At 71.9% G+C, this 55,649-nt stretch carries 56 protein-coding genes, 1 rRNA gene and 1 riboswitch (1 of these 58 running past the window's edge); of the genes, 22 read left to right on the top strand and 35 right to left on the bottom strand.

The window, feature by feature from the left end:
• A protein-coding gene (locus AB0G17_RS26930) for an SRPBCC family protein (RefSeq protein WP_361388009.1) crosses the window boundary here: on the top strand, nt 1–440 show its 3' portion. It extends 1 nt beyond the left edge of the window; the window shows 440 of its 441 coding nt (coding positions 2–441); only part of the start codon is in view: it crosses the left edge, with 2 bases visible at nt 1–2; its stop codon occupies nt 438–440.
• A gap of 1 nt (nt 441) precedes the next feature.
• Here the strand turns inward: AB0G17_RS26930 and AB0G17_RS26925 are convergent, their stop codons facing one another.
• The 3 genes from AB0G17_RS26925 to AB0G17_RS26915 all read right to left on the bottom strand — a co-directional run bounded on the left by AB0G17_RS26925 (nt 442) and on the right by AB0G17_RS26915 (nt 2,195).
• Nucleotides 442–1,095 carry a DedA family protein gene (locus AB0G17_RS26925; protein WP_361388005.1) on the bottom strand — a complete coding sequence of 218 codons (654 nt, stop codon included), beginning with the start codon at nt 1,093–1,095 and terminating at the stop codon, nt 442–444.
• Between the two features lie 77 nt (nt 1,096–1,172).
• Nucleotides 1,173–1,487 (bottom strand): hypothetical protein, encoded by a 315-nt coding sequence (locus tag AB0G17_RS26920; protein ID WP_361388002.1) that lies wholly within the window; start codon nt 1,485–1,487, stop codon nt 1,173–1,175.
• 270 nt (nt 1,488–1,757) lie between these two features.
• Nucleotides 1,758–2,195 (bottom strand): DUF4442 domain-containing protein, encoded by a 438-nt coding sequence (locus AB0G17_RS26915; RefSeq protein ID WP_361388173.1) that lies wholly within the window; start codon nt 2,193–2,195, stop codon nt 1,758–1,760.
• A 110-nt stretch (nt 2,196–2,305) separates the two neighbouring features.
• On the opposite strand from AB0G17_RS26915, the gene AB0G17_RS26910 reads away from it, so the two are divergent.
• On the top strand, nt 2,306–3,370 hold the full coding sequence (locus AB0G17_RS26910; RefSeq protein ID WP_361387999.1) for a hypothetical protein: 1,065 nt from the start codon (nt 2,306–2,308) through the stop codon (nt 3,368–3,370).
• 89 nt (nt 3,371–3,459) lie between these two features.
• The gene (locus tag AB0G17_RS26905; RefSeq protein ID WP_361387996.1) at nt 3,460–4,779 is read left to right on the top strand and encodes an MFS transporter; all 1,320 of its coding nucleotides are present in this window, start codon (nt 3,460–3,462) and stop codon (nt 4,777–4,779) included.
• On the opposite strand, the gene AB0G17_RS26900 is transcribed toward AB0G17_RS26905, so the two are convergent.
• The 3 genes from AB0G17_RS26900 to tuf all read right to left on the bottom strand — a co-directional run bounded on the left by AB0G17_RS26900 (nt 4,741) and on the right by tuf (nt 7,909).
• On the bottom strand, nt 4,741–5,586 hold the full coding sequence (locus AB0G17_RS26900) for a fused MFS/spermidine synthase (protein ID WP_361387993.1): 846 nt from the start codon (nt 5,584–5,586) through the stop codon (nt 4,741–4,743). The two genes, AB0G17_RS26905 and AB0G17_RS26900, sit on opposite strands and share 39 nt — an antisense overlap.
• Before the next feature lie 131 nt (nt 5,587–5,717).
• A complete protein-coding gene (locus AB0G17_RS26895; protein ID WP_361387990.1) occupies nt 5,718–6,557 on the bottom strand; it encodes a patatin-like phospholipase family protein in 840 nt (279 codons plus the stop codon).
• 182 nt (nt 6,558–6,739) lie between these two features.
• Nucleotides 6,740–7,909 (bottom strand): elongation factor Tu, encoded by a 1,170-nt coding sequence (tuf, locus tag AB0G17_RS26890; protein WP_361387987.1) that lies wholly within the window; start codon nt 7,907–7,909, stop codon nt 6,740–6,742.
• 487 nt (nt 7,910–8,396) lie between these two features.
• Between tuf and AB0G17_RS26885 the strand changes: the two genes are divergently transcribed.
• Both AB0G17_RS26885 and AB0G17_RS26880 read left to right on the top strand, forming a co-directional pair.
• Nucleotides 8,397–9,242, top strand: coding sequence for a TVP38/TMEM64 family protein (locus AB0G17_RS26885; protein ID WP_361387984.1), 846 nt, complete (start codon nt 8,397–8,399; stop codon nt 9,240–9,242).
• A gap of 119 nt (nt 9,243–9,361) precedes the next feature.
• Nucleotides 9,362–10,240, top strand: a complete 879-nt coding sequence (locus AB0G17_RS26880; protein ID WP_361387981.1) for an undecaprenyl-diphosphate phosphatase — start codon at nt 9,362–9,364, stop codon at nt 10,238–10,240.
• Here the strand turns inward: AB0G17_RS26880 and AB0G17_RS26875 are convergent.
• Entirely contained in the window at nt 10,227–11,036 is an 810-nt protein-coding gene (locus AB0G17_RS26875; RefSeq protein ID WP_361387978.1) for a crotonase/enoyl-CoA hydratase family protein, read from the bottom strand. The genes AB0G17_RS26880 and AB0G17_RS26875 overlap by 14 nt on opposite strands.
• A gap of 108 nt (nt 11,037–11,144) precedes the next feature.
• On the opposite strand from AB0G17_RS26875, the gene AB0G17_RS26870 reads away from it, so the two are divergent.
• Together AB0G17_RS26870 and lnt are read left to right on the top strand one after the other, a co-directional pair.
• The gene (locus tag AB0G17_RS26870; RefSeq protein ID WP_361387975.1) at nt 11,145–11,630 is read left to right on the top strand and encodes a nuclear transport factor 2 family protein; all 486 of its coding nucleotides are present in this window, start codon (nt 11,145–11,147) and stop codon (nt 11,628–11,630) included.
• A gap of 149 nt (nt 11,631–11,779) precedes the next feature.
• Nucleotides 11,780–13,384 (top strand): apolipoprotein N-acyltransferase, encoded by a 1,605-nt coding sequence (gene lnt, locus AB0G17_RS26865; RefSeq protein ID WP_361387972.1) that lies wholly within the window; start codon nt 11,780–11,782, stop codon nt 13,382–13,384.
• On the opposite strand, the gene AB0G17_RS26860 is transcribed toward lnt, so the two are convergent.
• Nucleotides 13,308–14,213 (bottom strand): Gfo/Idh/MocA family oxidoreductase, encoded by a 906-nt coding sequence (locus tag AB0G17_RS26860; RefSeq protein WP_361387969.1) that lies wholly within the window; start codon nt 14,211–14,213, stop codon nt 13,308–13,310. The two genes, lnt and AB0G17_RS26860, sit on opposite strands and share 77 nt — an antisense overlap.
• 130 nt (nt 14,214–14,343) lie before the next feature.
• Between AB0G17_RS26860 and AB0G17_RS26855 the strand changes: the two genes are divergently transcribed.
• From AB0G17_RS26855 to AB0G17_RS26845, 3 genes are all read left to right on the top strand, one after another.
• On the top strand, nt 14,344–14,865 hold the full coding sequence (locus tag AB0G17_RS26855; RefSeq protein WP_361387966.1) for a DinB family protein: 522 nt from the start codon (nt 14,344–14,346) through the stop codon (nt 14,863–14,865).
• 105 nt (nt 14,866–14,970) lie between these two features.
• On the top strand, nt 14,971–15,417 hold the full coding sequence (locus AB0G17_RS26850) for a hypothetical protein (RefSeq protein ID WP_361387963.1): 447 nt from the start codon (nt 14,971–14,973) through the stop codon (nt 15,415–15,417).
• 101 nt (nt 15,418–15,518) lie between these two features.
• A complete protein-coding gene (locus AB0G17_RS26845) occupies nt 15,519–15,992 on the top strand; it encodes a hypothetical protein (RefSeq protein WP_361387960.1) in 474 nt (157 codons plus the stop codon).
• A gap of 55 nt (nt 15,993–16,047) precedes the next feature.
• Here the strand turns inward: AB0G17_RS26845 and AB0G17_RS26840 are convergent, their stop codons facing one another.
• The 6 genes from AB0G17_RS26840 to AB0G17_RS26815 all read right to left on the bottom strand — a co-directional run bounded on the left by AB0G17_RS26840 (nt 16,048) and on the right by AB0G17_RS26815 (nt 21,559).
• The gene (locus AB0G17_RS26840; RefSeq protein ID WP_361387957.1) at nt 16,048–16,731 is read right to left on the bottom strand and encodes a uracil-DNA glycosylase; all 684 of its coding nucleotides are present in this window, start codon (nt 16,729–16,731) and stop codon (nt 16,048–16,050) included.
• A gap of 108 nt (nt 16,732–16,839) precedes the next feature.
• Nucleotides 16,840–18,384 carry an ABC transporter substrate-binding protein gene (locus AB0G17_RS26835; RefSeq protein WP_361388170.1) on the bottom strand — a complete coding sequence of 515 codons (1,545 nt, stop codon included), beginning with the start codon at nt 18,382–18,384 and terminating at the stop codon, nt 16,840–16,842.
• Nucleotides 18,385–18,611: 227 nt separating this feature from the next.
• A complete protein-coding gene (locus tag AB0G17_RS26830; RefSeq protein WP_361387954.1) occupies nt 18,612–19,379 on the bottom strand; it encodes an SDR family oxidoreductase in 768 nt (255 codons plus the stop codon).
• A 17-nt stretch (nt 19,380–19,396) separates the two neighbouring features.
• A complete protein-coding gene (gene fabG, locus AB0G17_RS26825; protein WP_361387951.1) occupies nt 19,397–20,158 on the bottom strand; it encodes a 3-oxoacyl-ACP reductase FabG in 762 nt (253 codons plus the stop codon).
• Nucleotides 20,159–20,309: 151 nt separating this feature from the next.
• The gene (locus AB0G17_RS26820; protein WP_361387948.1) at nt 20,310–20,693 is read right to left on the bottom strand and encodes a DUF3037 domain-containing protein; all 384 of its coding nucleotides are present in this window, start codon (nt 20,691–20,693) and stop codon (nt 20,310–20,312) included.
• On the bottom strand, nt 20,690–21,559 hold the full coding sequence (locus AB0G17_RS26815; protein WP_361387945.1) for a HipA family kinase: 870 nt from the start codon (nt 21,557–21,559) through the stop codon (nt 20,690–20,692). Before AB0G17_RS26815 ends, AB0G17_RS26820 begins: the two co-directional genes overlap by 4 nt.
• 115 nt (nt 21,560–21,674) lie before the next feature.
• On the opposite strand from AB0G17_RS26815, the gene AB0G17_RS26810 reads away from it, so the two are divergent.
• Both AB0G17_RS26810 and AB0G17_RS26805 read left to right on the top strand, forming a co-directional pair.
• Complete coding sequence (locus tag AB0G17_RS26810; RefSeq protein WP_361387942.1) at nt 21,675–23,768, top strand: prolyl oligopeptidase family serine peptidase; 2,094 nt, start codon at nt 21,675–21,677, stop codon at nt 23,766–23,768.
• 164 nt (nt 23,769–23,932) lie between these two features.
• Entirely contained in the window at nt 23,933–24,418 is a 486-nt protein-coding gene (locus AB0G17_RS26805) for a Rieske (2Fe-2S) protein (protein WP_361387939.1), read from the top strand.
• A gap of 10 nt (nt 24,419–24,428) precedes the next feature.
• On the opposite strand, the gene AB0G17_RS26800 is transcribed toward AB0G17_RS26805, so the two are convergent.
• On the bottom strand, nt 24,429–25,079 hold the full coding sequence (locus tag AB0G17_RS26800; protein ID WP_361387936.1) for a cysteine hydrolase: 651 nt from the start codon (nt 25,077–25,079) through the stop codon (nt 24,429–24,431).
• A 118-nt stretch (nt 25,080–25,197) separates the two neighbouring features.
• Between AB0G17_RS26800 and AB0G17_RS26795 the strand changes: the two genes are divergently transcribed.
• Nucleotides 25,198–25,695, top strand: a complete 498-nt coding sequence (locus AB0G17_RS26795) for a pyridoxamine 5'-phosphate oxidase family protein (RefSeq protein WP_361387933.1) — start codon at nt 25,198–25,200, stop codon at nt 25,693–25,695.
• Nucleotides 25,696–25,881: 186 nt separating this feature from the next.
• Here the strand turns inward: AB0G17_RS26795 and AB0G17_RS26790 are convergent, their stop codons facing one another.
• Entirely contained in the window at nt 25,882–26,787 is a 906-nt protein-coding gene (locus AB0G17_RS26790; protein ID WP_361387930.1) for a LysR family transcriptional regulator, read from the bottom strand.
• A 74-nt stretch (nt 26,788–26,861) separates the two neighbouring features.
• Between AB0G17_RS26790 and AB0G17_RS26785 the strand changes: the two genes are divergently transcribed.
• The gene (locus AB0G17_RS26785) at nt 26,862–27,830 is read left to right on the top strand and encodes a DMT family transporter (RefSeq protein ID WP_361387927.1); all 969 of its coding nucleotides are present in this window, start codon (nt 26,862–26,864) and stop codon (nt 27,828–27,830) included.
• A gap of 22 nt (nt 27,831–27,852) precedes the next feature.
• On the opposite strand, the gene AB0G17_RS26780 is transcribed toward AB0G17_RS26785, so the two are convergent.
• Nucleotides 27,853–29,184: an aminotransferase class I/II-fold pyridoxal phosphate-dependent enzyme gene (locus AB0G17_RS26780; RefSeq protein ID WP_361387924.1), complete on the bottom strand. Its 1,332-nt coding sequence runs from the start codon at nt 29,182–29,184 to the stop codon at nt 27,853–27,855.
• 36 nt (nt 29,185–29,220) lie between these two features.
• On the opposite strand from AB0G17_RS26780, the gene AB0G17_RS26775 reads away from it, so the two are divergent.
• Nucleotides 29,221–29,883, top strand: coding sequence for a pyridoxamine 5'-phosphate oxidase family protein (locus AB0G17_RS26775; RefSeq protein ID WP_361387921.1), 663 nt, complete (start codon nt 29,221–29,223; stop codon nt 29,881–29,883).
• 45 nt (nt 29,884–29,928) lie between these two features.
• Here the strand turns inward: AB0G17_RS26775 and AB0G17_RS26770 are convergent, their stop codons facing one another.
• From AB0G17_RS26770 to AB0G17_RS26760, 3 genes are all read right to left on the bottom strand, one after another.
• Nucleotides 29,929–30,888, bottom strand: a complete 960-nt coding sequence (locus AB0G17_RS26770; RefSeq protein WP_361387918.1) for a DMT family transporter — start codon at nt 30,886–30,888, stop codon at nt 29,929–29,931.
• Nucleotides 30,889–31,050: 162 nt separating this feature from the next.
• A complete protein-coding gene (locus AB0G17_RS26765) occupies nt 31,051–32,118 on the bottom strand; it encodes an EamA family transporter (RefSeq protein WP_361387915.1) in 1,068 nt (355 codons plus the stop codon).
• 31 nt (nt 32,119–32,149) lie between these two features.
• Nucleotides 32,150–32,692 (bottom strand): Clp protease N-terminal domain-containing protein, encoded by a 543-nt coding sequence (locus AB0G17_RS26760; protein WP_361387912.1) that lies wholly within the window; start codon nt 32,690–32,692, stop codon nt 32,150–32,152.
• A gap of 232 nt (nt 32,693–32,924) precedes the next feature.
• Between AB0G17_RS26760 and AB0G17_RS26755 the strand changes: the two genes are divergently transcribed.
• Nucleotides 32,925–33,122: a hypothetical protein gene (locus tag AB0G17_RS26755; RefSeq protein WP_361387909.1), complete on the top strand. Its 198-nt coding sequence runs from the start codon at nt 32,925–32,927 to the stop codon at nt 33,120–33,122.
• 138 nt (nt 33,123–33,260) lie between these two features.
• On the top strand, nt 33,261–33,689 hold the full coding sequence (locus AB0G17_RS26750) for an SRPBCC family protein (RefSeq protein WP_361387906.1): 429 nt from the start codon (nt 33,261–33,263) through the stop codon (nt 33,687–33,689).
• Nucleotides 33,690–33,774: 85 nt separating this feature from the next.
• Here the strand turns inward: AB0G17_RS26750 and AB0G17_RS26745 are convergent, their stop codons facing one another.
• A complete protein-coding gene (locus tag AB0G17_RS26745) occupies nt 33,775–34,371 on the bottom strand; it encodes a PadR family transcriptional regulator (RefSeq protein WP_361387903.1) in 597 nt (198 codons plus the stop codon).
• 168 nt (nt 34,372–34,539) lie between these two features.
• Here AB0G17_RS26745 and AB0G17_RS26740 point away from each other — a divergent pair, with 168 nt between their 5' ends.
• Nucleotides 34,540–35,355, top strand: a complete 816-nt coding sequence (locus AB0G17_RS26740; protein ID WP_361387900.1) for a PhzF family phenazine biosynthesis protein — start codon at nt 34,540–34,542, stop codon at nt 35,353–35,355.
• Nucleotides 35,356–35,514: 159 nt separating this feature from the next.
• Here the strand turns inward: AB0G17_RS26740 and AB0G17_RS26735 are convergent, their stop codons facing one another.
• Nucleotides 35,515–36,318 (bottom strand): type II CAAX endopeptidase family protein, encoded by an 804-nt coding sequence (locus AB0G17_RS26735; RefSeq protein WP_361387897.1) that lies wholly within the window; start codon nt 36,316–36,318, stop codon nt 35,515–35,517.
• 163 nt (nt 36,319–36,481) lie between these two features.
• Here AB0G17_RS26735 and AB0G17_RS26730 point away from each other — a divergent pair, with 163 nt between their 5' ends.
• Nucleotides 36,482–38,266: a substrate-binding domain-containing protein gene (locus tag AB0G17_RS26730; protein ID WP_361387894.1), complete on the top strand. Its 1,785-nt coding sequence runs from the start codon at nt 36,482–36,484 to the stop codon at nt 38,264–38,266.
• Nucleotides 38,267–38,291: 25 nt separating this feature from the next.
• On the opposite strand, the gene AB0G17_RS26725 is transcribed toward AB0G17_RS26730, so the two are convergent.
• The gene (locus AB0G17_RS26725; RefSeq protein ID WP_361387891.1) at nt 38,292–39,800 is read right to left on the bottom strand and encodes a glutamate--cysteine ligase; all 1,509 of its coding nucleotides are present in this window, start codon (nt 39,798–39,800) and stop codon (nt 38,292–38,294) included.
• Nucleotides 39,801–40,291: 491 nt separating this feature from the next.
• Between AB0G17_RS26725 and AB0G17_RS26720 the strand changes: the two genes are divergently transcribed.
• Nucleotides 40,292–40,879, top strand: a complete 588-nt coding sequence (locus AB0G17_RS26720; RefSeq protein ID WP_361387888.1) for a hypothetical protein — start codon at nt 40,292–40,294, stop codon at nt 40,877–40,879.
• A gap of 351 nt (nt 40,880–41,230) precedes the next feature.
• A complete protein-coding gene (locus AB0G17_RS26715; protein ID WP_067155431.1) occupies nt 41,231–41,437 on the top strand; it encodes a DUF5999 family protein in 207 nt (68 codons plus the stop codon).
• 125 nt (nt 41,438–41,562) lie between these two features.
• Here the strand turns inward: AB0G17_RS26715 and gcvP are convergent, their stop codons facing one another.
• On the bottom strand, nt 41,563–44,448 hold the full coding sequence (gene gcvP, locus AB0G17_RS26710; RefSeq protein WP_361387885.1) for an aminomethyl-transferring glycine dehydrogenase: 2,886 nt from the start codon (nt 44,446–44,448) through the stop codon (nt 41,563–41,565).
• A gap of 195 nt (nt 44,449–44,643) precedes the next feature.
• A riboswitch (glycine riboswitch) is annotated at nt 44,644–44,741 on the bottom strand.
• Between the two features lie 112 nt (nt 44,742–44,853).
• Here gcvP and AB0G17_RS26705 point away from each other — a divergent pair.
• Nucleotides 44,854–45,237: a PRC-barrel domain-containing protein gene (locus AB0G17_RS26705; protein WP_361387882.1), complete on the top strand. Its 384-nt coding sequence runs from the start codon at nt 44,854–44,856 to the stop codon at nt 45,235–45,237.
• On the opposite strand, the gene AB0G17_RS26700 is transcribed toward AB0G17_RS26705, so the two are convergent.
• The 11 genes from AB0G17_RS26700 to rrf all read right to left on the bottom strand — a co-directional run.
• On the bottom strand, nt 45,147–46,652 hold the full coding sequence (locus AB0G17_RS26700) for a DNA polymerase IV (protein WP_361387879.1): 1,506 nt from the start codon (nt 46,650–46,652) through the stop codon (nt 45,147–45,149). The genes AB0G17_RS26705 and AB0G17_RS26700 overlap by 91 nt on opposite strands.
• A 55-nt stretch (nt 46,653–46,707) precedes the next feature.
• Nucleotides 46,708–47,337 carry a MerR family transcriptional regulator gene (locus AB0G17_RS26695; RefSeq protein WP_361387876.1) on the bottom strand — a complete coding sequence of 210 codons (630 nt, stop codon included), beginning with the start codon at nt 47,335–47,337 and terminating at the stop codon, nt 46,708–46,710.
• A 184-nt stretch (nt 47,338–47,521) separates the two neighbouring features.
• Nucleotides 47,522–47,995 carry a bifunctional nuclease family protein gene (locus AB0G17_RS26690; RefSeq protein WP_006123076.1) on the bottom strand — a complete coding sequence of 158 codons (474 nt, stop codon included), beginning with the start codon at nt 47,993–47,995 and terminating at the stop codon, nt 47,522–47,524.
• Nucleotides 47,996–48,048: 53 nt separating this feature from the next.
• Complete coding sequence (locus tag AB0G17_RS26685) at nt 48,049–48,792, bottom strand: MerR family transcriptional regulator (protein WP_361387873.1); 744 nt, start codon at nt 48,790–48,792, stop codon at nt 48,049–48,051.
• Between the two features lie 56 nt (nt 48,793–48,848).
• Entirely contained in the window at nt 48,849–49,787 is a 939-nt protein-coding gene (locus AB0G17_RS26680) for an FHA domain-containing protein (protein WP_361388167.1), read from the bottom strand.
• Between the two features lie 82 nt (nt 49,788–49,869).
• The gene (locus AB0G17_RS26675; protein WP_361387870.1) at nt 49,870–50,808 is read right to left on the bottom strand and encodes a DUF881 domain-containing protein; all 939 of its coding nucleotides are present in this window, start codon (nt 50,806–50,808) and stop codon (nt 49,870–49,872) included.
• Between the two features lie 5 nt (nt 50,809–50,813).
• On the bottom strand, nt 50,814–51,146 hold the full coding sequence (locus AB0G17_RS26670) for a small basic family protein (protein WP_003970459.1): 333 nt from the start codon (nt 51,144–51,146) through the stop codon (nt 50,814–50,816).
• On the bottom strand, nt 51,143–52,075 hold the full coding sequence (locus AB0G17_RS26665) for a DUF881 domain-containing protein (protein ID WP_361387867.1): 933 nt from the start codon (nt 52,073–52,075) through the stop codon (nt 51,143–51,145). Before AB0G17_RS26665 ends, AB0G17_RS26670 begins: the two co-directional genes overlap by 4 nt.
• 87 nt (nt 52,076–52,162) lie before the next feature.
• Nucleotides 52,163–54,658: a mannose-1-phosphate guanyltransferase gene (locus AB0G17_RS26660; RefSeq protein ID WP_361387865.1), complete on the bottom strand. Its 2,496-nt coding sequence runs from the start codon at nt 54,656–54,658 to the stop codon at nt 52,163–52,165.
• Nucleotides 54,659–54,768: 110 nt separating this feature from the next.
• Nucleotides 54,769–55,377 carry a CDP-alcohol phosphatidyltransferase family protein gene (locus AB0G17_RS26655; protein ID WP_361387862.1) on the bottom strand — a complete coding sequence of 203 codons (609 nt, stop codon included), beginning with the start codon at nt 55,375–55,377 and terminating at the stop codon, nt 54,769–54,771.
• Nucleotides 55,378–55,570: 193 nt separating this feature from the next.
• Nucleotides 55,571–55,649 (bottom strand): 5S ribosomal RNA (rrf, locus tag AB0G17_RS26650); the annotation flags it as partial.

The following is a 55,649-nucleotide window of genomic DNA, read 5'->3' as shown; positions in this document are numbered from 1 at the left end:
TGGCACTCTTCCGGCTCGACCGGCGTACGGAGGCGGGCCCCGCCGAGGTCTGGCTGCGGCTCACCGACTGGGCCCGCCACTCGGGGAGCGTCCCGCTGACCCGGATCACCGTCCGCACTCCCCCGCCCACCGGCGTCGGCACGGTCTTCGTGGCCCGCACGGGCATCGGGCCCCTGGCGTTCGAGGACCCGATGGAGGTCGTGGTGTGGGAGCCGCCCGGGCCCCGCGGGGCCGGGCGCTGCCGTCTGGAGAAGCGCGGGCGCGTCGTCACCGGCTGGGCCGAGATCGAGGTGCGCCCCGGCGCCGAAGGGGCCGGGGCGCTGCTGGTGTGGCGGGAGGACCTGCGGGTGTGGCGGCTGCCGCGTGTCCTCGATCCGCTGACCTCGCGCGCGGGCCGGTATGTGTTCGGCCGCGCGCTCACGGTCCTGCTCGGCAGGTGAGTCAGTCGGCGGCGGGCACGTTCTCGGCCGGGGCGGCCGCCTCGATCTCGGCCGACGCCTTCTTGGCGCGGTTCTTGACGACCAGCATCGAGACCACGCCCAGCACGGCCGCGAGGCCCAGACCCACGTACGAGAAGTTCTTCAGCCAGGACTCGGCGACCACGCCGATGTAGTAGATGGCGGCCGTCGTGCCGCCCGCCCAGCAGATGCCGCCGAGCACGTTGGCGATGAGGAACTTCCAGTACGGCATGTGCAGCACGCCCGCCAGGGGGCCCGCGAAGATGCGCAGCAGCGCGATGAAGCGGCCGACGAAGACCGCCCACATGCCCCACTTCTTGAACGAATTCTCCGCCATGGCGACATGGCCGTCGCTGAAGTGCTTGGGGAACTTGGCGCCGAGCCAGGCGAGCAGCGGTCTGCCGCCCTTGCGGCCGATCGCGTAGCCGATGGAGTCACCGACGACCGCGCCGACCACGGCGGCGGCGCCGAGGATCACCGGGTTGATGTGACCCTCCTGGGACGCCAGCAGTGCGGAGCTGACGAGGACGATCTCGCCCGGCAGCGGGATGCCGAGGCTCTCCAAGCCGATGACCAGCCCCACCAGGAGGTAGACACTGACGGCGGGGATGTTCTCCAGCCACTCCTGGATGTGCAACGCCCGTTTCCTCCCGATCGCGGCGGGCAGACGCCCGGCGTGCGCCCCCCTTGGCGCACGCCGGGAAGCCTACCCGCTCACGCCGCGTCGACGGCGTCCCAGAAGCCGCACCGGTGCGCGCGGGCGACCGTGGTGACCACCGCGTCACCGCCCGCCGACGCCGTGCGCAGCCGCAGCACCCGGCCCGGGGAGCCGTCGCCGGACGACCCCGGCATCGCGGGCTGCCCGGCCGCCCGGGGCGGGTTCCCGTGCAGGAAGGAGCCCCAGTACGCGGTCATCTGCCGGGCCGGCGCCCGCTGTTCGCGGTCGAAGGGCGCGTCGAGGCCGAAGTGGCGGAAGACCGTTTCCCGCAGGTCCGCCCTGTGGCTGCTCGGCGGCGCCGTGTCGGACATGACCGTCACTCCTTTGCGTGCGGGCAGGGCGAGGTGACACGTGCAAACGCGAGGACGTGCTTCGGCTTCTGAACACACCATGAGCCAGAAGGCCGTTGACGCACCGTCAGGCACCACGTGTTGCCCGAGAAAGCCAGGACCGGCCCGGAACGGAGTGAATAAGTTGAACAAGAAACGGATCCGGCCCCGAGTGTCCACGCACTCGGGGCCGGATCCGTTCGGGAACGGCGTGGATCAGCCGATGGATCAGCCGGTGGATCAGCTGATGGATCAGCTGTTGGGGCGCAGGGTCCACACGACGGTCATCTCGCCGGTGACGGCGCCGTCCTCGCGGGTGATCGCGATGGCGACCGGGAACTCGGGGCGCTCCCCCGCGTCCAGCTCCGCGACGACGTCCGCGATCGGGCGGCCCAGCGTGGCGGTGGCGGTGACCACGCCCATGGCGAGCTTCTTGTAGCCGATCTCCGCCTTGACGGCGAGCGGCACGGCCCGGCCCATCTGGTCGCCGAAGGCGGCGATCACGATGGCGCCGCTGGCGGACTCGGCGAGCGTGAACATCGCGCCGGCGTGCGGTCCGCCGACGTGGTTGTGGTAGTCGGCCTGGTCGGGCAACCGGACCACGGCCCGCTCGGGGGTGGTCTCCAGGAACTCCAGATTGAGGGTCCTGGCCATGGGAACGGTCGCGGCGAGCATCTCGCCGACGGACATCTGATCAGCGCTCATGGCATCGGATGTTACCCGCGAGTAGTAGACCTTGACCATCCCCTCACAGGGGCGGACGTTGGAGGCGCGAGCCGCCCCCTCTATGGTTACTCGCCATGTGGCAAGGACAGCAGCCGCCCGGGGGCGAGCAGAATCCGCAGGACCCGAACCAGAACCCGTACCAGCAGCCGGGCTATCAACAGCCCAACCCGTACCAGCAGCCGACGCAGCCGGGGCACCAGCCGCCCGGCGGCTACCAGCAGCCGGGATACGGGTATCCGCAGCAGCCCAACCCGTACCAGCAGCCGACCGTGCCGCAGTACGCGGTGGGAGCCCCGCCCGGACCGCCGGTACCGCCGCAGGACGACGACGGCGGCAAGAAGAAGACGACCCTGATCGCCATCATCGCGGCGACCGCGGTCGTGGTCGCCGCGGTCGTCACCGGCGTCGTGGTCATGAAGGACGACGGCAAGGACACCAAGGCCGACGACAACAAGCCGTCGAAGAGCGTCTCGGCCCCGCCGCAGGCCTCGTCGCCCGCCGCCCAGCCCAACCCGCGCGGCGGCTCCACCGAGGAGGCGAAGCCGACCATCGCGGGCTGGAAGGTCATCACCAACCCCAAGTGGGGCACGGCCTTCGACGTCCCGTCGGACTGGGAGTTCAAGGGCCCGAGCTGGGCCGGTGGCTTCGAGGACCACGCCAACCCGACCGGGAAGCCGATCATCATGCAGTCGGCGCCCGCGTACTACAAGCCCAAGTGGTGCAGCGAGGACTCCAACCACGACGGCAACACCGAGGACACCGAGCTCGCGGGCACCGGCACCAAGGGCGCCAACGGCGCCAAGAACACCGACGAGGTCGCCGAGAACCAGGTGCCGTGGTGGGTGTACGGCGCGTACACCCAGCCGGACAAGAACATCATCAAGACCACCAAGCCCGTCCCGTACACCACCAAGTCGGGCATCGTGGGCAGTGTCGCCCGCGCCTCGGCGACCGGGGTCAAGAAGACCAGCAAGTGCGACACCGACGGCCAGGCGATCACCTTCGGGTTCAAGAACGCCAAGGGCGACTTCGTGGCCTGGAGCCTCTACGCGGTCACCGGCGTGAATGGCGCGGTCTCCGAGGACACCATCCAGAAGATCCTCAGCACCGTCCGCCTCGCCGGTCAGCCCACCGGCTGACCCCCGCCCGTACGCGGTGACACCCCCGGCACCGCGTACGGCGCAGAATCGGTTTGGCACATCGGGGCGGCGGCGGCGATAGTCCACAGGTGACATCCGCTGCCGCCGTCTCCCGCTTCCGCCGCCCCACCTGGGCGGGCCGCAACTACACCCTGCTGACCGCCGCCGCGATCGTGACCAATCTGGGCAGTCAGGGCGCCCTGATCGCCTCGGCGTTCGCGGTGCTGCAGGCGGGCGGCGACGGCGGCGACGTGGGTCTGGTGGCGGCGGCCCGTACCGTGCCGCTCGTCCTCTTCCTGCTCGTCGGCGGCGCGCTGGCGGACCGGATACCCCGGCACCGGGTGATGGTCGCCGCCAACAGCCTCAACTTCCTCTCCCAGGGCGCCTTCGCGCTGCTCGTGCTGACCGGCACGCCCCAGCTGTGGCAGATGCTCGCGCTCAGCGCGCTGGGCGGTGTGGGCCAGGCGTTCTTCGGCCCCGCCTCCGAGGGCATGCTGATGTCCAGCGTGCAGGGCGAGGAGGCCGGTCGGGCCTTCGCGCTGTACCGGATGGCGATGCAGGGCGCGGGCATCGGCGGCGCCGCCCTCGGCGGGGCGCTGATCGCCGCCGTCGGACCCGGCTGGGTACTCGCCGTGGACGCGACCGCCTTCGCCGTCGCGGGCGGGCTGCGCGCCTTCATCGACGTCACCCACATCCCGGCGCGCGAGCCCGGCGGCGGCATCGTGGCCGATCTGCGCGACGGCTGGCGGGAGTTCATCGGCCGCCCCTGGCTCTGGGCGATCGTGGCGCAGTTCTCGATCGTCAACGCCGTGGTGGTGGCCGCCGACGCGGTGTACGGACCGTTGGTCGCCCGCGACCACCTGGGCGGGCCGGGGCCGTGGGGCCTGGCGCTGGCCGCGTTCGGGGCGGGCACGGTCGGCGGCGCCCTGGTGATGATGCGCTGGAAGCCGCGCCGGCTGCTGTTCGTCGGCTCGCTCTGCGTCTTCCCGCTCGCCCTGCCCTCCGCCGCGCTCGCGGTGCCGGTGCCGATCGGGGCGCTGGTCGCGGTGATGTTCCTGACCGGGGTGTCGATCGAGGTGTTCGGCGTCTCCTGGATGACCGCCATGCACCAGGAGATACCCGAGGAGAAGCTGTCGCGGGTCTCCGCGTACGACTGGCTGGGCTCGCTCGCCGTGGTGCCGCTGGCCACCGCGCTCGCGGGTCCGGCCGAGAGCGCCTTCGGCCGTACCTCCGCACTGTGGGGCTGCGCGGTGGTGATCGTGGTCCTGACGGCGGCGGTGCTCACGGTCCCGGACGTACGGAACCTGACGCGCCGCACCACGCAGGTCGCCGGGGCTCCGGCCGATGCGGACGCAGCGGTTCCGCCTGTCTCAGCCGATGCCGAACGCCCCCTCGGGGGGCTCGGGTGACGGCTGCGCCTCGCTGTCCGGTACGGGCTTCGCGCCTGCGATGAACCGCCGCAGCACGTCCCCGTGCTCGACCCGGGCGGGGAAGGCGTCCCCAGCCGTCAGCCGGGCGAGGGGGGCGATCGGCAGCGGCCCGTGCGAGGCGAGCAGCACCACGTTGCCGAACCGCCGCCCGCGCAGCACCGAGGGCTCGGCGATCAGCGCGACCTGCTCGAACACCGCCCGGAAGGTGGCCAGTTGGGGGCGGAGGAAGGCGAAGGGCGCGCCGTCGGCGAGGTTGGCCGCGTACAGCCCGCCGGGCCGCAGCACCCGCTCGGCGCACCGCGCGTACTCGACCGAGGTGAGGTGCGCGGGCACCCGCGAGCCGCCGAACACGTCCGCGACGAGCAGATCGGCCGAGTCCTGCGGTGCGGACTCCGTCCAGGCGCGGGCGTCGGCCGCGTGCACCCGGATCCCGCTGCCGCCGGGCAGCGGCAGATGCTCGGTGACCAGGGCGAGCAGCCCGCGGTCGGCCTCCACCACGTCCTGCCGCGAGCCCGGGCGGGTCGCCGCCAGATAGCGCGGCAGGGTGAGCGCGCCGCCGCCGAGGTGGAGCACGTCGAGCGGTGCGCCCGGCTCCCCCGCGCAGTCGACGACGTGGGCGAGCCTGCGGGCGTACTCGAACTCGATGTACGTCGGGTCGTCGAGGTCGACGTAGGACTGCGGCGCGCCGTTCACGGTGAGCAGCCAGGCCCGCTCCCGGTCCACGTCGGGCATCAGCTTGGCGGTGCCCCAGTCCACTGTCCGGCTGACCGGTATCGGCTCGTTCACCGTCCCATTGTGCGGCAGGCGCTCCGCTGGAAATGAGGGCCTGCGGCTGCGGGTTGTCTGTGGCTGGTCGTGCCCACGCGGCGGAGCCGCACGACGGCACAGCCCCGCGCCCCTGAAGAGGCGCGGCGCCCCTACGCCCAGAGCTCTGCCACGGCCGCCGCGTGGGCCGCCGCCTGGGTGCGGCCCGCTCGGGCGGCCGGGGCGCGGCGGGACGGCTCCAGGGAGTTGCGGCCGAAGGCGCGGCGGGCGGCGGAGTCCGGGGTGATGAGCTCGACGCGCGCGCCCGCGGCGGCCAGCTCGGCCGCCTGGGTGCGCGGCGAGTCCAGCGGACCGCCGCCGAGCGCCAGCGGCGCGAGGACCAGCACCCGGTCGTATCCGGCGGCGAGCTGGGCGTTGGCCGGGGAGTGCACTCCCCCGTCGATCCAGCGGCGGCCCTCGATGGTGACGGCGGGCCACACCCCGGGCACCGCGCAGCTGGCGGCGACGGCGTCCACCAGCTCCACACCGCTGTCCCCGTCGAAGATCCGCAGTTCGCCGCTGTCCGCCGCGACCGCCGTGATCCGCAGCCGCCGCGTCGGCCACTCATGGGCGACCAGCCGTCCGGCGATCACCTCGCGCCGGGCCGCTTCCTGGCCCGTGCCACCGGCGAGCGCGACCCGGCCCAGCTTTCTGCCGTACTCCTCGGGCGTACGGGAGGTCAGCGCCGCGCGGGCGAAGCGGAACACCGCGGCCGGGCCCAGGTTCGCCGGGATCTCGCCGTCGGGCCGGGCGAGCTGACGTTCATACAGCTGCGGCAGCCCGATCCGTCCCGAGGTGATCTGCGCGGCGACCACCGAGCCCGCCGAGCTGCCGACCACCAGCTCGGCGCCGGTCACGTCGACGCCCGCCTCGGCGAGCCCGTACAGCATGCCGATCTCCCAGCCCACGCCGGTGATTCCGCCCGCACCGAGCACCAGTGCCGTGTCTCCCATGCCCGCAGTGTGACGGAACGCGTCGGGCCCGCCTCCCCCGGGGTCCCGGAGGAGACGGGCCCTTTCGGCCACCGGTCATCGGTCGCGCCAGACATCGGCCACCGGTCGTCGGCCACCGGTCGTCGGTCACCGGTCGTCGGCCACCGGTCGCCGCTCATCGGCCACCAGTCATCGGCCACCGGTCAGAGGAGCCCGGTGATCGTCCCGGCGCCGACCGTGCGTCCGCCCTCACGGATCGCGAAGCCGAGGCCTGGCTCCAGCGGCGTGTCCCGGCCCAGCTCGACGGTCATGGTGACCGTGTCACCGGGGCGCGCCACGGCCGCCTCGCCGAGGTCGACGTCGCCGACCACGTCCGCGGTGCGGATGTAGAACTGCGGCCGGTAGCCGGTGGCGACCGGGGTGGTCCGTCCGCCCTCGCGCGCCGACAGGACGTACACCTGCGCGGTGAAGCGGCGGCTCGGCGTGACGCTGCCGGGCGCCGCGACCACCTGGCCGCGCCGCACCGCGTCGCGGGGCACCCCGCGCAGCAGCAGCGCCACGTTGTCCCCAGCCTCGGCGGACTCCATCGGCTTGCCGAAGGTCTCCAGACCGGTGACGACCGTCTCCACGTCCGCGCCGAGCACGTCGACGCGGTCGCCGACGCGGACCGTGCCGCGCTCGACGGCGCCGGTGACGACCGTGCCGCGGCCGGTGATGGTCAGCACGTTCTCCACCGGCAGCAGGAACGGCGCGTCGGTGTAGCGGACCGGCATCGGCACATAGGTGTCGACCGCGTCGAGCAGCGCCTCGATCGCCGCCGTCCAGCGCGGGTCGCCCTCCAGCGCCTTCAGCCCCGAGACCCGGACGACCGGCACCGAGTCGCCCCCGTACCCGTGTGCCGAGAGCAGGTCGCGGACCTCCAGCTCCACGAGGTCGGTGAGCTCCTCGTCCCCGGCGTCCGCCTTGTTGAGCGCCACCACGATGTGGTCGACCCCCACCTGGCGGGCGAGCAGGACGTGCTCGGCCGTCTGCGGCATGATCCCGTCGAGCGCGGAGACGACGAGGATCGCCCCGTCCAGCTGGGCGGCGCCGGTGACCATGTTCTTGACGTAGTCGGCGTGGCCGGGCATGTCGACATGGGCGTAGTGGCGGGTGTCGGTCTCGTACTCGACGTGCGCGATGTTGATGGTGATGCCCCGCGCGGCCTCCTCCGGCGCCCGGTCGATCCGGTCGAACGGGACGAAGGTGCCGGTGCCGCGCGCGGCGAGGACCTTGGTGATGGCGGCGGTCAACGTGGTCTTGCCGTGGTCGACATGACCCATCGTGCCGATGTTGAGGTGGGGCTTGGTGCGTACGTATGCCGTCTTGGGCATGGCTGTGTCCCTCGGATGCTGAATGGCTCGAAGCCGCGACGGGACCCCTGGATCCGGCCGACCCTCCCCCTGCGGGGTCCGCCGGTCTCTCCGGGAAGGGTCAGCTTCGGGCGCCGCCGAGGGGCGCTGCGATCGCGGCGATCGACGCCGCGGCGAGGGCAGCCTCCGGCGCGTCCGCGACTGCGGACGGCGCTGCGGGGAAGGCGTGCCGGAACATGCGCCGATCATGCCCCGGCGCCGGGCGCGCGTCGAATGGTTTTCGGCGGTGGGGGGTTGGGGGCGGGAGCTCGGCAAGGGCTCAGCGGTTTCAGGTGCGGGGGCTGTTCGCCCCTGCGTACGGCCGTAGGACCGAGCCGTCACGACGGCAGGACGACGCCCGCTCCGACCGTGCGACGACGCCCGCTGCGACCGTGCGACGACAGCCGATACGGCTGTAAGGCGACGCTCGTTACGGCGATCACACGCCCGGGTCGGTTAGTCTCCCCGGATGTTCGACGACCGCGTCGCCCGCCCGTCCGCCGGACTCGCCGTGCGCTGTACCAGGGCCCTCCTTTCGCCCTGGTCGCGGCTGGCCCTCCTGGTGCTGGTGCTCGCGGCGGCCGCCACGACCGTGCTGCTGCTCGAACCGCAGCGGCTGCTCTCCGACGGCTGGCCGCACCGGCTGAGCGGCGGCGCCGCGGTGGTCCTGTTCGGTGTGGCGTACGGCCTGTGCACCGCGGCGTTCGTGCCGCGCCCGCTGCTCAACCTGGCCGCGGGCGCGATCTTCGGGTCGCAGGCGGGCTTGCCCTCCGCGCTTGCCGGGACGGTGCTCGGCGCCGGGATCTCGTTCGGGCTCGGCCGGGTCCTCGGCCAGGACGCGCTGCGGCCACTGCTGCGGGGCCGCTGGCTCAAGGCGGCGGACGGCCAGCTCAGCCGGCACGGCTTCCGGTCGATGATGGCGATCCGGCTCTTCCCCGGTGTGCCGTTCGCGGCGGCCAACTACTGCGCCGCGGTCTCCCGGATGGGCTGGCTGCCGTTCCTGCTCGCGACGGGCCTCGGCTCGGTGCCGAACACGGCGGCGTACGTGGTCGCGGGCAGCCGCGCCGCCTCCCCGACCTCGCCGGTGTTCCTGATCGCGATGGCGTTCATCGCGTTGTCGGGCCTGGGAGCGGCGGCGATGGCCTGGCGCAAGCGGCACCGGCTGAGCGGGCCGCCGGGAGCGGCCGGGCGGCAGGCGGCCGAAGCCGACGCGCAGCCCACGGCCACCGCCTTGGCAGGACCCCCCGCGGCCGCCTCCGCAGGACCCTCCGTATCCGCCCCCGCAGGACCCCCCGCGTCCGACAGGACCGCATAACTCCCGCTTCATCTCCGGCCTGTACGCTGCCCTCCGACCGGCGTCGATCAGATCATCACACCGGCCGTCGCATCGTCGTGCCCGCAACCGTCTTCAGCACCCGGGATGGCCCACGCCCCATGTCTTGGTTCGAATCGTTCATACTCGGACTTGTCCAGGGGCTGACGGAGTTCCTGCCGATCTCCTCCAGCGCGCACCTCCGCCTCACCGCGGCCTTCGCCGACTGGCAGGACCCGGGGCCGGCGTTCACCGCGATCACGCAGATCGGCACCGAGACAGCCGTCCTCATCTACTTCCGCAAGGACATCGTCCGGATCATCTCGGCGTGGTTCCGCTCGCTCACCGACCGGCGGATGCGCGCCGACCAGGACGCCCGGATGGGCTGGCTGGTCATCGTCGGCTCGATCCCGATCGGCGTGCTCGGCATCGTCCTCAAGGACCAGATCGACACCACCTTCCGCGACCTGCGGGTCATCGCCACCACGCTGGTCGTGATGGGCGTCGTCCTCGGCGTCGCCGACCGCCGCGCCGCCCGGGACGAGGCGGGCGGCCGCCACCGCGCGGTCAAGCAGCGCAAGTCGCTCCAGGACCTGAGCGTCAAGGACGGCCTGGTCTACGGGATGTGCCAGGCCATGGCCCTGATCCCGGGCGTCTCGCGCTCGGGCGCCACCATCAGCGGTGGCCTGCTGATGGGCTACACCCGCGAGTCCGCGGCCCGCTACTCCTTCCTGCTCGCCGTCCCGGCGGTGCTGGCGTCCGGCGTCTTCGAGCTGAAGGACGCGGGCGGCGAGGGCCAGGCTCCGATGGCCGAGACGCTCTTCGCCACGGTGATCGCCTTCGGTGTCGGCTATGTCGTGATCGCGTGGTTCATGAAGTTCATCTCCAGCAAAAGCTTCATGCCGTTCGTCGTCTACCGCATCCTGCTCGGCATCGTTCTCTTCTTCCTGGTCGGCGCCGACGTCCTCAGCCCGCACGCGGGCGAGGTCACGGGCGGCTGACGCCGTCCTCGGCCGCGTCCCCGAACGCCCCGTGCCGCCCCGCCCCCGCCGCGAACCGGGCCGCCCCCTCGGCGGCCCGGGCCAGGGACCGTACGCCGTGGCCGAGTTCGTTGCGCAGCGCCTCCGCCTCGCCCATGCCCTCCTGTTCGAGCAGCGAGAGCCGGTCCTCGCGCAGGCACAGCTGGGGGAACGCGGCGATCCGGGACGCCAGCTCCTCGGCCGCCGCACGGGCCGTCCCGGTCGGCACCACCCGGTCGGCCAGGCCGATCGCCAGCGCCTCGGCCGCGTCCACCGGGCGGCCGGTCAGCACCAGGTCCATCGCGCGGCCCGCGCCGATCAGCCGGGGCAGCCGTACCGTACCGCCGTCGATCAGCGGCACGCCCCAGCGGCGGCAGAAGACGCCGAAGACCGCGTCCTGTTCGGCCACCCGCAGATCGCACCAGAGCGCGAGCTCCAGGCCGCCCGCCACGGCGTGCCCCGAGACCGCCGCGATCACCGGCTTGGTCAGCCGCATCCGGGTCGGGCCCATCGGGCCGTCGCCGTCCTCGGTCACCGCGTTGCCGTGCTCGGTGCCGATCGCCTTGAGGTCGGCGCCGGCGCAGAAGGTGCCGCCCTCGCCCCACAGCACCGCGACCGCCGCCTCGTCGTCGGCCTCGAAGGCACGGAAGGCCTCGGCGAGCGCGCGGGCGGTCGGCCCGTCCACGGCGTTGCGCGCGTGCGGGCGGGAGAGCACCACGGTCGTGACGGGTCCGCCGCGCTCGCTGCGGACGGCGGCGGATTCGCTGGGTACGGTCATGGCGCCCACGGGTAGCACGCGCCACCGCCGGCCCACAAGGGCGGACTCGTCCGGGTTGTGGGCCCTCGGACCCTTGGCCCCTCGCGCCCGCTGCCGGAGACTGTGGCGATGACCCAGCGTGTGGAACTCGCGACCGTGATGGACCGGCTCGCCATCGATGAACTCGTCACCGGCTACGCGGCCGCCGTCGACGACGCCGACTGGTCCGCGTACGGGGAGCTGTTCACCCCGGACGGGCGTGCCGACTACCGCGCGGCGGGCGGTGTGGAGGGGCCGGCGGCGGAGGTCGCGGCCTGGCTCGCGGAGACCATGCGGCTCTTCCCGGTCCGCCAGCACCTGATCGTCAACCGGCTGCTCACCCTCCAGGACCTCGGCGGCTATCCGGGCGACCGGGCGGGGGTGCGGGCCGACTACCTCAATCCGATGCGGTTCGGCGCGCAGGACGACGGCGACGGCGGCCCGGTGGAGCCCAACTTCTTCTCCGGCGGCCGGTACGCCTTCTCGCTGCTGCGCACCGACGCGGGCTGGCGGCTGCGCGAGGTGACCGTGCACGAGAAGTGGCGGCATGTGTCGGGAGCGCTCGGCACGGGGTAGGCGGGGGCGTACGGGCGCGCGGCGGGGCGGACTCGCCGGGCGGCCGGGGCATCGGGGCGCGGCCGCCTTGCTGCCGCACACTGAGGGCGCACACTGGGGACACGCTCGGGCGGAATCCACTGCTCATGGGCGGGGCGAGGAGGCGGGGCATGCGGGTTCCGGTCGGGCTGCGGCACCGTCTCACGGGGCTGCGCCAGCTGGTGATGGTGTCGCGGTGGTGGCGGGGCACGGCGGCGGTGCTCGCCGGGGCGCTCCCGGCGCTGGCGTTCCCGGCGCCGGGTCTGTGGTGGTTCGCGTACGTCGCGCTGGTGCCGTGGCTGCTGCTGATCCGCTCGGCCCGCGACGGTCGGCGGGCCGCGCTGGACGGCTGGCTGGGCGGCACCGGGTTCATGCTCGCGGTGCACCACTGGCTGATGCCGAGCCTGACCGTCTTCATCGTCGTCCTGGCCGCGCTCCTGGGGCTCCTGTGGGCGCCGTGGGGCATTCTCGTGCGCTCGACGCTCGGCGGGCCCGGCGCGGGCACGCCTTCGCCGCGGCGCGCGACGGCCGCGCTCGCCGTGCTGCCCTCGGGCTGGCTGATGGTCGAAATGGTCCGCTCCTGGCAGGGGTTGGGCGGTCCGTGGGGGGTGCTGGGCTCCAGCCAGTGGCAGGTGGCACCGGCGCTGCGGCTCGCCTCGGTCGGCGGGGTGTGGCTGGTGAGCCTGTTCGTGGTGGCCGTCAACGTCGCCGTCACGGTGCTGCTCGTCTGCCGCCCGGCGCGTACGCCCGTGGTGGCCGCGGTGCTCGCCGGGGCTGTCGCCGCGGGCGCCGTGTGGGCGTGGGCGCCGCGTCCCGAACGGGCGGGCCGGGTGCGGGTCGCGGTCGTCCAGCCGGGTGTCTACGAGGGCCCCGACGCCCGCTTCGCCCGCAGTGAGGCCCTGACCCGGGCGCTGGCGGGGCGGGACGTGGACCTGGTGGTGTGGGGCGAGAGCAGCGTCGGCTCGGACCTGACGGCCCGGCCGGACCTCGCGCGAAGGATCGCGGCGCTCTCACGGGTGGTGGGCGCGGACATCCTGGTGAACGTGGACGCCCGCCGCGCCGACCGCCCGGGCATCTTCAAGAGCTCGGTCCTTGTGGGGCCGGACGGGCCGACGGGCGAGCGCTACGACAAGATGCGCCTCGTGCCGTTCGGCGAGTACATCCCGGCCCGCTCGCTGCTCGGCTGGGCCACCTCCGTCGGCAAGGCCGCGGGCGAGGACCGGCGCCAGGGCACGACGCCGGTGGTGATGACGCTCCCGGACGGGCTGCGGTTCGGCCCGGTGATCTGCTTCGAGTCGGCGTTCCCGGACATGAGCCGCCATCTGGTGCGCGAGGGCGCCCGGTTGATCGTCGCCCAGTCGTCGACGTCGTCGTTCCAGCACAGCTGGGCGCCCGCGCAGCACGCCTCGCTCGCCGCGCTGCGCGCCGCCGAGACGGGCCGCCCCGCGGTGCACGCCACGCTCACCGGGATCAGCGCGGTCTACGGCCCGGACGGCGAGCGGATCGGCCGCCGGCTCGGCACCTCCAGCAGCACGTCCGCGGTCTACGACGTGCCGCTCGCCGACGGCACCACCCTCTACGTCCGGTTCGGCGACTGGGCGGTGTACGCGGCGCTGCTCGTCCTCGCCGCGTACTGCGCCCTCACCGGGCGGCGCTCACTCAGGAAGCCTGTTCCAGAGCCTCCCGTACCACCCGCTCGCACAGCTCGTGAGTCGCAAGAGCGTCCCGTGCACTGAGGAGCTTTCCGGCGCGTACGGCGTCGAGGAAGGAGTGCACGGCCTGCTCGATGCCGCGCTGCCGGGCCACCGGCACCCAGTCGCCGCGCCGGCGCAGGGTCGGCTGGCCCTTGTGGTCGACGACGTCGGCCAGGTTGAGCACCTGCCGCTTGGTGTCCTGTCCGGAGACCTCCAGGATCTCCTCGGTGGAGCCGTTCATCCGGTTCATCGTGCCGATGGCGGTGAAGCCGTCGCCGGAGAGCTGGAGGACGACGTGCTCCATCAGGCCCTCGCGCACCCGGGCCCGTACGACCGTGTGCTCGACGGGCCCCGGTGCCAGGAAGCGCAGGGTGTCCACGACGTGGATGAAGTCGTCCAGCACGAGCGTGCGCGGGTCCTCGGGGAGCCCGACGCGGTTCTTCTGCATCAGGATGAGCTCACGCGGGTGCTCGGCGCACTGCGCGTAGCCGGGCGCGAGCCGCCGGTTGAAGCCGACGGCCAGGCTCACGCCACGCTCCTCGGCGAGCTCCACGAGCCGCTGGGAGTCGGCGAGTTCGTACGCCAGCGGCTTGTCGACATAGGTCGGTACGCCCGCCTCGATCAGCCGGGTCACGATCGTGGGGTGCACGGCGGTCGGCGCGTGCACGAAGGCCGCGTCCAGGCCCTGCGCGAGGAGCGAGTCGAGCTCGGTGTGGCGCCGGGCGAGCGGAACATGAAGGGCGTCGGCGACCCGCGTGAGGGTGGCGGGGGTGCGGGTCTGCAGATGCAGCTCCGTCCCCGGCAGGGTGGTCAGGACCGGCAGATAGGCCTTCTGCGCGATGTCCCCGAGTCCGATGCAGCCGACCTTCACGAAGTCTCCTGTCGCCGTCCGGCTTCCCGCTGTGTGCTTCCTTGACTGGTCAGCATACGTGGGCCGATTCGGGCCGGACGGGCCCGATATCCCGTGGCGGTGGCGGAGGCGATCCGTGAGGATGGCCGCCATGACGACGATCGAGACGCCCGAACGCCAGGAGCCCGCCCTCGACGCCGACGAGCTGTCGATGCTCGTGGGCTGGCTGGAGTACCACCGCGAGACCCTCGCCCTGAAGTGTGCGGGGCTCACCGACGAGCAGCTCAGGACCGCTTCGATGCCGCCCTCCGGGCTCACCCTCATGGGGCTGGTGCGGCACATGTCCGAGGTCGAACAGCACTGGTTCAGCAATGTCTTCGGCGGCGAGCAGGGCGCGCCGCACTACTACACCGACGAGGACCCGGACGGCGACTTCCACCCCGGCCCCGAGGACACCTTCGAGGAGGCGCTCGCCACCTGGCGCGGCGAGATCGCCAAGGCCCGCGCCCACGCCGAGGGCCACGCCCTGGACGACCTGAGCACCGGCACCTCGCGCGGCGGGCAGCACTTCAACCTGCGCTGGATCTACACCCACATGATCGAGGAGTACGCGCGCCACAACGGCCACGCCGACCTGCTGCGCGAGGGCATCGACGGCACGACCGGCTACTGAGCCCCGGGCGGCAGCCCCTGCCGTCACCCTGCGCCGTCACTCGTGCGGGCCAATCCCGGCCCGCACGCGCGCGCAACGGGGCCCGCACCCAGCAGAGTTGAGCGGGTGCACCGAACACGAACCACAGCGAGGCTCCTCGTCGGGGTGGCCGCCCTGGCCGTTTCCGGATGTGTCACCGTCCAGCGTGGTCCCGCCCCGGGGCCACCCCCGCCGCCTCCCCCGCAGACGAGCGAGCAGAGGAGCGAGCAGGCCGACCGGAGCGTCCGGCCGCAGATCGTCCAGGCCCCCGTCCGTGAGGCACTGGAGGCGGCACTGCCGGCCGCCCCGGTGCCCCGGCCCCGGGCCGTGCACCCGGCCCCGCATCCGCACCCGCGCGCCCATCCGGCCCCGCCACACCCGCACCCGCGCCCCGCCCCGCACCCGGCCGCGCCGCACCTGCCGACGCCCCCGCCCTTCATCGGGGACGACGTCTGCGACCTGGGCAGATCGCTGGGCGGCTGGCGTCCGGACAGCCCCGAGGCGCGCATCTGCGAGGGGACGTACGGGAAGTAGCGACAGGCCCGGGGGCCGCGCCCGAGCCTGAGCCCGATTGTCGGTGTGGGCGGCTAGCGTCGAGACGACCGGATGCGTACGACAGGCTCGCGGAGGCCGCAGTGATGGAGCAGCAGGAGGCGTCGGAGGACGTCGTCATGACCCGGATCGGGCAGGCGCTGATGCTCCTGCACGGCGGCGACCGCGAGGAGGCGCGCAACCGCTTCGGCGTCATCTGGGCGGAGATCGGCGAGCACGGCGACCCGCTGCACCGCTGCACGCTGGCGCACTACATGGCCGACGCGCAGGACGACGCCGGCGACGAACTCGCCTGGGATTTGCGGGCGTTGGCCGCCGCCGACGGCCTCGGCCAGGACCGGCTCGACGCGCACCACGCCTCGCTCGCGGTCCGGGCCCTCTATCCCTCGCTCCATCTGAACCTGGCGGCGGACTATGTGAAGCTGCACCGCCCGAACGCCGCCCGTATCCATCTGGACCGGGCGCACGCCGCCCTGGACGCGCTCGCGGACGACGCGTACGGCAACGGGATCCGGGCGGCGCTCGACCGGCTGGAGCGGGGGCTGGAAGGCGCCTGAGCCACGGGGCGCGCGGGCGCCCTCGGATCCCGTCGCGCGGGCACCCCGGGAGGGCTCAGCCCAGGTCGGGGATGCGCCAGTCGATCGGCGCGTGGCCCTGCGCCGCGACCGCCTCGTTGATCTGGGTGAAGGGCCGCGAGCCGAAGAACCGCTTGGCCGACAGCGGCGAGGGGTGGGCGCCCTTCACCACCACGTGCCGCTCCTCGTCGATCAGGGGGAGCTTCTTCTGCGCGTAGTTCCCCCAGAGCACGAAGACCGCCGGGTCCGGGCGGGTGGCGACCGCGCGGATCACCGCGTCGGTGAACTTCTCCCAGCCCTTGCCCTTGTGGGAGTTGGCCTCGCCCTCGCGGACGGTCAGCACCGCGTTGAGCAGCAGGACGCCCTGCTCGGCCCACGGCATCAGATAGCCGTTGTCCGGCACCGGGTGGCCGAGCTCCTCCTTCATCTCCTTGTAGATGTTCCGCAGCGACGGCGGCGTCTTCACGCCCGGCCGCACCGAGAAGCACAGCCCGTGCCCCTGGCCCGCGCCGTGGTACGGGTCCTGGCCGAGGACCAGGACCTTCACCTTGTCGTACGGAGTCGCGTCGAGCGCGGCGAAGACCTCCTCGCGCGGCGGATAGACGGGACCCTTCGCCCGCTCCTCCTCGATGAAGTCGACGAGCTCCTTGAAGTACGGCTTCTGGAGCTCCTCGCCGAGGACGCCGCGCCAGGACTCGGGCAGCATGGCGATGTCGGTCACGTCAACAACCTCCGTGGGACGTTCGGTTCCCGCACCCTGCGGTGCGAGATACCGAAAAACCTACCGGCCGCCACTGACAACGCGCCCCGCGCCCGCCCCGCCGGCCTCCTACCAGCTGGTCTTGCGGTGCAGCTCCCACATGCACATGACCGTCTGGGGGTCGATGGCACGCTCGCCGCCCGCGATCTCGTCGCTGGCCGCCACGTAGAGCTTGCCCTGCCACAGCGGCAGCAGCCGCACGTCGTCGGAGAGCACGTCCTGGGCCCGCTCGAACTTCTTGCTGACCGCGCCCCGGTCGGAGACCTCGCGGGTCTGCGGGATCAGCTGGTCGGTGATCTCCTTGGGCTCGTACGGGGTGCCGACCGCGTTCTCCTTGCCGACGAAGGGCGCGATGAAGTTGTCCGGGTCCGGGAAGTCGGGGAACCAGCCGCGCCCGAAGACGGGGTACTCACCGGACTGCATCCCCTGTGTATACGCCTTCCAGGGGCGGTTCTGCAGGGTCACCGTGAACAGCCCGGAGGCGTCCAGCTGGCGCTTGATCTCGGCGAACTCCAGCGCGGTGGACGAGCCGTACCGGTCGGTCGTGTACCAGAGGGTGAGCGGCACCGGCTCGGTGATCCCGGCCTTGCGCAGGATGGTTCTGGCCTTGGGGACGCTCGGCGCGCCGAAGGTGTCGAAGAAGCTCACCGTGTGCCCGGTCACACCCTTGGGCACCATCGAGTAGAGCGGCTCGGCCGTGCCCTTGTAGACCTTGGCCACCAGCGCGTCGCGGTCGACGAGCTGGGCGACGGCCCTGCGTACGGCCGGATTGGCGGCGAGCGGGTCCTTGGGGTTGAAGACCAGGAAGCGGATCTCCGTGCCGACCGTCTCGACCAGCTGGAGCGGCTTGCCCGCGGCCTTCTCGTTCTGGACGTCCACGACCTCGTTGGCGGTCAGTCCCCGGTAGGTGACGTCGATCTGCTTCTTCTTGAGGGAGTCCACCATGGCGCTGGAGTCCTTGAAGTAGCGGATCGAGACGGCGTCGTTCTTGAGCTGCGCGAACCCGGCGTAGTGGGAGTTCTTCTTCAGCTCGGCCCGGTCGCCCGCCTGGTACGACTCCAGGGTGTACGGGCCGGAGCCGGTGAGCCCGCCGTCGTCGCGCAGCGCGTTCGCCGGGTAGGACTGGGGGTCCACGATGGACATGGCGGGCGCGCCGAGCACGAAGGGGAAGGTCGCGTCCGGCTTGTTCAGATGGAAGGTGACCGTCCGCTCGTCGTCGGCGGTGACCCGGTCCAGGCTGGTGAGCAGGCCCTTGGGGCCCGCCTTCACATTGATCTTCACGATGCGGTCGATGGAGTACTTCACGGCGGCGGCGTCGATCTTGTCACCGTTGGAGAACTCCAGGCCCTTGCGGAGCGTGCACTGGTACGTACGGCTGCCCGCGTCCTTGAACTGGCAGCTCTCCGCCGCGTCCGGCTGGGGCGTGTTGCTGCCGGTCGGGAAGGACAGCAGCGTCTGGAAGACGTTGCGGAAGAGCTCCCAGGAGCCGTCCCAGGAGGCGGCCGGATCGAGGGTGCTCGGCTCGCTCACCGTGCCGACCTTGATCGTCTGCTCGGTGTCCGAAGCGCTCCCCGAGAGCAGTCCGCAGCCGCTCAGCAGGGCCAACGACGACATGGACGCAAGGGCCGCGGTGGTGCGCAGGCATATGGTCCGGTTGAACACGTGCACGCTCCTCGTTCAGCCATGGGTCGGCAGACCATACCGCAGCGCCCCGCCCGGTCAACTGGAGGACCGGACGGGGCACTTGGGGAGATTGAGGTACAAACCGGGCGACTACTCACCGGTACGAAGATCATCGTACGCGACGCACGCGCGCGTACGCGCGTCAGTGCACCCGCGCGTCAGTGCACGCCCGCGCCGAGGAACAGCCCTCCGTCGACCACCAGCGTCTGCCCGGTCATCCAGGCGGACTGCTCGGAGGTGAGGAATGCGACCGCTCCCCCGATGTCGGAGGGCACCCCGAGGCGCTTGAGGGGGTAGGCCGCGGCGGCCTCCTCCTCGCGGCCCTCGTAGAGCGCCTGGGCGAACTTGGTCTTGATCACCGCGGGGGCGATCGCGTTGACCCGCACGTCCGGCGCGAACTCGTGCGCCAGCTGGAGGGTCAGATTGACCATCGCCGCCTTGCTCATCCCGTACGCGCCGATGAAGGGCGAGGGGGCGAGGCCGGCGACGGAGGCGATGTTCACGATCGCGCCGCCGTTCTCCTTCTGCCAGGCCTTCCAGGTCTGCTGGGCGAAGCCGAGCGCGGAGATCACATTGGTCTCGTACACCTTGCGCGCCACGTTCAGGTCGAGCTCCGCCATCGGGGAGTAGACCGGGTTGGTGCCCGCGTTGTTGACCAGGAAGTCGACCCGGCCGAACGCCTCCATCGCGCGCTCCACCGCGACGCTCTGGTGGGCTTCGTCGTGGGCCTTGCCGGCGACGCCGATGACTCGGTCCGCGCCGAGCCGCTCGACGGCCTCCTTGAGGGCGTCCTCGCCCCGGCCGGTGATGCAGACGCGGTCGCCGCGGGCGACCAGCGCCTCGGCGACGCCGTAGCCGATGCCCCGGCTGGCGCCGGTGACCAGGGCGACCCGGCCGGAGAGCTCGGGGAGCTGAGTGTCCGTCATGATGTGTTCTCCCGGCTTCAGTTGAGGGGTCCGCCGGCCACGTACAGCACCTGGCCGGAGACGAATCCCGCGTCGTCGCCGGTGAAGAAGGCGATGGCGTTGGCGATGTCCTCGGGGAAGCCGACGCGCGCGACGGGGATCTGGGTGGCGGCCGCGGCCTGGAACTCCTCGAAGCCCATGCCGACCCGGGCGGCGGTCTGCGCGGTCATCTCGGTGACGATGAAGCCGGGGGCGACCGCGTTGGCGGTGACGCCGAACTTGCCGAGCTCCTTGGCGAGGGTCTTGGTGAAGCCCTGCAGGCCCGCCTTGACGGCGGAGTAGTTGGCCTGGCCGCGGTTGCCGAGCGCGGAGGACGAGGAGAGCGAGACGATACGGCCCCAGCCGGCGTCCACCATGTGCTTCTGGACGGCCTTGGCCATCAGGAACGCGCCTTTGAGGTGCACGTTCATCACGGTGTCCCAGTCGGACTCGCTCATCTTGAAGAGCAGGTTGTCGCGCAGGACGCCCGCGTTGTTGACGAGGATGGTCGGCGCCCCGAGCTCGGCGGCGACGCGCGCGACGGCGGCCTCCACCTGGGCGCTGTCGGAGACGTCGCAGCCGACGGCGACCGCCCGGCCGCCCGCCGCCGTGATCTTCTCGACGGTGTCCTTGCAGGCCGCCTCGTCGAGGTCGAGTACGGCGACCGCTCGGCCCTCGGCCGCGAGCCGGACGGCGGTCGCGGCGCCAATGCCCCGGGCCGCCCCGGTCACGATGGCGACGCGCTGCTCGGTGGTGGACATGCTGTTCTCCTCGCCCTGGGGATCCGCGGCTCCTCGTCCCTGAGCAACCGCTTAGTAGCTTCAGCAGACGAGACGCTAGAAGCCCTGGCACCCGGTGTCAACGGCCCACGGATCCCCGAGCGAAGGTCACACCCACGCGGTCCAGCCCCGGCTAGCGGACCAGCAGGTCGAGCAGGCGCTCGGTCTCGGCCGCCGGATCCGTGGTGAGCCCGGTGTGCACCGGCCCCGGCTGCACCACCGTCGAGCGCGGCGCGATCAGCCAGCGGAAGCGGCGCCCCGCGTCGTCGCCCGCCGCCTGCCCGGCCGCCTCGCCGCCGCCGCAGACCCCCTCGACGGCCCGCAGCGCCGCCCGTACCCCCACCACGTCCGCGTGCGGGTCGAGCGCCTTCAGCTTGGCCTCGTCCAGATGCGTACGAGCCGCCACGAACGACTTGGCCCGGCAGTAGACCAGCACTCCGGCGTTGAAGCACTCCCCGCGCTCGACGCGCGGCACGACGCGCAGCAGCGCGTACTCGAAGACGTCGCGGTCGCTCACTTGCCGTCCTTCTCGCCGGGCTGGCCGGTCTTGCTGTCCTTGGTGGGGTGCGGCCAGGGCTTGAGGTGGTCGGTGAGCCAGCCGGGGGCCTGCGAGGGCGCGGCCTTGGCGGGCGCGTCCAGCGTGATCCGCTCGTGGACGTCGGCGGCACGGGCGAGCAGCGGCGCCACGTACGCCCGGCGCAGCGCGTCCGTCGTGTCGAAGCCGGGCTCGTCCACCAGCCACTCGTCGGGCACCAGGGCGGTGACCTCGGTCAGCAGCTCCTCGGTCACCAGCGGCGCCAACTCGGCGGCAGCGGCGGCCACATCGGGTCCGAACGGGGCGAGGGCGTGGTCCGAGGCGTTGTAGGGCTTGGCGGCCGAGGCCTGCGCGCCCGGCCAGTTGTGGTGCCAGATCATCGTGGCGCCGTGGTCGATGAGCCAGAGATCACCGTGCCAGACGAGCATGTTAGGGTTCCGCCACGAACGGTCGACGTTGTTGATCAACGCGTCGAACCAGACGACCTTGCCCGCCTCCACCGAGCTCACCTGGTAGGCCAGCGGGTCGAACCCGATCGAACCGGGCAAGTAATCCATTCCGAGATTCAGCCCGCCGCTCGCCTTCAGCAGCTCCTGCACCTCCTGGTCCGGCTCCGAGAGCCCGATGACGGGGTCGAGCTGAATGGTGACCAGTTCGGGGACGCGCAGAGCGAGCCGTCGGGCGAGCTCTCCGCAGATCACCTCCGCCACCAGGGTCTTGCGGCCTTGTCCGGCACCGGTGAACTTCATGACGTACGTACCGAGATCGTCGGCTTCGACGATCCCCGGGAGCGAGCCGCCTTCACGCAGAGGCGTGACATAGCGGGTCGCTGTCACTTCATTGAGCATCTGTCCAGGCTACTGGGACAGATGCGACTGTTCGATCAGTTAAAACCGCGACCGAACCCCGACCGAACCCCGACCGAAACCCGGTCGAAACCCCGACCCGAAGGAACGCTTCGCCATGCCCACCGAAGACAGGACCACCCAGGCCCCGGCCACCGAGGACCTTCCCCTCCAGTTCGCGCGCACCAGGCGCTTCTCGCTCGGCGCGCCCCGCGGCTTCACCGTCTCCCCCGACGGCGACCGGGTGCTGTTCGTCCGCACCACCGACGGGCGTTCGCCCCGCGGCGCGCTGTGGCTGTTCGAGAACGGCGAGGAGCGCGTCCTCGTCGACCCGATCGCGCTGGGCGAGTCGGGCGAGGTGCCGCAGGAGGAGCTGATCCGCCGTGAGCGGGCGCGCGAGTCGAGCGGCGGCATCGTCGGGTACGCCACCGACGCGGCCGTCCGCACGGTCGTCTTCGCCCTCTCCGGCGCGCTCTGGCTGGCCGGGACGGACGGCGGCGCGCCGCGCCCGATCCCGACGGCGGGCCCGGCCGTCGACCCGCGCCTCTCCCCCGACGGCACGCTCATCTCGTACGTGACGGGGCGCGCCCTGCACGTCGTACGCGCCGACGGCACCGGCGACCGGCAGCTGGCCGCACCGGAGGGCCCGGAGGTGTCCTACGGCCTGACGGACCACGTCTCGGCCGAGTCCATCGGCCGTACGCGCAGCTCCTGGTGGGCGCCGGACAGCTCCGCGCTCCTGGTCGTCCGCGTGGACAACTCGCCGGTCCAGCGGTGGTATCTGAGCGACCCGTCGGACCCGGCGAAGGCCCCGCGCGTCCTGCCGTACCCGGCGGCGGGCACGCCCAACGCGGAGGTGTCGCTGGTCGTCGTCAGCGTGGACGGCGAGCAGGTGCCGGTGCGGCTGCCCCGGTCGGCGGAGCCCGAGTCGCACCCGGCCGGCGCCTGGACGGACACGGCCTTCGAGTACCTGGTGGAGGGCGGCTGGGACGCGGGCGGCGCGTACGCCACCGTCCAGACCAGGGACCAGCGCACGGCCTACGACCTGGCCATCGACCCGGCGAGCGGCTCGACAGAGGTGACGGCTCGTCACCATGACGGCCACTGGCTGGAGTTCCTACGGGGTGCGACGGCGCTCGCCCGTTCCGGGGCCGCTCTCGGAGACCGGCTTCCGGCCGGTCTGGAGGTACGGGAGATACTCGGCCGGGCCGGTGACACGGTCTACTTCGCGGCGAGCGACGAGCCGACCGAGACGCACGTCTGGGCGTACGCGCCCGAGTCCGGCTTCGCCCGCGTCACCGAGGAGCCCGGGGTGCACACGGCGGCCGTGGGCGGCGACACCCTCGTCCTCGACAGCCGAACCGTGCACGAGCACACCGTCACGGTCCTGCGCGACGGCAAGCCGGCGGGCCGGATCGGCGTGCTGACCGAGCGGCCGGTGCTGACGCCGAGGCCGGTGTTCCTGTCGCTGGGCGAACGCGAGCTGCGCACCGCGCTCTATCTGCCCTCCTGGCACCGCGAGGGCGCGGCCCGGCTGCCCGTCGTCGTCCACTCGTACGCAGGTCCGGGCCTCCAGACCGTCGTACGGTCCAACGCCTGGCACCACGTGGTGAACCAGTGGTTCGCCGAGCAGGGGTTCGCGGTCCTGTCGATCGACGGGCGCGGCACTCCGGGGCGCGGCGAGGCCTGGCGCGTCTCCATCCACGGCGACCAGCTCACCCCCGTCCTGGAGGACCAGGCCGAGGCGGTCCGGGCGGCCGCCGAGCTCTACCCCGATCTGGACACCGGGCGGGTGGGCATCCGGGGCTGGTCGTTCGGCGGGTACCTGGCGGCGGCAGCGGTGCTGCACCGGCCGGATGTGTTCCACGCGGCCGTGGCGGGCGCGGCGCCGACCGATTTGACGCTCTACGACACCCACTGGAAGGAGCGGTATCTCGGCCACCCCGAGGTACAGCCGGAGAACTACGAGCGCTGTTCGCTGGTCGCGCACGCCCACAAGCTGACCCGACCGCTGATGCTCATCCATGGGATGGCGGACGACAATGTGGTGCCCGCACACATGCTGCGGTTCTCGCAGGCGCTGCTCGCGGCGGGCAAGCCGCACAGCGTGCTTCCGCTGGTGGGCGAGAGCCACCTGGTCACCAAGGAGGGTGTGGCCGACACCCTGCTGTGGCTCAATCTCGAGTTCCTGAAGAAGTCCCTGAACGCCTGAGGAAGTCCCTGAAGACCTGACGAGACCCCTGAAGCGCTGAGGAGTTCCTTGAACATCGAAAGAAGTCCTTGAACGCCTGAACAGCCGGCCGCGCCGGACCGTATCCCTTCACGCAGCCCCGCGCAGCGAGGTGACGTGTGCAGCAAGGTGAAGGGAAAGCCAGTATGAGCACCCAAGCTCTTCCGTCCGAGCCGGGCCCGGCCCGCCGTACCGTCGTCGCGGCGGTCGGCGGCGTCGGGCTCGCGGCCGCGCTCGCCGCCTGCGGCGACTCGGACAAGTCCGGCGACGCCGCCAAGTCCTCCGGTGACGGGGGTACCGGAGGAACGGGCGGCACGGCCGGAGGAGGCGCCGGGTCGGCCGGCGGCGGGGTGCTGGCGAAGACCGCCGACATCCCGCAGGGCGGCGGCAAGGTCTTCCCCGACCAGGGCGTGGTGGTGACCCAGCCGACGGCGGGCACCTTCAAGGCGTTCTCGGCCACCTGCACCCATCAGGGCTGCACGGTGAAGGACGTCGTCGGCGGCACCATCAACTGCCCCTGTCACGGCAGCAAGTACGACGCCGCCACGGGCAAGGTGACCGGCGGCCCGGCACCGCGCCCGCTGCCGGCGAAGGCGATCAAGGTGGAGGGAGAGTCGATCAAGCTGGCGTGACCCCGTGGGCTCAGGCCCGCCCGGCCCGGCGCGGGCCTTTGAGACAGGCCACGATGTCGTCGGTCGTGGCCACGGTGGCGACCAGGGCCAGTGTGTTGCGGATCATCGCGGGGGTGTACTCGGCGGGCACCCCCGCGATGGCGTCGGCGGGCACCACGGCCGTGTAGCCGAGGTTGACGGCGTCGAACACGGCGTTCGGGATCGCCACGTTCGCCGAGACGCCGCTGACGATCAGGGTGCGGCAGCCGAGGTTGCGCAGCAGCGGGTCGACGTCCGTCCCCGCGATCGGCGAGAGGCCGTGCAGCCTGCGGACCACGAGGTCCTCGTCCGCCACGTCGATGCCCTCGACGATCCGCACCGCCGTCGTGCCGGAGTACTGCTGTACGGGCAGGCGTTCTGCGGCCCGGAACAGGCGGGCGTTGCGGGACGCGCCACGCCCGTCCGGCCGGCGCTCGGCCACCGCGTGCACGACCTGGACACCCGTCTCGTGCGCGACGGCGACGAGCCGGGCGACGTTGTGGAGCGCGCCCGACGACCGCGCCACCTTGGCGAGTTCGGGCAGCGCACTGTCGGTCCCGACGACGCCCCGCTGGCACTCCACGGTCATCAGCACCGTGGAGGCGGGGTCCAGCTGCTCGGCCAGTTGTTCGTTCGTCGCCATGGCGCGGGAGGCTAATGGGCATTGCGCGAGGGGGGAAGGGCGCGCCATGATTCCTGACACCCAGTCAGCTCGACTCGGTTCAGCTCAGCTCAACCCCACTCACGGGAGGAGCCGCCCGATGACCGCCACCCAGCGCCGGGGCCGCCGGATCATGATGACGGACGCCGAACGGGACGCGTTCCTCACGGAGCAGCGCACCTGCCGCGTAGCCACGGTCGCCCCCGACGGCCACCCGCACGTCGGCGCGCTCTGGTACGTCTGGGACGGGGGCGCCCTGTGGCTGTACTCCATCACCCGCAGCCTGCGCTGGGCACACCTGCGCAAGGACCCCAGGATCGCGGTGGTGGTGGACGCCGGGGAGGAGTACGGGGAGCTGCGCGGCGTAGAGCTGCGGGGCACGGCGGCGCCGGTCGGCGAGTCCCCCCGCACGGGCGAGCCGTGTGCCGAACTGGAGGGCGTGGAGAGGGAGTTCGCGCGCAAGAACTTCGCCTTGGAGGAAATGATCCACGACGGCCGCCATGCGTGGCTGCGTCTGGTGCCGGAGACGATCGTGTCGTGGGATTTCCGGAAGCTGGGCCTGCCGAGCGGCCAACCAACCAGCCCCTCCGGCGTTTGAGGAGCGGGGTCCGGGGCGGAGCCCCGTGGCGGGGTGCAGGGGCCGCAGGCCCCGCGAGCGGGGTCCGGGGGCGGAGCCCCCGGCAACGGTGCTCGGCCCCCACGCGGCCGCCCGCCCAGGGCTTTCGGGAAGGGGCGGGGTGGGGAACAAGCCCGCCCCAGGCGGCCCGCCCCCGCATCCCCACCCTCACCCCGCCAACCCGGCCCCCGCCGACGCCAACGCCTCCACCGCCGCCCGGATGGAGGGCCGCCGATCCGCATCCGCCCGCCACACCGCGTACACATGCCGCCGCATCGCATCCCGCACCGGCACCACCCGCACCCCCTCCGGCACCGGCCCCCGCCCCAGCCGGGGCGCGACGCTCACACCCAGCCCGGCCTCCACGAGGGCGAGCTGCGTGGCGTGTTCACGCGCCACATGCCCGACCCGCGGCTCGACCCCCTTGCCCCGCAGCGTGAACATCAGCCACTCGTGGCAGAACTCGCCCTCGGGCCAGGTGATCCACTCGTCCGCGGCGAACTCCTCCAGCTCCACCGTCTCGCGCCCCGCGAGCCGGTGCCCGACCGGCATCGCCACATCCGCCAGGTCGTCGAGGAGCGACCGCTTCGCCAGCCCGTCGGGCAGCGGCAGCGGCTTGTTGTACCAGTCGAGGACGACCGCCAGGTCGAGGTCCCCGAGCAGCACGCCCCGTACCGAATCCTCCGCCTCCAACTCGTCCGAGCGGACGGCCAGTTGGGGGTGGGCGGCGCGCAGCGCGGTGAGCGCCGCCGGGAAGAGGCCGCGCGCGGCGGTGGCGAAGCCCGCGATCCGCAGCTCGCCCACGACCCGTCCGCGCTGCGCCTCCAGATCGGCCTGGGCGACCTGGACCTGGGAGAGGATCCGCGCGGCGTGCTCGGCGAGCAGCCGGCCCGCGTCGGTGAGCCGCACGCCCCGCCCGTTCTTGGCGAGCAGCGGCTGTCCGGCCTCCCGTTCCAACTTGGCGAGCTGCTGCGACACGGCCGACGTCGTGACGTGCAGATTGTCGGCGGCACCACCCACCGAGCCGTGGCGGGCCACCGCGTCGAGGGTCCGCAGGCGCTCCAAGTTCAACATGTAAGCGATGCTAACCGATCCACCCAACCTTTTCTCGCTTGTGCTACGAGGTTGAAGCGGCCAGGCTTACCGCCATGAGCACCGTCGCCTCCTCCCGACCCTCCTCGGCCCTCTCCCCCACCTCCGCCCCGCGCCGTCCGGCCCTCGACTGGCGGGTCCGGTTCGCGGCGCTCTCGCTGGTCTGGGGGTTCAGCTTCCTCCTGATCAAGGTGGGCACGGACGGCTACGCCCCCTTCCAGGTCACCTTCGGGCGGCTCTTCTTCGGTACGGCGGTGCTCGCTGTGGCGATGGCCGTCAAGCGGGAGCGGCTGCCGCGCGGCGTCCGCACCTGGCTCCATCTGGCGGTGGCCGCGCTGCTCCTGAACGCGCTGCCGTTCTCGCTCTTCGCCTACTCCGAGCTGACGATCCCCTCCACGCTCGCCGGGATCTGCAACGCGACCTCCCCGCTGTGGGGCATGGCGCTCTCGCTGGTGGCGCTCTCCGAGGACCGGCCGACCCGCCGCCGGGTGGCCGGCCTCGGCCTCGGCTTCCTCGGGGTGCTCACGGTCCTGGGCGCCTGGCAGGGCTTCCACGGCCTGGATCTGACCGGCACCGCGATGGCCCTGCTCGCCTCGCTCTGCTACCCGGTCGGCTGGATCTACGTCCGCCGTACGCTGGCGGGCAGCGGCCACTCCAACCTGTCGCTGATCGGCTCCCAGCTGGGCCTGGCGACCATCCAACTGGCCCTGGTCACCCCGGTGTTCGCGGGATTCCCGACCTCGTTCCCGCTCGTCCCGCTGCTCGCCGTGGCCGCGCTCGGCGCCCTCGGCACCGGCTTCGCGGTGCTCGTCCAGTACGGCCTGGTCAACGAGGTGGGCCCGACGACCGCGCAGATGGTCACGTACTTCATCCCGGTCATCGCCACCGCCGCCGGGGTGCTGGTCCTCGGCGAGAGCCTCAGCTGGAACACCCCGGTCGGCGCGGTGATCGTCCTCGCGGGCGCGGCCCTGACGCAGAGCCGCCCCAGGGCGACCCGACAGGTCGCTCCGGCACCCGCCGACTAGCCGTACCACCCGGTCGTACCGCCTAGTCGTACCGCCGCCCCGGCGCCGACCCCGTGGCCGCCGCCACCGCGTCGGCGGCGGGGCCGATGTCCGCCGGGGCGAGCGTGGAGACGGTGAGGCGGATGCCCGGTGGCGCGGCCATCCGGAAGCGCGCGCCCGGCGCCACCGCCCATCCGGCGTGCAGCAGCCGCGCCACCGCCGCCGTCTCGTCGGGCACCGGCACCCACACGCTGAACCCGCTGCGCCCGTGCGCCGCGACGCCCCGCGAGCGCAGCGCGCGCACCAGGGTGTCGCGGCGCTCCCCGTAGGAGCGGGCCACGGCGGCCGGGTCGAGGACGTCCGAGGTCCACAGGTGGACGACGGTCCGCTGGAGCAGCCGGCTGACCCAGCCGGGACCGAGCCGCTGGCGCCCGCGCACCCGGTCCAGGGTCACCGCGTCCCCGGTGAGCACGGCGAGCCGCAGGTCGGGGCCGTACGCCTTGGCCACCGACCGTACGAACGCCCAGTGTTCGGTGGTCCGCGAAAGCGGGGCGAGCGGGACCTCGACCATGCCGTGGCCGTGGTCGTCCTCGATCAGCAGGACCGAGGGGTGCGCCGACAGCACCTCGCGCAGCGCGCGGGCGCGGGCCGCGCTCACGGCCGCGCCGGTCGGGTTCTGGGCGCGACAGGTGACGACCAGCGCCTTGGCGCCCGAGGCGAGCGCGCGCTCGACCGCCTCGGGCAGCGGCCCCTCGTCGTCGAGCGCCACCGGCACCGGCCGCAGCCCGAGCGCCGGGACGAGGTCGAGCAGCGCGCCCCAGCCCGGGTCCTCGATGGCGACGGCGTCGCCGGGCCGCAGATGCGCGGCGAGCACCCGCTCGATCGCGTCGAGAGACCCGGAGAAGACGCCGACCGGCCCCGGCGGCACCCCATCGGCGTCCAGCGCCGCGCGGGCCAGCCGCGCCAGCTCCGGGTCGACCGGGTCCTGCCCGTAGAGCGTGGGCCGCTCGGCGTGGTCGCGGGCGGCGGCCGCGAGCGCGTCGCCGAGCGGCGGCAGCAGGGCGGGGTCGGGGTTGCCGTCGGAGATGTTGCGTACGCCGACGGGCACGTCGATGCGCTGGGCGTCCCGGGCGGTGCTCGCGGGGCGCGGGCGCACCCGGCTGCCGCGACGGCCGCCCGTCTCGATGACGCCCCGGTCCCGCAGGAGCCGGTAGGCGGCCGCGACCGTATTGGGATTCACCCCGAGCTCGGTGGCCAACTCCCGCAAGGGAGGCAGCAGTTGACCCGGTTCCAGCTCCCCGGCGCCCACCGCGCGCTCCACGTCGGCCGCGATCTCCGATGCGCGGCGCCCCACGATCCGATACTCTCCTAGCACAAACATAACTATGCACTAGTGCAATGGAGAACGCAAATGCCGGACACCGCTTCCTACGAGCCCACCGAGCGCACCGTGCCGACCCGCTCGCGTGAGCGGGCCTCGTACGACCGCGAACTGGTGCACGGGATACTCGACGAGGGATACGTCTGCCACCTCGGCTTCGTCCGCGACGGCGCCCCGGTCGTACTGCCGACGCTGTACGGCCGGATCGGCGAGCGGCTGTACGTGCACGGCTCGACGGGCTCGCGGCCGCTGCGGATGACCGGCAAGGCCGACCCGGGGCTCGCGGTCTGCCTCACCGTCACGCACGTCGACGGCCTGGTGCTGGCCCGCTCGGCCTTCCACCACTCGATCAACTACCGCTCGGTCGTGGTCCACGGCATCGCGTACGAGGTCACCGACCCCGAGGAGCGGCGCACCGCCCTCGACGCGCTGGTCGACCAGGTGGTCCCCGGCCGCTCCTACGACTCGCGGCAGGCCAACGCCAAGGAGCTCGCCGCGACCGCGGTGATCCGCCTCGACCTGAACGAGGTGTCGGCGAAGGTGCGCACCGGCGGGCCCAACGACGAGCCCGAGGACAGCGCGCTTCCGCACTGGACCGGCGTCCTGCCGGTCGTCCGGGGGTACGGAACGCCGGTCCCGGCCGACGACCTGGACCCCTCGGTCCAGCTGCCGGAGTACCTCGCGGCGCTGTGAGGCGGGCGGGGGTTTCCGGAGCGGCTCCGAAAACCCCCGGCCGGATCAGACCGGCGCCGCGACCCGCCGGGCCCGCGCGGCGAGCCGCGCCTCGGCCCCGGCCAGCCCGACCACCGCGACCAGCAACAACACCGTTCCCGCGACCGTGGCCACGCTCAGCCGCTCCCCCAGGACCGCGACCGCGAGCAGCGCCGCGCTCACCGGCTCCAGAAGCATGATCACGGAGACCGTGGCGGACCGGACGACGGCCGCGCCCGCGAAGTAGAGCGCGTACGCCAGCGCCGTGGGCACCGCCGCCACGTACAGCAGCAGCACGGCCACCCGCACCGGCTCGACGGTGTGCGGTACCAGCCCCTCCGCGCCCGCGAGCGGGAGCAGCAGGACCGAGGCCACGGCGAACGCCCAGGCCGTGGTGGCGGAAGGGTCGGCGGCCGCGCCGTCCCGGCCGAGGCGGCGGGTGAGCAGCGTGATCCCCGCGTACCCGGCCGCCGACAGCAGCGCGAGCAGCACTCCGGCGGGGCGGACGGCGCCGCCGCCGTTGCCGAGGACGAGGACGGCGAGCCCGGCGAGCGCCCCGGCCACGGCGGTCAGCCCGGCGCCGCCGATCCGCTCGCCGAGGGTGAGCCGGGCGCCGACGGCGATGAGCACGGGCCCGGCGCCCAGGGTGACCACGGTCGCCACGGCCAGACCGGTCGAGGCGACGGCGGCGAAGTAGGCGCTCTGGAAGACCGCGAGGCCCACGCCGTTGCCCAGGATCCGCAGCAGGCGCGTGCCCAGCGGTTCCGCGGGCCTGCGCACCGGGCGCCGGCGCAGCGTGCGGGCGCCGAGCAGCAGGACGAGCCCGCCGACGCAGCGCCAGAAGGAGAGGGCGAGCGGGCCGAGGTCACTGGCGTCGAAGACCAGCGCGGCCGCGCCGCCCGCGGTGCCCCAGGCGACACCGGCGAAGACGAGATAGAGCAGGCCGCGCCCGACGGGCAGGCCGGAGGAGGGGGAAGCGTTCGACACGTACGTACTCCGAAGAGGAAGACGGGAAAAGGTCGCGTGCCTGGAGTACGCGGGCAGCGACGAGCCGCTCGGGGACTGCCCGAGCCCGGTCTTCGTCTGGGGTGCGGCCGCCCGCGTTACGCGACGGGAGGCGGTAGAACGGTCGAATGCATGATCGCCACCCTAGGTTGCGGTCCGGCCGGCCGACAACTCGCCCTCGGGCACGTTCGTCTTCCGCGTGGGCGGCTCCTGGGCGTGCGCCTCGTGTACGGACGTCTCCTGTATGGGCAGCGGGTGCCCGTCCCCGCCCGCCACCACCGGCCCGGAGGCCTCCTTCGGCGCCGAGGACTGCGCGATGAAAGCGCCGACCAGGACCACCGCGCCGCCCGCGATCTGCGGGGCGGAGAGGTGCTCGCCGAGCAGTACCCAGGCCAGGACGGTCGCGATGACCGCCTCCAGGCAGGCGACCACGCCGGCCACCTGCGGCGACAGCTTGCGTACCGAGATCACCCCGGTGACGTACGCGATCACCGTCGCGACCAGCACGATCCAGCCGAGCAGCAGGGCCGCTGGGACGTCCGAGCCGTTCATGTCGGCGCTGCCGCCGAGCACCGACCAGTCCATCCCCCACGGCCGGGCGACGAGCGTGAGCAGGACGGAGCCGATGAGCAGGCCGTACGCGATGACGCCCAGCGGGTCGGGCGCGTCGTCCGCGTCGCCGCCCTGGTCGGACAGGACGAAGTAGCCGACCTGGCAGCAGGCGGCGCCGAGCGCGAGCACCAGACCGAGGACGTCGAAGCTGACCCCGGACCAGATCTCGACGACGGAGGCGAGGCCGCCGACGGCGAGCACCACGCCGATGGCCGCGGCCCGGGTCACGGGCCTGCGCTGGACGAACCGGACCCAGCCGAGGACGAGCGCGGGCGCCAGGTATTCGACGAGCAGGGCGACGCCGACGGGAATGCGGGATATCGCCGCGAAGTAGCAGGCCTGGACGCCGGCGACGGCGAGCAGGCCGAACCCGGCGAGCAGCGCGGGCCGGCGCACGAGCAGTCTCCGGTGGCGCCAGGCCACGGGCAGCATGACGAGCGCGGCGCCCGTCACCCGCAGCCACACCACGTGCAGCGGGTCCAGGCCCGCCTCGATCAGCGGCTTGGCCGCGACACCCGATCCGCCGAAGGAGAACGCCGAAGCCAGGGCCAGTCCCAGGCCGACGTTTCTTCCCTGGGATCTCCCTTGAGACGCCTGCATCGGCACATCATGACAGGAGAAGTCAGGACCGTCACCCCTGTGACACCTGTCGAGACGGTGGGGCCTCGCCGAGCCGTACCGCGAGCTCTCCGGCCTCGACTCCGGCGTGGTCGAGGACCGCCACGGCCCGGCACTCCGGGTCGGCCGCGAGCGCCGCGAGAAGGTCGGTGCCGCCCACCCGTACGTCGCCGCGGGCTCCGGCCCGGGCGAGCGCGCCCTCCATCGCGGTGACCGCGGCGGGCGACCAGCCGGGCTGGGCGAGCAGCGGCAGCGCCCCCGAATCCTCCACCGACCCCTGCCAGCGCAGTCCGTATCCGATGGAGCGCTGGACGAGATAGCCGAGCACCCGCGCCACCTGGGGCGCGCCCTCGAAGGCGGCCCGCACCTCTGGATCCGTCTCCATCAGCGAGTGCAGCAGATGGGCGGTGTCGATCTGCCGGTCACCGTCGCGCAGCGCCCTCCTGCGGGCGCCCGCGACCACCGAAGCCATCTCGTCGGTGAGCCGGGCTTCGAGGTCAAGGGTGGCGGGGACCGGGGCCGGGACGGCCGGGACCCGCGGGATCGGGTGGTGCACCCTCCTACCCCATCAGGCAGGCGGCCCCGGGACATCCCCGCCGGGAAGCATTCCGCATCCCACCTTGGGTGGGCACGGATGACCGGGTTCTCCTCCTTGTGGATGAGATTTGCGGTTTACGCCTCAGGGGCGCGCACTGCCGGGCCTTACGCCCCGCACGCAACCACACCGCCGCCGTATACGTCCCCTCCCGTACGACACAGCCGCCCCGGCAACCGCGGGAGGGGACCCGATGTGCTGGATGGTCGCCCTGCTCGCCGAGGACGGGCTGCAGTACGTGTACCGGGTGTACGCGCCGGGGGACGCCCTGCGCGGCGACCTGTTCTGGGCCGCGCTCCACTGCCACGACGAGTCGTCGCGCCCGCGCGCGTCCGACCTGTTCGACTCGGCGCAGATATGGGCGTTGCTGATGAGCGGCTCGATGATCTGACGGTTCATCAGTATTGAATGTTCACGACACCCCGGCTACGTTCCGCGACACGTCCCGATTCGCGTTCCCGATTCGCGTTCCCGATTCGCGTTCCCGATTCGCGTTCCCGATTCGCTTCCGATGTGAAGGGGTGGTCGCATGGCCGAGGTCAGCGCGGAGGCGCGCCTGGAGGCTCCGCCGGAGAAGGTCTGGGCCCAGCTGACGGACTTCACCGCGTACGGCGAGTGGAACGCCACGCACACCAGCTTCCCGCACGGCGGCCCCGACAAGCTGGAGCTCGGCGCCACCTATGCCGAGAACATGAAGCTCATGGGCTTCCCCGCCGAAGTCACCTGGACCGTGGACGAGTTCGAGGCGGGCCGGCTCCTCGGCATCAGGGGCAAGGGCCCGATGGGAGTGAGCGTCGGCAACCGCTACACGCTCACGCCCGACGGGGACGCGACTGTGGTCCGGATCGAGGGCGAGTTCACCGGGGCCGCCGTCTCGCTGATGGCGGGCAAGCTCAAGGACTCGGCGACGGCGGCACTGAACGAGTCGCTGCGCAAGCTCGGCGGCCTGGTGGCTTGACCGACCCGGTGACCTGACGGACCCGCCCGCGCACAGGGAGAGCCCCGCGACCGGTGGTCGTGGGGCTCTCCGTCGGCCGGCAGGGTCAGTCCTCGTCGGCCAGGATCAGATACAGCTTCTTACGGGCGTCGTTGATGACCCCGAGCGCCTTCTGGCGCTGCTCGGCGGTGCCGGTCTTCCAGACCTGGCCGAACGCCTCCATCAGACCGAACCCGGCCTGGCGGATCTCGTTCATGCTCTCCCAGTCGACCCCGCGCCCGGCCTCTTCCCACGGGGCCTCGGACCCCGATTCGGCTTCGGTGCGGCCGGCGTCGGTGAGCGTGAACAGCTTCTTGCCGCCCTCGCTCTCACTGGTGATCAGGCCCTCGTCCTCCATCATCTGGAGGGTCGGGTAGACCGAGCCGGGGCTGGGCTTCCACGCCCCGCCGCTGCGCTCGCCGATCTCCTGGATCATCTCGTAACCGTGCATCGGCCGGTCCTTCAGCAGGGCCAGGATCGACGCGCGGACATCCCCGCGCCGCGCCCTGCCCCGCGGACCACCCCGACCACCACGGCCGGGCCCGAAGGGTCCCCCGCCGAAGCCGGGACCGAAGGGGCCGAAGGCGGCACGCCGCCCCTCGAAGTCGCCCCGACCGCGATGGCCGGGTCCGTGCTGTCCGCACCCATGTCCAGGTGAACGCATCGCTACGCTCCTTCCATCGTTGATCCGTCGCGATGGCTCAACGATATATCGGAACCGCTCGCTTGCCAACCCCTTCAGGAGCGAGGCGGGCGAGAGGGCCACCGAAGGGGCCAAGCACCCCGGATTGGCCTTGGCCGGTGGCCTGCTCCGGCCCGTACCGTCCTGCCCATGCAGATGCGAATCGTCGACGCCTTCACCGACCGCCCGTTCGCCGGAAACCCGGCCGGGGTCCTGCTCCTCGACGCGTTTCCGAAGGACGTCTGGCTGCAGGGGGTCGCCCGGGAGATCAACCTCTCCGAGACCGCCTTCGCGCTCCCGCTGCCGCCCGGCGGCGAGGCCGACTGGGCGCTGCGGTGGTTCACCCCGGCCACCGAGGTCGGCATGTGCGGGCATGCCACTCTGGCCACCGCCCATGTGCTGCACACGACGGGCGCCGCGACGGGGACGGTCAGGTTCGCTGCCCAGTGCGGCATCCTCTCCGCGACCGCGCACGAGGACGGTTCGATCACGCTCGACTTCCCCACCTCGCCGCTCACCCCGGTGGAGGTCCCGGACGGCGTCGCCGAGGCGCTGGGGGCGCGGCCCCTTTCCGTCCACGACACCTCCGAGTTCATCGGCGACCTGGTCGTGGAGCTGGCCGACGAGCGGACCGTGCGATCCCTGACGCCGGACTTCAAGGCGCTGGCCGCGCACTCCAAGCGCGGCGTGATCGCCACGGCCGCGGCCGAGGACCCCTCCCTCGGCTACGACTTCGTCTCGCGGGGCTTCTTCCCCCGCGTCGGCATCGACGAGGACCCCGTGACGGGCAGCGCGCACACCGCGCTCGCGCCGTTCTGGTCGGCGCGCCTGGGCCGCACCGAGCTGACGGGTCTCCAGGCCTCCGCCCGGACCGGCCTGGTGCGGACATCCCTGCGGGGCGAGCGCACCCTGCTGACGGGTACGGCGGTCACCGTCATCGAGGGCGAGCTGCTCACCGCGCCGTAGCGATGGCCGAGGGGCAGCCCGGCCGCAGACATGGGTAAGGGGCGTACGCCATAGCCGTACGCCCCTTACCCGTCATCCACGCGCGCGTGCGCGGCCCACCCGTACCGAGGCCGGATCGAGGCAGAACAGCCCGTCATCCACGCGCGCGTGCCCGGCCCCTCACAGCGTCGGCAGCCAGCTCACCTTCCCCGCCAGCAGCGCGTACCCCACGAACGCCCCGATGTCGAGCAGGGAATGGGCCACGACCAGCGGCCCGACCCGCTGCCAGCGCCGGTAGAGCAGGACGAACACCACGCCCATCGCCATGTTGCCGAGGAAGCCGCCGATGCCCTGGTAGAGGTGGTAGGAGCCGCGCAGGACCGAGCTCGCCGTCAGGGCCGCCAGCGGGGTCCACCCCAACTGGCCGAGCCGGCGCAGCAGATACCCGACGACAACCACCTCTTCCAGTACGGCGTTCTGCACCGCCGACAGGACGAGCACCGGGTACTTCCACCACACGTCCGGCAGCGACTCCGGCACGACCGTCAGATTGCCCCCGGCCGCCCGCGCCGCCAGATAGAAACCGAGCCCCACGCTGCCGATCCCTGCCGCGATGAGCGCGCCCCTGCCGAGGTCCGGCCAGGGCCGCCCGCGGTCGAGACCGAGCACGCGCAGACCGCCCGCCCCCTCCCGCAGCAGCAGGTGCGCGACGAGCGCCACCGGCACCAGCGCGCTCGCGATGCCGAAGAGCTGCCAGGCGAGATCCAGCCAGGGCCGCCCGGGGGCGTACGAGGTGTTGAGTTTCGCCGCCTGGTCCTTGAGGCCACCCGGCTTGGTCAGCGATCCGACAAAGCTGATCAGCGCCGACACACCGCTCGCGCCGAGCGAGAGGGCCAGCACGAGCACCGTCTCGGACCGCAAGATCCGCGGCGACACCCCCCGTTCGGGAAGAGAATCAGCCACACGCCCCGCCTCCACCTGCACACCTGCCTCCAGTTGACCGAACCCGTCCCAGGCCCCCCACCGCACCGCTAGGGTCTCGAATGAAAGTACGAAGATCGCGCGCGACAGGCCGGGGGGCGAGCGCCATTTCCATGGTGCGGTCCCCCTTTTTCCTTGTTCAGGATTCAAGGAGGGCACCACCGCCATGGGACGTCACAGCTTGCCCGACGAGCACGCGACCGAGGGAACCCGGGCCCGTCCGGCCGCCGCCCGCCGTCGTACGGTCGCCGTCGCCACCCTGCTCGTCCTCGTCGTGGCGGGCGGCGCGGCCGTGGCCGCCGGCAGCGGACTGCTCTCCTTCGGCGACTCCTGCCGGGACTCCGCGGTACGGCTGGATCTCGTCGCCTCCCCCGATGTCGCTCCGGCCGTCCGCTCCGTCGCCGAGCGGGCCCGCGCCGAGAAGGTCACCTCCGACGGCTCCTGCATCGACGTCCGGGTCACCGCCCGCGAGTCGTACAAAGTGGCCGACGCGCTCGGCGCGGGCCGCGACCCCGACTTCGCGGTGTGGATACCGGACTCCGCGCTGTGGGTGGACCGCGCCAAGGAGGGCGGCGAGAGCGTCCCGGTCGCCACGGCGGGCCACATCGCCGCCTCGCCGGTCGCGCTCGCGCTGGTGGCGCCCGCCGCGAAGTCCCTGGGCTGGCCGTCCAGGACGTACACCTGGGCCGAACTCGCCGCGGCCGCCACCCGCTCGGACGCGCTGCGCCTGGGCGCGGCCGACCCGGCCCGCTCGGCCGTCGGCCTCCTCGCGCTGAGCGGCATCGGGCGCTCCACGGCCCGCCAGGGCGCGGACGGCGACACCAGGGCGGCGGCCCTGGCCAAGGTGCTCTCCCAGCGCACCTCCGACACCGACGCCCAGGTCGTGGACACCCTCGCCCGGGACGGCTCGGGCGGCGAGAGCGGCAACCCGCGCCGCAACCAGGCCGTCGTCCTCTCCGAGCAGGCGGCGTACGCGTACAACACCGGCCGGGGCGGGGGGCAGGGGCTCGACCTCTTCTACCCGAAGGACGGGGCGCCGCTGCTCGACTACCCGTACACGATCGTCCGCGAGAACCGGCTGAGCACCGACCGCAGCCGCGCCGCGATGCGGTTCCTGACGCTCCTCGGCGAGCCGGAGTCCCGGCGGACCCTCACCAGGAGCGGCTTCCGCACGCCCGGCGAGGCGGTGGACGAGACGGTCGTGAAGAAGGCGGGCGCCACCGCTCCGCAGCCCTACGCCACGTCCACCGCCGAGGCCCCCTCCGCCAAAGAGCTCCAGGAGGCCCTCGGGATGTGGACGATCGTCGTGCAGAGCGCCCGGCTCACCACCGTCGTGGACGCCTCGGGGTCGATGGCCGCGCCCGTGCCCGGCGCGGGCGGCCGGTCGCGGATGGACGTCACCAAGGCCTCACTGCTCCAGGCCCTCGCGCAGTTCACGCCCGAGGACGAGATCGGTCTGTGGGACTTCGCCACCCGCCTCGACGGCTCGCGCGACTACCGCGAGCTGGTGCCGGCCGCCCGCCTCGGCGACCCGGTCAAGGGCGGCCGCACCCAGCGCGACCGGCTGGCCGCGGCCTTCGGCGCGCTCCAGCCGGTGCCGGACGGGGCGACGGGTCTGTACGACACGACGCTCGCCGCGTACAAGCAGGCCACCGCGGGCTACCGGCAGGGCAAGTTCAACGCGCTGGTCATCCTCACCGACGGCGCCAACGAGGACCCCGGCAGCATCTCGCGCGCCGAGCTCATCACCCAGCTCCAGAAGCTTGCCAACCCGGCGAAGCCGGTGCCGATGATCGCCATCGCGGTCGGCCCGGACGCGGACGGCGCGTCGGTCAAGGAGATCGCCCGGGCCACCGGCGGCGCGGGTTACCAGGTCACCGACCCGGCCGAGATCCAGGCGGTGATCCTGAAGGCCATCATGACGGTGGGCCGGGGCGGCGGGACGGGCTGACGCGCCCGCCCGCCCCTCGCACTCCTCACCCCCGTGCCGGGAAGCCCAGCGGCCAGGTGTGGACCGGCTCGCCCCCGTGCGTCAGATCTCGGTAGCGGCGCGTGGTGGCCGCCAGCGCCGCCTCGCGGGTCAGACCGGCGTCGAGGGCGCGGTGGTACGTGTCGACCTGCCAGGAGGCCCCGTTCACGCGGCGCCGGCAGCGTTCCTCGATGACGCCGAGGTAGTGGTCCCGGTCGGCCGGCTCCACTCCCCACGCGTCGAGCCCGGCGTACGCGAGCGGCAGCAGCTCGTCCCGGACCAGCTTGACGGCCGGTACGCGCGCGACGCCGCCCGCCCGGCGCGGCACCGGCCACAGCAGCTCGGCGTCGATGCCCTGGCGGCAGGCCGTCTCGAAGTTGGCGGCGGCCACCGCGAACGGCATCCGGGTCCACACCGGCCTGCTGTCCTCGGCCAGGGAGCGCACCAGACCGTAGTAGAAGGCCGCGTTGGCGATGACATCGGTGATGGTGGGCCCGGCCGGCAGCACCCGGTTCTCCACCCGCAGATGCGGCACGCCGTCCGCGATCCCGTACACCGGGCGGTTCCAGCGGTAGATCGTCCCGTTGTGCAGGACGAGCTCCTGGAGTGTGGGCACCCCGCCCGCGGACAGCACCGCCAGCGGCTCCTCCTCGTCGCAGATGGGCAGCAGCGGCGGGAAGTAGCGCAGGTTCTCCTCGAACAGCTCGTACGCGGAGGCCACCCAGCGCTCACCGAACCAGGTGCGCGGGCGCACGCCCTGGGCGCGCAGCTCCGCCGGCCGGGTGTCGGTGGCCTGCTCGAAGAGCGGCGGCCGCGACTCGCGCCACAGCTCCCGGCCGAAGAGGAAGGGCGCGTTGGCCCCCACCGCGATCTGCACGGCGGCGATGGCCTGCGCCGCGTTCCACACGGCCGCGAACCGGGCCGGGGTGACCTGGAGGTGCAGCTGCACGGAGGTGCAGGCGGCTTCCGGAGTAATGGAACCGGAGGTGCAGACGAGGCGTTCGACGCCCTCGATGTCGAGCGTGAAATCCTCGCCGCGGGCCGCCACGATCTGATCGTTGAGCAGCACATAGCGGTCGGCACGGGAAAGGTTCGCGGAGACGAGGTCCTGCTGGCTGATCGTCGGGAGAATTCCGATCATCAGGATCCCGGCACCGACCTCGCCCGCTTTGCGCTCGGCGTACCCGAGACCGGTCCGCAGCTCCTCGGAGAGCTGATCGAAAACCCGGCCGCCGAGCCGGTGCGGGGCAATGTTCACTTCGAGATTGAACATCCCGAGTTCGGTCTGGAAATCCTTGCTCGCAATCCGCTCGAGAACCTCCCCGTTCATCATGCGCGGCATACCGTCGGGCCCCACGAGATTCAGCTCGATCTCCACGCCCATCAGATTCCTCGGGCGATCGAACCTCCGTTCGGTCAGGAGTCGCCCCAGCCCCTCCAGGCACTGCTGGAGCTTCTGCCGGTACGCGTGCCGATCGGACAGGTCGAACTCGCCCGCCACGACCTTCTCACCCATCGAAGCGTCCCTCCTCGAATGGGCAGCCGGCCCGGCCGGCCGCGTGCGTCACGATCGATAATGCCCAGGCTGGCTGATCTCTAACGCCCCATGGAAGGCGGCTGGGTAGTAAGCTGGTACGAACCGGCCTCGGGCACATGCATTCGGCATACAGCAACTTGCGGATACCACGCCTTCGGGAATCGTGAAAAACACCGACGGGTTTCGGCCTACCGCCATCGGCGGACCTTTGCAGGCCAGTCGGGTACCCTGTTCCGCGAATCGGGATGTATGCCGCACCACAAGGACCGGAATCCGACTTGCCCGCAATACTGACGACAGCTAGCTGAAACACGCCCTGAACACGTGTCGTATAAACTTCGCTGACGAGGCAGAGAGTTGGCGCCCCGGCCACTGTTCCCCCGGCCCCCCTCTGACCCCGTATCACCGCAGACAGCGCCGTCCGCAACGCCCACGCACCAACGTGTCTCCGAAGTGAGAGGCGACCCACCATGCCGCTGCATGTTCCCCCGGCCCCCGCGCCAGCCCTGCGCAGCGTCCTCGCGGCACTCGGTTCCCCCACCGCCGTCCGCGCGGCGCGCACTCCCGCCCTGCGATCCGCACAGGGCCCGCTGACCCCCGAACTCCCGCTCCCCGTCCATGTGCTGGACCGGATCACCCCGAGCGCCCGCGCCCCGCGCAGCCGCCTGGCCGGCTGGCGCTTCCTCATCAGCGACGGCGAGGGCGTGGTCGCGGCCGCGGACACCATGCTCACCCCGGACGGCTGGGCCTTCTCGCACTTCTTCGAGGGCCCCTACCTCGCCTCGACCCAGCGCGCCCTGCGCCAGGCGGAGGCGCTCACCATGGACTTCGAGCCCCGGCTGCTCTCGGTGCCGGAGCTGTACATGCTCACGCTGTGGCTGCGGCGCGACACCACGGCGGACCCCGCCTCCGGCGCCCTGGACCCGGCCGACCTGCTGGTGCCGCTGGCGCCCGCCCCGCCCGGCATCTGCGCCCACCGCCCGCACCGGGTCTCCGAGCTGCTGCCGGTGATGACGCTGCGGCTCACCCCCGCACCCCTGCTGAGCCAGCCCGTCTGACGTCCCGGCCACCCGGCTGGACGCCGCCCGCCCGGAAGAACCAGCCCGGAGCGCCCCGGAGCCCCTTCGCCCCGGGGCGCTGTGCTGTGCGCCGGTGCGCGCGTCCTCCGTACGGGCTAGTCCGTAACGGTCACCACGAACCACCCGAAGAGGCAGGGCAGTTGAGTTGAACCGGCCGCACGAGTGATGCGTCAATATGCAGTAGGAAGTGGTGCCGCGAAATCCCTGCGGATTGACGCCCGTAGGGCAACACTGGGAGCGGACCGACCGACTTACCAACGGGGGGCGGCCATGAACACCGCATCGAGCCGCAGGACACTCACTACTACGACGCAGCGAAAGAACGCATCCATGTGCCAGCACCAGCCAGCCTGCCCGACAGCCGACTCCGCCGACCGGGAGGCCGCGCAGCTCGTGGCGCACCACCCGGAGCAGGGCTGGAGCCTGCTGTGCAACGGCGTCCTCATCTTCGAGGACACCGGTGAGCTGCTGCCGGACGGGCGGATCATCGCCCCGCACCGGGCGCTGACAGCCGGACAGGTGGCGAAGGCCGCCTAGCGCGGCCGCCGGCACGGAGACAACCGCACAGCACCGCACGACAAGGGGCCGGCCCGGGGAGAAACCCCGCACCGGCCCCGATGTATGTGAGCCGTGGACGGCTCTACATCAATGGTCGTACGCGATCAGTTGTCGTACTCGTCCAGCGGCGGGCAGGAGCAGACCAGGTTGCGGTCGCCGAAGGCACCGTCGATGCGGCGCACCGGCGGCCAGTACTTGTCTGCGGCCGAGACGCCGGCCGGGAAGACCGCCTCCTCGCGGCTATACGCGTGGTTCCACTCGCCGCCGAGCGCGGCGGCGGTGTGCGGGGCGTTGGCGAGCGGGTTGTCGTCGGCGGGCCACTCGCCCGAGGCGACCTTCTCGATCTCGGCACGGATCGCGATCATCGTCTCGCAGAACCGGTCGATCTCGTTCAGGTCCTCGCTCTCGGTCGGCTCGATCATCAGCGTACCGGCCACCGGGAACGACATCGTGGGCGCGTGGAAGCCGTAGTCGATCAGACGCTTGGCGATGTCGTCGACGCTGACGCCGGTCGCCTTGGACAGCGGCCGCAGGTCCACGATGCACTCGTGGGCGACCAGGCCGTTGGGGCCGGTGTAGAGCACCGGGTAGTGCGGCTCCAGGCGCTTGGCGATGTAGTTGGCCGCGAGCACCGCGACCTGCGTCGCCCGCTTGAGGCCCTCGCCGCCCATCAGACGTACGTACGCCCACGAGATCGGCAGGATGCCCGCCGAGCCCCACGGGGCGGCCGAGATCGGGCCGACGCCCGTCTCGGGACCGGCCGTCGGCTGGAGCGGGTGGTTGGGCAGGTACGGCGCGAGGTGCGCGCGCACACCGACCGGGCCGACGCCGGGGCCGCCGCCGCCGTGCGGGATGCAGAACGTCTTGTGCAGGTTGAGGTGCGAGACGTCGCCGCCGAACTTGCCCGGCTTGGCGAGACCCACCAGCGCGTTGAGGTTGGCGCCGTCGACGTAGACCTGGCCGCCCGCGTCGTGCACCTCGCCGCAGATGTCCGCGACGTGCTCCTCGAAGACGCCGTGCGTGGACGGGTAGGTGATCATCAGCACCGAGAGCTCGTCGCGGTACTGCTCGATCTTGGCGCGCAGGTCGGCGATGTCGACCTCGCCGTCGTCGGCGGTCCTCACCACGACGACCTTCATGCCGGCCATCACGGCGCTGGCGGCGTTGGTGCCGTGCGCGGAGGACGGGATGAGGCAGACCGTGCGCTGCTCGTCGCCGTTGGCCCGGTGGTAGGCGCGGACCGCGAGCAGACCCGCGAGCTCGCCCTGGGACCCGGCGTTGGGCTGGATGGACACCGCGTCGTACCCGGTGACCTCCGCGAGGCGCTCCTCCAGCTCGTGGATGAGCGTGAGGTAGCCGCCGGCCTGCTCGGCCGGCGCGAAGGGGTGCATCTGGCCGAACTCGGGCCAGGTGACCGGCTCCATCTCGGTCGTCGCGTTCAGTTTCATGGTGCAGGAGCCGAGCGGGATCATGCCGCGGTCCAGCGCGTAGTCACGGTCGGCGAGCTTGCGCAGGTAGCGCAGCATCGCGGTCTCGGAGCGGTGCTGGTGGAAGACCGGGTGGGTGAGGAAGGCGTCGCCGCGCAGCAGCGCCGACGGCAGCGTGTCGGCGGCCGTGGCGTCCAGCGCCTCGATGTCGCCCTCGGCGCCGAAGGCGGCCCAGACGGCGGCGACGCGGTCGCGATCGGTGGTCTCGTCGCAGGCGATCGAGACGGTGTCGGCGTCGACCAGGTGCAGGTTGACCCCGCCGTCCCGGGCGGCGGCGACGGCCTCGGCGGCCTTGCCGGGCACGCGCACGGTCAGCGTGTCGAAGTACGAACCGTGCACGACCTCCACACCGGCGGCGCGCAGGCCCTCGGCGAGGATCACCGCGTAGCGGTGGGTGCGGCGGGCGATCTGCCGCAGGCCGTCCGGGCCGTGGTAGACCGCGTACATCCCGGCCATGACGGCGAGCAGGACCTGCGCCGTACAGATGTTGCTGGTGGCCTTCTCGCGGCGGATGTGCTGCTCGCGGGTCTGCAGCGCCAGGCGGTACGCCTTGTTGCCGTCGGCGTCGACGGAGACGCCGACGAGGCGGCCGGGCAGGCTGCGGGCGAACTTCTCCTGGACCGCCATGTAGCCGGCGTGCGGGCCGCCGAAGCCCATCGGGACGCCGAAACGCTGGGTGGTGCCGACCGCGATGTCCGCGCCGAGCTCGCCGGGCGAGGTCAGCAGGGTCAGGGCGAGCAGGTCGGCGGCGACCGTGACGATCGCGCCCAGCTCGTGGGCCTCGTCGATGACCGGCTTGAGGTCGCGGACCTCGCCGGAGGCGCCCGGGTACTGGAGCAGCACGCCGAACACACCGCGTTCGGCCACCTCGGCCGGGATGCCGCGGCTCAGGTCGGCGACGACGACCTCGACACCGGTCGGCTCGGCGCGCGTCTCTATGACGGCGACGGTCTGCGGCAGGGTGTCCGCGTCGACGAGGAAGACCCCGCCCTTGACCTTGCCGACCCGGCGCGAGAGCGCGAGCGCCTCGGCGGCCGCGGTGCCCTCGTCGAGCAGGGAGGCGCCCGAGGTGGGCAGCCCGGTGAGGTCGGCGACGACGGTCTGGAAGTTGAGCAGCGCCTCCAGGCGGCCCTGCGAGATCTCCGGCTGGTACGGCGTGTACGCGGTGTACCAGGCCGGGTTCTCCATGACGTTGCGCAGGATCACCGGCGGCGTGAACGTGCCGTAGTAGCCCAGACCGATCATCGGGGCCAGCACCTTGTTGCGGTCGGCGAGGGAGCGCAGCTCGGCCAGGACCTCGGCCTCGGTGCGGGCGCCGGGCAGACCCAGCGCCTCGGCGCTCTTGATCACGTCCGGCACCGCGGCGGCGGTCAGCTCGTCGAGCGAGCCGTAGCCCACCTGCGCGAGCATCTTCGCCTGGGCCTCGGCATCGGGCCCGATGTGACGCTGCTCGAAGGGGATGCCACGCTCGAGCTCGGTGAGCGGCATGCGGTTGGCGGTCATTACGGAGGCCTCCTGGTCTGCACGACCTGCGAGGGGCACCACGGCGCGGGTACCCGGACGGCCTCCCCCTCTGTCATCTCAACCTGAGAGCTTCACCGGGGCGCGTGGGGGCGTCCCGGCTTTCACCGTCGGTGAGGAAAGGGTGCGCGCACAGGCGTATGCCCGCACGTCCCCCGTCCTGCTTTCCAGAGTGACCTCGTCCGCGCGGTACGTGGGCCTGAGAGATTCCGGGGAGGATTTGCTCCTTCGGCGCCTCCGGACTTCTTTCCGGAGGACTCTCCCGCGCGGGGTCAGCAGCCATGGCCAGGGTACCAGCGCGCCATGGGGCTGATCCTTCGAGTGGCCGACGCCCGCGATGTGCACTTTCGTAGTGCTTACGAGCAGTTGCGACCAGTTGGAGGGACCGTGCAGACCGATATCGATCCGCGCAGCCTGATCGGCCGCAAGGCGTTCGACCGCAACGGCAACAAGATCGGGACGGTGGACGAGGTCTACCTCGACGACGCCACCGGAGTACCCGAGTGGGCCGCCGTACGCACCGGCCTGTTCAGCCGGGACGCCTTCGTCCCGCTGGAGCCCAGCACCCTCGTCGACGACGCCCTGCACATTCCCTACGACCGGGCGCTGATCAAGGACGCTCCCGACTTCGGTGTCGGCCGCCATCTCTCCCCCGAACAGGAGCTGCAGCTCTACCACCACTACGGTCTGGACATCGCCGCCCCCGATCCGCTCCCCGGCACCGACCGGGACTTCGGCCGGCTGGCGGGCGAGGAGGACGACGAGGCCTGACCCTCCGCGTCTCCCGTCCCCCGGTCACCCGTCCCCGCGGCCGCGGGTGCCGACGGCTCCTCGGCGGCCGCCACCAGCGGCAGCGGCTCGGACGGCTCCAGGTCGGGGTCGTCCACCCGGAACGTCCGCACCCGTCCGGGCACGGCCGACGTGGGCGTCTCGAACCGGATCGTCACCCGCCCCACCCCGCTGCCCTGGACCCAGCCGGGGCCGAACTCGCGGTGGTGCACGTCGTGCCCGGCCAGCCAGCGCCGCTCGGCCGGGTCCACCGCCTCCGCCTGCTCGGGGGCGGCCGGACCCGCCTCGTCCTCGGCGGCCGCCTCCTCGACCGCCCCCTGCTCACCGGCCGCCTGGGCGAAGAGGTCCTCCTGCGTGAAGTCCGCGAGGCCGCTGACCCCGACCCCCAGGAGGCGCACCCCGCCCGTCGTGTCGACGGAGTCGAGCAGACGGTGGGCCGCCTCGCGCACCACCGTCGGGTCGTCCGTGGGCCCCCTGAGCGTCTCCGACCGGGTCAGCGTCGAGAAGTCGTATCTGCGGACCTTCAGGACGATCGTGCGGCCCGAGTGGCCGGAGGCGCGCAGGCGCTGCACACAGCGGTCGGCGAGCCGCGCCACCTCGTTCATCACCCGCACCCGGTCGTGCAGATCCACGTCGAAGGTGTCCTCGACCGACACCGATTTGGTGTCCCGCTCGGCCACCACCGGACGGTCGTCGAGCCCCAGGGCCATCCGGTGCAGCGACGCCCCGTGTGCCTTGCCGAGGAGCCGTACGAGCTCGTCCTCGCCCGCCTCGGCCAGATCCGCCACCGTGGTCATCCCGGCGCGGCGCAGATGCTCCCCGGTCGCGGGCCCCACGCCCGGCAGCGTCCTGACCGGCATCGGGGCGAGCAGCTCCCGCTCGGTGCCGGGCTCTATGAGCAGCATCCCGTCCGGCTTCGCCTCCTCCGAGGCGATCTTCGCCAGCATCTTGGACCCCGCCAGCCCCACCGACCCCGTCAGACCCGTGACCGCGCGGATGTCCGCACGCAGCCGCAGACCTGCCTCACGGGCCGACTGGGCGTCCCACGCGACTCCCCCGGCTTCCAGGTCCACGAACGCCTCGTCGAGGCTCAGGGGCTCCACCAGAGGCGACAGCCGCCCCAGCAACTCCATCACCTGCTCGCTGATCGAACGGTAGAACCCGAAGCGCGGCACCAGATACGCGCCGTTGGGACACAGCCGTCTCGCCTGCGCCATCGGCATCGCGGAACGCGCGCCGAAGCGCCGTGCCTCGTACGACGCGGTGGCCACCACACCGCGCGGTCCGAGGCCGCCCACGATCACGGGTTTTCCGCGCAGACTGGGCTTCGACGCCTGCTCTGCGGCGGCGAAGAAGGCATCCATGTCCAGATGCAGAATGGTCGGCGCGGCTCTCACATCACCGATGCTGCCTCACGCCACTGACAATCGGCCCCCGGCGGCCCGGCGCACCTCAGACCGCGCGGTTGCGGCGCCGGGCGAGCTCGTCGGCGGGGTTGTGCCCGACCAGCGTCTCGCCGGTGTCGACGCGTTCTCCGTGCAGCTGGGACAGGGCCGCCTCGACGTCGCGCCACACCACACCGACGGCGATGCCGAAGACCCCCTGGCCGCCCTGGAGCAGGTCGACGACCTCGTCCGGCGAGGAGCACTCGTACACGGTGGCACCGTCGCTCATCAGCGTCATGCGCTCCAGATCGCGGAAGCCGCGCTCGCGCAGGTGCTGGACGGCGGTACGGATGTTCTGAAGGGCGACCCCGGTGTCCAGGAAACGCTTGACGATCTTGAGGACGACGACGTCCTTGAAGCTGTAGAGCCGCTGGGTGCCCGATCCGTACGCCGGACGCACACTGGGCTCGACCAGGCCGGTGCGCGCCCAGTAGTCGAGCTGCCGGTAGGTGATCCCCGCCGCCGCGCAGGCCGTCGGCCCCCGGTATCCGACGGTGTCGGTGCTGGTGTCGTCCGCACTGTCGTGAAGGGGGTGTCCACTGCTCGGGCTCGGCCGAGAGCCTGGGGGCGGGTACGGCCCGCTCTCCCCCGGACGTCCGGGGGCCTCCCCTGCCGTACTGTCGCCGCTGCTTCTCACGCCGACCCTCCGTCCTTGAACTGCCCTCACGACGGTAGGCAGTCACTCGGGGTGCGTCAACGATCGCCACACTCGGCACGCCGAGTGATAATCACCCTGAGAGTGGTTTCGCGTACCCCTCTTCGGGGAAAGGCTACTCGAATGCGCCGGAGCCGCCCGGTGTGCAGGCTCTCGGCGCAGCGGCTCACTGACTGTTGGTGCCGAAGTCCTCGGGCGAGATCTGGTCGAGGAACTCGCGGAACTTCTCCACCTCGTCCTCCTGCTCGTCCGGGATCGCGATCCCCGCGTCGTCGAGCACCCCGTCACTGCCGTAGATCGGCGTTCCGGTGCGCAGGGCGAGCGCTATGGCGTCCGATGGACGCGCGCTCACCTCGACACCACTGGCGAAGACCAGCTCCGCGTAGAAGACACCTTCGCGCAGGTCCGTGATGCGGACCTCGGTCAGCTCCTGACCCACGGCCTCCAGCACGTCCTTGAAAAGGTCGTGCGTCAGCGGCCGCGCCGGCGCCATCCCCTGCTGGGCGAAGGCGATCGCGGTCGCCTCCCCTGGACCGATCCAGATGGGGAGGTACCGATCGCCTCCCACTTCACGCAGGAGCACGATCGGTTGGTTGGAGGGCATTTCCACCCGGACACCCACGACGTCGAGCTCGTTCACACAGCAACCCTAGGACGTGCCCGGCAGGTTTGGGTAGTCGGGGACCCCCGAGGTCAGTGCAGCCGGACCCCGAGAGCGGTCTGGACCAGGGCAGCGTGGAGCCGCACGGTCAGCGCCGCGAGCTCCCTCACGGTCGCCTCCGCATGTGCCCTGGTCTGCGGGTTGCGGTGCAGCCGCAGGGGTGCGACCACCTGTTCGACCAGACCGGCCTCGCGGTCGGCCGCCGCCTTCATGGCGCGAAGATGACGTGGTTCCAGGCCGAATCGGCCCAGGTCCGCCACAAGACGCGCCACATTCACCGACTCCGCGTCGTAGCCGCCCCCGGGACCGGCCGAGATCAGCCCGTAGGACTCCCACTCGGTCAGCTCCTCCTCGGTGACCTCAGCGGCCACCAGAAGCTCCGTACGCCCCACACGGGACGCTGTGGGGCGGTCCGGGTCCCCCTCGCCCCCGCCGTCCGGAAGATCGCGTGCTCCGCCCGGAGCGGGCAGCGCGGGCTCCTCGCCCCGGCTCAGCGCGTCGAGGTGCTCGCGGATGACCTTCAGCGGCAGATAGTGATCCCGCTGCATCCGCAGCACCTGGGCGAGCCGCTCCACGTCCTCGGGGCTGAACTTGCGGTACCCCGACGGCGTGCGCCGGGGCTCCACCAGCCCCTCGGACTCCAGGAAGCGGATCTTGGAGATGGTGACTTCGGGGAACTCCTCGCGCAGCTGGTTGAGGACGGTGCCGATGCTCATCAGCCGGTCGCCCGCTGTGGCGGTGCCGTTTCCGGCACCGCCCGTCGGTGTGTGCAGCATGGGCCTTCCCTGGATGGATCTTCCCCTGAGGGGCCCCCGAACGGACTGGGAGAGGGTCAGCCGCGCTGGCTCGCGTAGAACACCAGCCGGTACTTCCCGATCTGCACCTCGTCGCCGTTGGACAGGTCGATCGAGTCGATCCGCTCCCGGTTCACATACGTGCCGTTGAGGCTACCGACGTCCGAGACGGTGAAACGGCCGTCCGGGCCCCGGCGGAACTCGACATGACGGCGCGACACGGTCACGTCGTCGAGGAAGATGTCGCTCTGCGGATGCCGGCCCGCCGTGGTCAGCTCGCCGTCCAGCAGGAAGCGGCTGCCCGAGTTCGGCCCGCGGCGCACCACCAGGAGGGCGGAGCCCAGCGGCAGCGCGTCGACCGCGGCCTGCGCCTCCGGCGACAGCGACGGCAGCGCCGTCTGGCCCGTCACCTCGGAGTCGTACGCCTCCAGGCCCGAGATCGAGATCGTCGACGTGGTCTCCGCGGCACGCTCAGGGACCGCGCCCGGGCGCAGCGGCGCGCCGCAGTTGGAGCAGAAACGGCTGGCCGCCGCATTGCTGTGCCCGCACCTCGTACACACCGGCATGGACGGATCCTCCTGCCCGGGCTGGACCGCGTGGGCGCTCGTCGCATACGGGTCGGGCGTAAACCCTCCACCCGTACTCGATGGTTCCCCGAAACCTATGCGGCCGGGACCGGCAGGGTCAACAGAAGACGCGCCCGGACCGCCCGGAATGTCGCCACCGGGGCGACCCACCTCGTCGCGGAACAGCGGGCGCTCGCCGCCCTGCTCCTCCGCCTGTCCACGGCCTCGGGCACGATGCCGGGCGGAGCCGCTGGCACCGTCCTCACGTGCGCTCTTGCCGAACAACTTCGCAAACAACTTCACGGGCGATTCCCCTTGACCGAAACAGACCCGCCCGTGGGGCAGGACGAACCCAGAATCAACACACCGGCCGACCCGGACATCCTCACAACGTCCGTATCCGCCAAACAGTTTCCACCACGCACCACGAGTTGGGTGCGCCGACCCCCCGCAAGCTCATGCCCTTGTGCGGTCGCTCGCATGCGGCCCCGCGTCACCGCGAGGACGACCGAGCGTAGTCAGGCCGCTTCGCAGGTCGCAAGGCATCCACGACGATCTTCTCGGAACGGACCACAGTGGCCGTGGCCTGCTCCTTCTCCAGAGTCTGCACCACGCCGCCGGGGATGTTGAGCGCGGGTTCGAGATCCTGTGGCTTTCCGATCACCTTGAAGACATACGGAGCGGTGACTTTCCGGCCGTCGACCTCGATGCCCCCGTCGGCGTCCGAGAAGTACGTGTTGGCGACTACCCGGACGTCATTGACCTGGATCGCCTCCGCGCCCGCGGCACGCAGCTCCTGGATGGTGTCGAGCAGTTTGTCCGCCTCGACCGCCTTCCTGGAGTCGGTGATGGTCAGCGTGATGCCGGGGCCCTGCGCCGCGACCGTACCGGCCAGGATGCCCAGCTGACGCTCCTTCTCCAGGGTCTGCTTACGCGCCTCCGCCGCCTGGTTCGAGCTGGTCTCCAGCTCGGTGCGCTGCCCTTCGAGACGCTGCTTCTCGTCCTCAAGACGCTTGGTACGGGAGTCGAGCTCGTCCAGGATGCGCACCAGGTCCTCCTGGCGGGCCCCGCGCAGCGCGCTGTTGTCGCTGGTGGATCGGACCTGGATGGCCAGGCCCAGACCGAGCACGAACAGCAGCAGGGCGACGATCAGTTGGGCCCGGGTCACCCGAGGCGGCCACACCCCGGCGGCCAGCCGCTGCCGGCCCGTCAACTGCGGACCGGACGGTTCCTGGGGCGCGGGGCCGGGCATCCCGGGCGTGTCGGCCCGAGGGGGCTCCGGAACGGAAGGGGTGCTTCCGGCGACGGGCCCGGGGGTGCGGTCGGCGGCCCCAGGGGCACGGTCGGCCGGTCCCGGGGCCCGGTCGGGGGCCCCATCGGCGGGTCCGGGGGTGTGCTCCGGGCCCTGCTCAGGCGTGTCTTCGCTGCTCATCGGCCTCACGCCCGGAAGACGTGCCGGCGGATGGCCGCGGCGTTGGAGAAGATCCGGATGCCGAGCACGACGACCACACCGGTCGACAGCTGCGCGCCCACGCCCAGCTTGTCACCGAGGAACACGATCAGCGCCGCCACGACGACGTTCGACAGGAAGGACACCACGAAGACCTTGTCCACGAAGATGCCGTCGAGCATGGCCCGCAGACCGCCGAAGACCGCGTCCAGCGCGGCGACGACGGCGATGGGCAGATACGGCTCGACCACCGCAGGCACCTCGGGCCGGACCAAAAGTCCGACCACGACTCCCACGACGAGGCCAAGTACGGCGATCACGATGTGCCTTTCCTTGTGGCGGCCGCGCCCCTGCCGGCGTCCGTGGCCTGCGGCTGTGCTGTACGTACGATCAGGCTCGGCGCGGCCGGCAGGCGCACCTCGCCCTGGTCCGAAATGCTGGAACGGATGCCGTAGTTCTCCTGGAGCACATGGAGATACTGACCGTCGGCGCTGTCCTGGAAGGCGGTGCTGAGCTTCTTCCCGTCCCCCACCGCGAGCACCGTGTACGGCGGCACCAGCGGCCTGTTGTCGACCAGTATGGCGTCGCCCGCCGCCCTGATCGCCGAAAGGGCGGTGAGCCGCTGCCCATTGATGGCGACGGCCTCGGCGCCGGACTGCCACAGACCGTTGACGACGCGCTGCATGTCCCGGTCGCGCACCCGCCCGGTGTCCGAGAAGCTGCTGTTCTCGCGCGGGTTGGCCCCGCCGCCCGTCTCGGTGTTCTTGGCGTCGTCGACGACCAGCTTCACCCCGGGGCCGTGCACCTCGGTCGCTCCCGACAGCAGCGCGACCAGTTCGCCCTGGTCGCCGCCGTGTTTCTCCAGCGCCTTGCGCTGACGGTCACCGACCTCGTCGCGCAGCGAGTCGACGTTCTTCTGGAGGTCGTCGGCGGCCTTGGTCTCCGCCTCCACGCGCCCGATCAGCTCCTGGCGCTCCTTGGCGACCACCGGCGCCGTTATCCGCGCCTGCGCGGCGCCGACCGTCACCACCACGGCGGCGAGCAGCAGACCGGCGGCCAGCGCGAGCTTCGCGCGCAGGTTACGGGGCATGCCCTCCTGGCCCTCGGCCTTGCGCCGGGCCGTCGCCTCCGCGTACCCGTCGTCGAGGGCGTGGTCCATCACATTGGTCAGCAGCGACATGGACGCGTCGGGGCGGGACGGCGGAGAAGGTGTGCTCCGAACGGGGGGCTGCTGCGACATGCCGCACATCGTCGCACGTCGGCGCCCCTGCCGCCGAATGGCCCCACCGGTGCGCCGGGCGGCGTCCCACGACCCCGCCCGGCGCCCCCGAATACCTCAGTGACCTGCGCTGTCCACGATCGCCGACCACTCGTCGAGCAGCGCCTGCGCGGAGGCGTCGTCGGGCCCCTCGGCCCACAGATGGGTGACCGCCTCGGCCGGGTCGGGCAGCACCATCACCCAGCGGCCGTCGGCCTCGACGACCCGTACCCCGTCGGTCGTGTCCACCGACCGGTCCCCGGCCGCCTCCACCACCCGCCGCATCACCATGCCCTTGACCGCCCATGGCGTCGCGAGGTCCCGCCGCAGCACATGAGCGCGTGGTATCCGCGAATCGATCTGACTGAGCGTGAGCTGCGTCCGCGCCACGAGCCCGATGAGCCGTACGAAGGCGGCCGCGCCGTCGAAGACGCTGCTGAACTCGGGAATGATGAACCCGCCGCGCCCGTCGCCACCGAAGATGGTCGACTCCTCGCGGCCCACGCGCGTCAGGTCGTCGGGCGACGTGGTCGTCCACTCCACCTGCGTACCGTGGTACGCGGCGACCTGCTCGGCGATACGGGTCGTGGTCACCGGCAGCGCCACCCGCCCGCTGCGCCGCTCGGCCGCCACGAGATCGAGCATCACCAGCAGCGCCCGGTCGTCCTCCACGATCCGCCCGCGCTCGTCGACCAGCGAGAGCTTCTCCCCGACCGGGTCGAACCGCACACCGAACGCGGCCCGCGCCGAGGCCACGATCTCACCGAGCCGAACGAGCCCGGCCCGCCGTCCGTCGGCCGTCTCGGTCGGCCGCGACTCGTCGAGCCCCGGGTTGATGGTGAGCGAGTCCACCTGGAGACGCCCGAGCAGACTGGGCAGGACCAGCCCCGCACTGCCGTTGGACGCGTCGACCACGACCTTCAGGCCGGCCTCCGCGACCCCCGTCGTATCGACCTTGCGCAGCAGCGACCCGGTGTACGAGTCGAAGACGCTGCTCGGGAACTGCAGGTCCCCGATCTCGCCGGGGAACGCCCGCCGGTACTCCTGACGTGCGTACACCCGGTCCAGTTTGCGCTGCCCGGCCTGCGAGAGGTCCGCTCCCCGCTCGTCGAAGAACATGATGTCCACGGAGTCCGGCACACCCAGCGAGGTCCGGATCATGATCCCGCCGGCGCTGCCCCGCGCGGTCTGCTGTCTGGCCACCGGCAGCGGTACGTTCTCCAGGTCCCGTACGTCGATGGCGCTGGCCTGAAGTGCCGAGATCACCGCCCGCTTCAGGGCGCGCGCACCGCGCGAGTGATCACGGGCCGTGGTGACGGTCGCGCCCTTCTTCAGGGTCGTCGCGTACGCACCGGCCAGCCGCACCGCGAGCTCCGGGGTGATCTCCACATTGAGGATGCCGGAGACACCGCGCGCCCCGAAGAGGTGGGCCTGGCCGCGCGACTCCCAGATCACCGAGGTGTTGACGAACGCGCCCGCCTCGATGGTCTTGAACGGATAGACCCGGACATTGCCCTGAATGATCGATTCCTCACCGACCAGGCACTCGTCGCCGATGACAGCGCCGTCCTCGATCCGTGCCGCCCGCATGATGTCGGTGTTCCTGCCGATCACACAGCCGCGCAGATTGCTGTGCTGCCCGATGTAGACGTTGTCGTGGACGACGGCCTTGTGCAGGAAGGCCCCGGTCTTGACGACGACGTTGGACCCGATGACCGTGTGCTCGCGGATCTCCACGCCGGCTTCGACCTTGGCGTAGTCACCGATGTAGAGCGGGCCGCGCAGCACCGCGTCCGGATGGACCTCGGCGCCCTCCGCGACCCAGACACCGGGCGAGATCTCGAAGCCGTCGATGTCGACGTCGACCTTGCCTTCGAGCACGTCGGCCTGCGCCTTCACATAGCTCTCGTGCGTGCCGACGTCCTCCCAGTAGCCCTCCGCGACATAGCCGTAGATGGGCTTGCCCTCCTTCATCAGCTGAGGGAAGACATCACCGGACCAGTCGACGGACACATCGGCGTCGACGTAGTCAAAAACCTCCGGCTCCATCACATAGATTCCGGTGTTCACCGTGTCCGAGAAGACCTGGCCCCAGGTCGGCTTCTCCAGGAAGCGCTCGACCTTTCCCTCTTCGTCGACGATGGTGATGCCGAATTCCAGTGGGTTGGGCACCCGGGTCAGGCACACCGTGACCAGTGCGCCCTTCTCCTTGTGGAAGTTGATGAGATCAGTCAGATCGAAGTCGGTGAGGGCGTCACCCGAGATGACGAGGAAGGCATCGTCCTTCAGGGCCTCCTCGGCGTTCTTGACGCTGCCCGCGGTACCGAGGGGCTTCTCCTCATTGGCATAGGTGAGCTCCATCCCGAGCTCCTCGCCGTCGCCGAAGTAGTTCCTGACCAGCGAGGCCAGGAACTGCACGGTTACGACGGTCTCATTGAGCCCATGCCGCTTGAGCAGCCGCAGCACATGCTCCATGATCGGCCGGTTTACCACCGGCAGGAGCGGCTTGGGCATGCTCGAGGTCATGGGGCGAAGGCGTGTTCCTTCGCCACCGGCCATCACGACGGCCTTCATGTCGGAAGCGTCCTCCTTGACGAGACGACGGTCTAGCCGACTGCACCCGTCCGGGTGGGCCCCCTGGCATCAAGCGCGGACCCCTCTGCTCCGAAGGACCGCCGACGAGCTCAATCGGCCGCTGAGTCCGCCTTGACCAGCCGGCGGACCTGAACCACATACAGGATCCCTGCCCACCAATACAGAGTTGTACCCCATCCGGCGAACGCCCATCCGAAAATCGCCGCCAGATCGGCGAGCCATCCGCTTCCGTCACTCAGCAGCAGCAGCGGGAAGGCGTACATAAGGTTGAACGTGGCAGCCTTCCCCAGGAAGTTCACCTGCGGCGGCGGATAGCCGTGCCTGCGGAGGATTCCCACCATCACCAGAAGCATCAGCTCCCGGGCCAAAAGGGCAGCGGTCAGCCAAAACGGCAGGATCTCCCGCCAGGTGAGACCGACGAGTGTGGAAAGGATGTACAGCCGGTCGGCCGCCGGGTCGAGCAGCCGGCCGAGACTGCTGATCTGGTTCCAGCGCCGGGCGAGCTTCCCGTCCAGGTAGTCACTGACACCGCTGAGCGCCAGTACGAGCAATGCCCAGCCATCGCTCTTGGGCCCGCCGAACTCGGGTCGGAGGATCAGCCACAGGAACACGGGTACGCCGATGAGACGCGCCATGCTGAGGATGTTGGGGATGGTGAGCACCCGGTCCGTCTGAACGCGAGTCTCCTGGACCTCCACCCGGGGGCCTCCTGTGAACGTGCCAACGATGCCCCCTGACCCTACCGGCAGCGGGGAGCGACGAGTGCACAGGGGTACGGAGGGTTCTACAGCTCAACGGCTTTAGGGCTCTACGGCTCTACGGGAAAGGTCCTGAACGCAAAAATGCCTCAACCCCCGGCCCAAAAGGGCACGGGAGTTGAGGCTAAAATTTGTTCGGCGGCGTCCTACTCTCCCACAGGGTCCCCCCTGCAGTACCATCGGCGCTGAAAGGCTTAGCTTCCGGGTTCGGA

Source organism: Streptomyces sp. NPDC023838 (assembly GCF_040639555.1).
GTDB lineage: Bacteria > Actinomycetota > Actinomycetes > Streptomycetales > Streptomycetaceae > Streptomyces.
The sequence above is the reverse complement of the archived record's forward strand: the minus strand, read 5'-3'. Positions and strand labels throughout refer to the sequence as shown.

Coding starts and splice junctions, on each gene's coding strand:
- AB0G17_RS26920 (WP_361388002.1), bottom strand. CDS start 1,487: ATGTCCGACACGGCGCCGCCGAGCAGCCACAGGGCGGACCTGCGGGAA.
- AB0G17_RS26915 (WP_361388173.1), bottom strand. CDS start 2,195: ATGTCCGTCGGCGAGATGCTCGCCGCGACCGTTCCCATGGCCAGGACC.
- AB0G17_RS26910 (WP_361387999.1), top strand. CDS start 2,306: ATGTGGCAAGGACAGCAGCCGCCCGGGGGCGAGCAGAATCCGCAGGAC.
- AB0G17_RS26895 (WP_361387990.1), bottom strand. CDS start 6,557: ATGGGAGACACGGCACTGGTGCTCGGTGCGGGCGGAATCACCGGCGTG.
- tuf (WP_361387987.1), bottom strand. CDS start 7,909: ATGCCCAAGACGGCATACGTACGCACCAAGCCCCACCTCAACATCGGC.
- AB0G17_RS26885 (WP_361387984.1), top strand. CDS start 8,397: ATGTTCGACGACCGCGTCGCCCGCCCGTCCGCCGGACTCGCCGTGCGC.
- AB0G17_RS26880 (WP_361387981.1), top strand. CDS start 9,362: ATGTCTTGGTTCGAATCGTTCATACTCGGACTTGTCCAGGGGCTGACG.
- AB0G17_RS26875 (WP_361387978.1), bottom strand. CDS start 11,036: ATGACCGTACCCAGCGAATCCGCCGCCGTCCGCAGCGAGCGCGGCGGA.
- AB0G17_RS26870 (WP_361387975.1), top strand. CDS start 11,145: ATGACCCAGCGTGTGGAACTCGCGACCGTGATGGACCGGCTCGCCATC.
- lnt (WP_361387972.1), top strand. CDS start 11,780: ATGCGGGTTCCGGTCGGGCTGCGGCACCGTCTCACGGGGCTGCGCCAG.
- AB0G17_RS26855 (WP_361387966.1), top strand. CDS start 14,344: ATGACGACGATCGAGACGCCCGAACGCCAGGAGCCCGCCCTCGACGCC.
- AB0G17_RS26835 (WP_361388170.1), bottom strand. CDS start 18,384: ATGTCGTCGTTGGCCCTGCTGAGCGGCTGCGGACTGCTCTCGGGGAGC.
- AB0G17_RS26830 (WP_361387954.1), bottom strand. CDS start 19,379: ATGACGGACACTCAGCTCCCCGAGCTCTCCGGCCGGGTCGCCCTGGTC.
- fabG (WP_361387951.1), bottom strand. CDS start 20,158: ATGTCCACCACCGAGCAGCGCGTCGCCATCGTGACCGGGGCGGCCCGG.
- AB0G17_RS26815 (WP_361387945.1), bottom strand. CDS start 21,559: ATGCTCAATGAAGTGACAGCGACCCGCTATGTCACGCCTCTGCGTGAA.
- AB0G17_RS26810 (WP_361387942.1), top strand. CDS start 21,675: ATGCCCACCGAAGACAGGACCACCCAGGCCCCGGCCACCGAGGACCTT.
- AB0G17_RS26805 (WP_361387939.1), top strand. CDS start 23,933: ATGAGCACCCAAGCTCTTCCGTCCGAGCCGGGCCCGGCCCGCCGTACC.
- AB0G17_RS26800 (WP_361387936.1), bottom strand. CDS start 25,079: ATGGCGACGAACGAACAACTGGCCGAGCAGCTGGACCCCGCCTCCACG.
- AB0G17_RS26795 (WP_361387933.1), top strand. CDS start 25,198: ATGACCGCCACCCAGCGCCGGGGCCGCCGGATCATGATGACGGACGCC.
- AB0G17_RS26790 (WP_361387930.1), bottom strand. CDS start 26,787: ATGTTGAACTTGGAGCGCCTGCGGACCCTCGACGCGGTGGCCCGCCAC.
- AB0G17_RS26785 (WP_361387927.1), top strand. CDS start 26,862: ATGAGCACCGTCGCCTCCTCCCGACCCTCCTCGGCCCTCTCCCCCACC.
- AB0G17_RS26775 (WP_361387921.1), top strand. CDS start 29,221: ATGCCGGACACCGCTTCCTACGAGCCCACCGAGCGCACCGTGCCGACC.
- AB0G17_RS26765 (WP_361387915.1), bottom strand. CDS start 32,118: ATGCAGGCGTCTCAAGGGAGATCCCAGGGAAGAAACGTCGGCCTGGGA.
- AB0G17_RS26755 (WP_361387909.1), top strand. CDS start 32,925: ATGTGCTGGATGGTCGCCCTGCTCGCCGAGGACGGGCTGCAGTACGTG.
- AB0G17_RS26750 (WP_361387906.1), top strand. CDS start 33,261: ATGGCCGAGGTCAGCGCGGAGGCGCGCCTGGAGGCTCCGCCGGAGAAG.
- AB0G17_RS26745 (WP_361387903.1), bottom strand. CDS start 34,371: ATGCGTTCACCTGGACATGGGTGCGGACAGCACGGACCCGGCCATCGC.
- AB0G17_RS26740 (WP_361387900.1), top strand. CDS start 34,540: ATGCAGATGCGAATCGTCGACGCCTTCACCGACCGCCCGTTCGCCGGA.
- AB0G17_RS26730 (WP_361387894.1), top strand. CDS start 36,482: ATGGGACGTCACAGCTTGCCCGACGAGCACGCGACCGAGGGAACCCGG.
- AB0G17_RS26725 (WP_361387891.1), bottom strand. CDS start 39,800: ATGGGTGAGAAGGTCGTGGCGGGCGAGTTCGACCTGTCCGATCGGCAC.
- AB0G17_RS26720 (WP_361387888.1), top strand. CDS start 40,292: ATGCCGCTGCATGTTCCCCCGGCCCCCGCGCCAGCCCTGCGCAGCGTC.
- AB0G17_RS26715 (WP_067155431.1), top strand. CDS start 41,231: ATGTGCCAGCACCAGCCAGCCTGCCCGACAGCCGACTCCGCCGACCGG.
- gcvP (WP_361387885.1), bottom strand. CDS start 44,448: ATGACCGCCAACCGCATGCCGCTCACCGAGCTCGAGCGTGGCATCCCC.
- AB0G17_RS26685 (WP_361387873.1), bottom strand. CDS start 48,792: ATGCTGCACACACCGACGGGCGGTGCCGGAAACGGCACCGCCACAGCG.
- AB0G17_RS26675 (WP_361387870.1), bottom strand. CDS start 50,808: ATGAGCAGCGAAGACACGCCTGAGCAGGGCCCGGAGCACACCCCCGGA.
- AB0G17_RS26665 (WP_361387867.1), bottom strand. CDS start 52,075: ATGTGCGGCATGTCGCAGCAGCCCCCCGTTCGGAGCACACCTTCTCCG.
- AB0G17_RS26660 (WP_361387865.1), bottom strand. CDS start 54,658: ATGAAGGCCGTCGTGATGGCCGGTGGCGAAGGAACACGCCTTCGCCCC.